Raw genomic sequence first — 57,671 nt, 5'->3', positions numbered from 1 at the left:
CTCATTTATTTATACCTTTTAATAGATAAAGATTGATTATTAATAAGATTGAAGGGGAATATTAGAAGATAATATTTATCATCTTATTTCCCTGTCGTTTCAATAAACAATAATCAATTAATTAAAAGTGCGGTAGTGTCAATTATGATAAACACTATTCTAAAAATAGAACACTGAAATATTTTGTTATTGTTCTATTTTCAGAATAATGAAATCTATTTTTAGCACTACTTAAATAGATTAATCCCTCTAAAATAGAACCTATAGAAATCTTATAGGAACATCATTATGAAAAAAATTATTGGTATTTATAAAGCACCTCGTCAACATTGGGTAGGTGATGGCTTTCATGTTCGCTCACTTTTTAGTTATAGCAACCATGGTAAATATTTAAATCCATTTTTACTTTTAGATCGAGCAGGCCCTACGGATTTTCCTGCATCTCAAGGCCATAACCGTGGTGTAGGCGAACACCCTCACCGTGGATTTGAAACAGTGACTATTGTTTATAAAGGCGAAGTGGCACACCACGATTCAACCGGTGAAGGCGGCGTTATTGGCTCTGGTGATGTTCAATGGATGACCGCAGCATCAGGTATTTTGCATCAAGAATACCATTCAGATGCATTTACCAAAGAAGGCGGCGTATTAGATATGGTGCAATTGTGGGTTAATCTTCCATCTGAGGCTAAATCGGCACCAGCTGGCTATCAATTGCTAAAAGAAAGCGCGATCCCTGTACTTCCTTTAGCAGATAATGCCGGACAAATGCGCATTATTGCCGGTGATTATCACGACACACATGGCGCAGCAAAAACCTTTTCACCCGTTGACGTATGGGACATTCAATTAAAGAGTGCAAAATCGGCCACATTACCAACGAAAAAAGATCGTTATGTTGGCTTAGTAGTTTTACATGGTAGTGTTTATCTTGATAATCAAACCCAATTACACGCTGGCGATTTGGTCATTTTAGATAATGAAGGTGGCTCTGTTAATCTTGAAGCGATTGAAGATGCGGTTGTCTTATATCTCAGCGGTGAACCTATTAATGAACCTGTGGTGGGTTATGGCCCTTTTGTGATGAATAGCGAAGCACAAATCAAGCAAGCCATTGATGATTTTAACCAAGGTAAGTTTGGTCGCATTCCTAACGAGTAATACTTTCCTCAATACAGCATAAAACAATAAACATTCAAACGGCTCCCTTTTATATTTGGAGCCGTTTTTATATCAATATTACTCTTTCATTGGTGACATATTATCAGCCAGATATTCCAGCAATACTTGAATAGCCGGTAATAGCCCCTTTCTCGATGGATAAACTGCATGGATCACATCTTTAGGGAAACGCCAGCTTGGTAATACTTCAATTAAAGTCCCCTCTCGTAATTCTGTTTCAACCACGCTCAAGGGTAATCGAGTTATTCCCAATCCCTTTAATGTGGCTTTATAAAGTGTCAAAACATCGGTTGTGGCTAATTTAGGCGTCACATGCTGTGTAGAAATGGCACCATCTTCATGAGTGAGTGTAAGCGTATATTGTTGGGAATGTTCGCTATTGGCCAAAATAGGGTAATCTGCAAGTTGTTCGGGAGAACTCGGGATCTCTCGCCCTTGAAATAATAATGGGCTCGCAACTAACACTCGTCGAGAATAGCCTAGAATTTTCATTGTTAGCCCCGAATCATCTAGCGGCAAGGCTCTTACTCGTAAAGCAAGATCAAGACCTTCACTAATTACATCAACTGGCCGATTAATGGCTAATATCTGAATATGAATATCCGGATATTTTTCCATAAAATCGACCAAAATATTTTGAATATATATTTGTAATAATGCGACAGGACAAGAGAGCTTAATTGTACCATGTGGGTGCCCTTGTGCTGAACAAATGACCTCTTCAGCAATTTCAGCTTCTGCAACCACATTTTTACATTGTTGATAAAAAGTTTGCCCGATTTTAGTAACATGAAATTGCCGTGTAGAACGGTAAATCAAAGAGACATTGAGTTTTTGTTCTAAATCAGCAATACGGCGACTCAGCTTAGATTTAGGTATTCCTAATGTTTCAGCCGCTTGAGAAAAACTACCAAACTCAACGACTTTCACAAAATAGTAGAGGTCATTTAAATCATACTTCATTGTGTATCACCCATTAGGTTATCTTCAATATTTAGCTGAATTGTTTCAGGCATTGATATTATGGTAAAAATAATTGTAAATATTATTTACCATCATTCAACTATTGTTAATAACATTATAATCACATAGGTTAATAAAATAAAGCCGATCTAGAATAATAACATAATATCTAAAATCTCAATGACTTTAATATTATAAATGTGATACTGAATTAATTGACATACCATAATTAAATTTTATTTCCACCTATCATTGAAATTGTTTTTATTATTACCTTACTCTTACAATAATAAAATATTTTATAAAACAAAAGGATATATAATCACTTTGTATTTTAATAACGTTAAGTTACATAAAAAAATTTATTTTAAAAATAAGTTAATAAATAATTTTATTTTCATGACATCAGTCAATGAATATTTAATAATATGTTAATAAGATCATCCTTAATAAAAATACTTATTAGCTTTATTTTTACTTCCGATTATTTATTTAACCTGCAACCTAATGGAATAACCTGATGAACAAATTAACTCCATTACGACCCATACCAACATTAATCGCTGTCTCTATCACTCTGATTATCTGGTTTCTTATTCCCGTACCACAAGGCGTTGACCCTAATGCTTGGCACTTATTAGCTCTTTTTGTTGGTACTATCGCCGCCATTATTGGTAAAGCACTTCCTATCGGTGCTGTTTCTATTATTGCTATCGCATTAGTCGCTGTTACCGGTGTCACTAATCCTAATTCAACCAAAGCGGCTATCGGCGATGCTTTGAGTGGTTTTTCCAATGATCTTATCTGGTTAATTGGTATTTCCATTATGGTTTCTATGAGCCTAAATAAAACCGGTCTCGGTGCCAGAATTGGTTATTACTTTATTTCCTTGTTTGGTAAAAAAACAATTGGAATAGCCTACTCATTAGCGATTGCAGAAACAATACTCGCCCCCGTAACCCCAAGTAATACGGCACGAGGTGGGGGAATTATTCACCCTATTATGCGCTCAATTGCAGACAGTTTTAATTCTAAAGCAGAAGATGGTACAAGTGGAAAAATTGGACGTTATCTCTCTTTGGTTAACTACAATATAAATCCGATTACTTCAGCCATGTTTATTACAGCAACGGCACCTAATCCACTTATTGTGAGTTTAATTATTAGTGAAACAGATCCTACACATGAGCTTAGTTGGTCTATGTGGGCAATTGCCGCATTTGTACCTGCTATCGTTTCATTAATCTTGATGCCGATTGTTATTTATCTACTTTATAAACCTGAAATAACCCATACACCGAATGCACCTCATTTTGCTAACGAGCGTCTAGCACAATTAGGGCCTATTTCATTACCTGAAAAAATCACCTTAACGGTATTTGCCTTATTATTAATTATGTGGGCAGGTATACCTGCATTGTTATTTGGTGACGGATTTAGTGTAAATGCAACAACAGCCGCATTTATTGGCCTATCGGTTTTATTATGTACGGGTGTTTTAAATTGGGATGACATTTTAAAAAATAAAGGGGCATGGGATACCGTTGTTTGGTTCTCTGCTCTTGTAATGATGGCATCCTTCTTAGGAAAACTAGGATTAATTAAATGGTTGTCACTCAGTGTGGGGGCAAGTATTGACAGTATGGGGATTAGTTGGGTCAGTGGCATGATATTGCTGGTACTGATTTATGTTTATTCTCACTATTTCTTTGCCAGTACCACTGCTCATATTACCGCGATGTTTGCCGCGTTTTATGCTGCAGGTTTAGCACTTGGTGCACCACCAATGTTGTTAGGGCTTATTTTGGCGTTTTCATCTTCATTAATGATGTCATTGACACATTACGGCACAGGCACTGCGCCCATTATTTTCGGTTCTGGCTATGCCACATTGGGCGAATGGTGGAAAGCAGGCTTTGTGATGAGTGTGGTTAATCTTATTGTCTGGATAACCTTAGGTAGTTTATGGTGGAAAGTATTAGGTTATTGGTAAAGATTTTAAAAGAATAGAGTATTAAATAAAATACAAATATAAGATGCCTAACAATAGAACTAGGCATCTTATAGAGTTAACGCCAAATATCACTACTCGCGATAATAGACTCCGATTTATAATGATTTTTCTTATGATCTATTTTACCTTCACCCGTTATTTTTTTAACCTCATCAAAAAAATAACTTAAATCGAGATCAAAAAGATAAGATAATATATAGATACTTTCCGCATGAATATTAGATTCACCATTTTCAAAGCGAGATTGATGCTGTTGGCTTATTCCCAGCAATGCACCAAACTCACTTCCACTCATACTGTGTGTTTTTCTTAATTCTCGAATTTTAGCGCCAACTAATTTTGATATTTCTTTATTCATAACATCTCCGATAAAATAAAAATAATAATATCAAAAACAGACCTACTCTTTACTCATACAAAATATTAACTGTCGCAATTGAGTTTGCACTTCCTGGTGTTATTTTATTTCCTGTTTTTATATAACGTGCTTTCCAACCAAAAATGTAATCACCCGATGCGACTTGATTCTGTAAATTATTCTTGGTATTTAATTTAATAGGATTGTTGTTTTTATCTAATAACTGTATTCCAATACCTGTTGCTTGATTTGTTCCTGATAATTTTAATTTTCCCGTATTAACGTCTATATACCCAGCACTGCTAGTTACTGTTGCTTTGATATTTGTCCCAGCAGCACAACTTAATGTAATCGGAATATCCACATTTTTACTGACATCCCCAATATTTTTAAATTGAGTATCGTACCAAGTGCCTAAATTAACATTATAATTTGCTGATTTAGTGCTGCATTTTAAGGAGTTTATTTTTATTGCATTTAACGGTATAAATAATGATGTTAAATTCCAAGTACTATTTTTAGGTTTTGTATTATTCTGTACAGCTTTTGCAATCTCCCCCCATTGCAAACTTCCTGACTGAGTCACTCGGCCTGTTTTTATTATTCTAACTGTCCAAGAAGGCTCAAGAAATCTATACTTATTAGTAATACCTGTTCCCTCTTCAGACCACGTTGTATTTAAAGCGCCTATCTTATTAAAATAGACCTGTATTCCAATGCCTGGAATATTTGTCTGTGCTATCTTGTTTGCATTGGGTATCCATCCATTTGTATAACTTGCTGAAACTATAGCGTTACCACATTCTCCATCATTTCCTGAATAAGTAGTTATGGGTCCAGTTCTATAGCTAACTGTAAATTGTTCTAATAACCCAGTCCTCATATCATCATATTGAAGTGTATACACTTTATTAGGTATATTAGCTCGAATGTTTTTTAAATTCGGATTTTGAATACAGGCGGAAAAAGCATATGTAGAATAAAATAAAACCCCACCTAATAAAAAAATAGCTTTAGTGCTTATATGGCGCATATTTATCTCCTAAATTATCTATTATTTTAGTTTTCATCTCTTTTTTTTCTTCTTCATCTAAAATAAAAAATTGACTTAAACAAATATCAAAAGCACGAGCATATTGATAAAGTCTATCCAAACTAACTCTATTAATACCTCGTTCATATCTAGATTGCTGTTGTTGGCTGATACCAATTATTTCTGCCAACTCACTTAACGTGAGTCCATTCATAGTTCGATAATAAGCTATCTTTTTTCCAATTATTTTTGATGCTGGATAAATGTGACTCATTTCTTATTCTCTTTATTCGTCTTTAATTATAAAGAAGTGTAAATTCAAGATGGCTTCTAAATGAACCGACAGTGATATTACTTCCATAACCAATAATTCTTGCTGATAAAGGAAATTCAGCATTGTGCGTTTGTTGATTAATATTTGCAGTTAATTTATCATTATTTTTTATAATAACTTTATTGCTCTGTGTAGCTAAATTTAATGCTGTATTTTTAGCTGTGCCATTATTAATAAAATATTCAGAATGATTAGGATCAACTACTCCTTTTAATGTCATTGTGGCTTGACGTGTTGTTATTGGACAATTCTTTAATTTTATAGAAAAATTTACCCAGTCAGATTGTTGATTAGCTTTAATCTCTCTGACATTTATTTTCTTTAGATCAATTAAATAATTTTTTGTGTCTAATTCACAAGGTGATGCAATGACAGAACCATATACATTAATATTAACAATATTTCCTATTGCTAAAGGAGAACATAATAACGATAAAGATAATAGTATGATTTTCCACATAATCTTCCCCCTTACATATAAACAATGGTTGCTGTGATTTTTGCAGACACCGTACCTGGTGTCGCATTTCCAAGCTTACTAAATGCACGGGTTCTTAACGGAACATTCACTGACGACTGACCATTAACGGCTATATACAGTGATTTTTGATTACCTAACGGAATAAGACCATTGCTATTTTTATTTTGTAATTGCACCGCGATATTTTTTGCAGTCCCTTCATTTTTATATAAATTATTGCTATCAGCACTATCGGCTGTTCCAGAAAAAGTTAGCTTTACTTGATTTATTGTGGGTGAACAATTAACTAATTTAATTGTGAAATCATTCCACACCGAACTTGAATTTGTTGTATTAAATAAATTCGCAGGCATCTCTTTTAAATCAATATTAATATTACTTCCTCCTGATATATTGCAAGTTGCTGCTTTAATATTTCCAGAAAAATTGAGATTAACAGTGCTACCAGACAATGAAGGGAAACTTATCATTACTCCCATTATTAAAATAATCTTACTTATTACTTTTTTCATTTTACTTTCCTACACGTAGCAAATATCGGCAGCTATTAAAAAAATAACTGGGCTAAGCATATTTTAATTAAATTTACTGCTGACAAGTCACTGTAGTTTTATAGAGTCCTAAATAATCGAGGATATCTGATAAATCATAATTAACATGACATGTTTCATTATTGTATTTAATTGTAAAGTTTCCGCGTTCTTCTAATCCTGATAAATAAACCTCACCATCATTACCAACAATACTATTTAGTTGATTCTTATTTTCAAATATAGCCTGAGCACCAAATGGAACGGGTTTATTGTTTGCAAAATTGACAGTCATTAATACCCGATAGCCCACATTAGCAGAAAAATCAGCTTTAACTAAAGCACCTCGACTTGGTGAAATCGTTTGGCTCGTAAGCTCCATTTCTGTATTTTCAGGTAATATTGACGTATCTATTTCTAGGGTGTTTTTACGATACGGCGTGACATAAGGCACTAATGCATACCCAGTATTATTGGTTTCAACACCCGCTTGGTTTAATATCGTAATATTACCTGCATTTGGAATATCAACAATCGCTGCTGTTTCACCCAGTTGTTGTCCAAGGACTAGTCCTCCAGAGTGAGCAACTACGCTACCATTGACCCCGTAATAAAGATTATGGTTATCTTTACTATAGCTATACCCCCCAGTAATATCACCTAGTTGACCTTTATAGGATGCATTGATATTTCCAGAAGATCCTTGATCTTGGTTGGTAAATCCTTGTTGTGCACTCCAATTTAATCGATTATTGAGCTGAGAAGCAGAAATTCCTACACTCCCTGTACTTGCATTTTTATTACTACTATTAGCATTAAAGTTGTAATAAAAAGTATCTTCAAAGACATCAAAAGGAACACTTACTGAAAAAGCAAATAAATGCTCATTATCACTTTGTCTCTTTTCACCTGATACATAAGAGTAGCGATTAGTATTTTTATTATAGGTATAATTCATTCCATAGCTAACGCCTTGCCAGCTATTGTTATAACCTAAAGTAGCTGATTGTGTTTTTCTATTACTATTCCAATAATCTTCTTTTATATAACCTATCGCCAGAGAGCCATTTCCTTCACCTAAATATTGGTTAATCGTAATTTCAGCACGATTACGGCGACGTTCAGCTTCTGGAATATAATTGGTATTTCTAAAACTATCGAATACTTCGGATAAACTATAAAAACCACTGGTTGAATAACGATAACCCGCTAAAGCTATATTTGTTCCTATATCATTCAAGTTCTTATTATATCTAAAACGATAAGACTGCCCTTGTTGCTTAACTCCATCATTAAACGTTGAGCTGGCATGGGTGATATCGACAGAAACGGCACCAAAAACACCTAAATTTTTTCCTGCTCCCATAGAATAAGATTGATAATCTTGACTTAATTGACTACCACCATAAGTCGTTACACCATAAGGTAAACCATAAATTAATGTAAATTGTCCAAATTTAGTTTTGTCTACATTGTTATCATAGGAGCGGTATTCTCCCCCTGTCACACTGTAAGACAAATAACCTTCACGTTGTAAAACAGGTAAAGATGCAAAAGGAACGATTTGATGCTGCTCACTTCCATTCGATTCTTTAATCGTGACATATAAATCACCACTACTTCCTGTTGGGTATAAGTCATTAATTTCAAATGGTCCTGAAGCAACGTCTGCTTGATAAATAATATACCCATTCTGTTTGATAGTTATTTGAGCATTACTACGTGCAATTCCTCTTATTACTGGAGCATAACCTTTCAGACTTTCTGGATACATGTCATCATCTGTTGATAATTGAACCCCTCTAAATGGTACACTATCAAAAATAGCTGATTGAGAAACGCCATCCCCCATCATTAATTGACTTTTTATCTTATTAATATTTCTAGATAAATAAGTATAAACTGTATCCCACTTGCCTGATTGCCCATCTGTATTTGACCATGTGGTATAGTTACGAAAACGCCACGGTCCAAAATTAAATCCGGGTCTTAAATTTATATAATGTGATGTCGTATTAGAATGATTATCCTTGCGATCATCATTCTTAGAGCCGCTATAACTGTAATTTAATAAAAGTGCCGTTATTCCGTTATCTACACTATCTAAATCTATATAACCTCGCGGATTTTTAGATAAAGCTATTTGTGGAATACTTAAGTGTAATCTCTGTACATCAAATTCTAATTCACTTTTTGCTTCAGGTATTACAGATAAATCTACACAGTGTTTATTTTCAGCATTTAAATTGGGGTATTCAATTGTTTTTATACCAAAATCGTTAAGATCCTGTATCGATAAACAAGGCGTAAGTTGATTGTTTTTGTTTTTTTCAAACTTAATGTTTTTAGTTAATATTAAGTTAGTATTAACATAAATATCAACATAATAGTGTCCTTCTAATTGCTCGTTATTCTCGAAAGAAGATAAATCAATAATATCTTCACCTGATAATTCAAGAAAATCAGGGTCGAAATAAAGATTATTTAAATCATTTTTTTCTGCATACGATAAAGCCGTATAGCCTAAATATAAAATTAGGCTAATACATACTTTGCTAATTTTCATATTAAAACCTAAATTTATAATTTATTATATTTTCACTTCGGATAAATTCACACTAGCACCATAATCATTAATTACTTCCCAATTTATCGTACCATGTTCATTATTATTATTTATATCAAACGATTTTATTGAAAAAGGTTCGACATAAGAAACATCATTTACTGTTTCTCCATTAAATTTAATTGTTTGAAAATTAAAGAAGTAAGGCGTTGGATTATTAACATTAATTTTGCTTCCAACTTTTGACCATATTAATTTTTTCTGTTCTTCTTCAAAATTAACCTTTTTAAATTTATCAGGTCTATAAATTAGTTTCATTTGTGTTTTAAATGCAATTTGTAACGAATTTTCTGTTTTTTCTGTTGCAGGTATTGTTTTTATATTTAACCAAAAAAGAGATTCTTGATTGCTGGGTAAATTTCCTTCTGTTAAAAAGATCCGCAATGTATTCGCTTTATCTGGGTTTAACCTAAATAAAGGCGGTGTAATGGTAAATTTTGACTGTTTATTTTCATCAGCATCATCTATCCACGATTGAATCAAATAAGGAATTTCGTCTGGGTTTTCAACATTAATACTAACGTTCTTATTTCCTTCAGTATAAATAACCCTCGTTCCACTAATGATAACGCCTGCATGCACTTCATGAATAAAAAAAAACATAGAAATAAAAAGTAAAATAATAGATTTCATATTATCACCAGAATATTTAATAATAAGGTTTAAGTCCCTTTAAACCTTAAGTTATATTTAATTGATTTTAATTATAATTAATAGTAAATGTTGCATTGCCATTAGCTAAACCTGCTGTAACAGAATCTGTTTTCGCAATATAACGTGCTCTAAAATCTAAATTATTTTCAGTTCCTTCTTTTAATGGATAGGCTTTAGATGCCGTAAATAAAGGAACAACAACATTTGTATCATCTGTAATTTGAATACCCACACCTGTCGCTACACCTGATTCTTTTTTTAGCGCAATAACACTGTCATCACCTAAATAAGAGTCCGCATCAAATTTAACAGATGCTGTAGTAACTGTTTTAGGACAATTAATTAATTTAATAGTAAACTTAGTTGCAGCCGCAGTACTTCCTGTACTTGGTAATGCTGTTTTAGATACTTTACCTAAATTAACTTTTAAAGCATCAGAACCCGCCGCCAATTCACAAGCGTTATCTATAATTTCCCCTGTAAAATCAATAGTACCATCTGCTGCTAATACATTATTAGCGACAAAAATAGACGCTGCAGCAATTAATGTTGCAAGTAAATTTTTTCTCATTTTTTTCTCCAATTAATTTTTATTAAATACACTAAATTAATCAAAATAAATTAATTAACTCAGTATGTGAGTATTATCTAATTGTTTTTTACAATAAACAAGTTTTGGTTATAGCGGTATAATATACTTAAATATATTTATAATTAGAATTTTAAACCGCGGCGACTCATTATTAGTTAAGCTATAAATTTTATATTTAATTAAATTTACTTTTCATACTTTGAAACAGAGTTGTTAAATCAAAATAAAAGTTAAACACTCTTTTTTTATAATAAAAAATTTTTTATCTTATTTTCTAACTCATAATGTGTTAATTAAAAAAAACATTATTTTTATTGTATAAAGTAAGCTGTTTTTTCATTCTAATCGACTACTTTGGAAACTTAATGTACGTTTTTTAAACGGAATTTCTTTTAACTTATCAGTTACATTTTCACTTTCTATCCCTAAAAATATTGCATTTAAAATATATGATTTATTTTTTACATAAAAAAAGAGCAAGGTTTCCCTTGCTCTGATTTAATATCGGAGTGTTTTATTTAAATATTTTATAAATCGTTAATAATGTAATTAAATTTAAAGTAATTTTCAATTTAATTAATCGGCAACATTCTTATCTGGCATATAAGAACCAATATTGTAGGCTTCTAACTTTGGTGCTTTATCAGAATTAAGATCAAAATTAAATATTGTTATTGTTCCGGGTGTTGCTGGTAATAAAAATTCAGGTGATAAGTTTAAAAATACCTTACATGCTGCTCGGATTACGCCACTGTGGACAACTGCAAGTAAATCACTGTCCTCTTTATGTACCCACCCTTGTAATGCCGCACCTATACGATCACAAAAATCAAACCAATTTTCACCTTTCGGTGGCGTATATGTGCCAGCTCGCCAGTTTTTGTATTTATCTGCATGATGTCTTATTAGTTCAGGTTTTCGTTGTCCTGTCCATTCGCCCATATTTAATTCACGCAATAATGGTTCTTTTACGGCTTCAGGGTGACCAACAATTTCCGCTGTTTGTACTGTTCGTCCTAAATCTGACGTAATAATCCGAGTTGGTGATAATAAATTAATACTCTCTTTTATTGCCATTGCTTGATTAACACCTTTCGGTGATAAACACGAGTTAGCATGTCCTTGTAAGCGTGATTCCATATTCCATAAGGTTTCGCCGTGTCTTAATAAAATCAGTCTCATTATTATTCCTTAATCTAATGGTTTAAAGACCATATCCGAGAATTTGGAACCAAGTGAATATCGCAATAGAAATTACCGTTGCACCAACAAAGCAGGTAATTAATCCATATTTCATTTGCTCTAACACACTGAAATAACCACTTGAAAAATAGATAGTATTTACTTTTGAATGTGGTGGTAAAGTAATGGTATAAGTCAGTGTAAATGACGCAGCTAATGCCAATGTGACAGGATCCATATCTAAGGTTTTGGCAAGTGCAATAATGGCTGGGATTAATATGGTTGTTTTTACTGTTTTACTGGTAAAAATCAAATGGCTATACATACAAATAAAGACAACCACAATATAAACCATCGTCGAACTCATATTTTCGAGTCCAAGTCCATAAACCATTTTACCAATTAACCATTGTGCGCCTTGTGTAGATTCTAAAGTATTACCAGCCGCATAGGCACCTGCTGCAAATATCATAAGATCCCATTTGATATTGGCTTCATTCCACGTTAATAAACCAATACGAGGCATTAAGCAGAGAATGGCAGCAATAACAGCCGTCATATAAACACTAATTTTGAAACTAAACATTTCTTGGTGATAACTTTCTGTTGCCCATAAGAACACCGCCATTAAAAAGATATACATGGCTTTTTTCTCATTTTTTGTTAATGCACCAAGTTGAGAACGTTCTTTTTTTAATTTTTCCAGTGAACCTTCAAAATCAACTTCACCTTTAAAAGAAAATAGTTTTAATCCAATAAAAAAGGAGAGTGTCATACCAACAATGGCTAATGGAAAAGAGGCAATTAGCCAATCCATATACCCAATAGAGCCTCCCGCTTGTGAGTTAATAAAACCAACCGCAATAATATTGGCCGCCGTTCCAGTCATTACACCAGATGTAGCTAAGGCATCAGCTTGCACACCTTGCAACATCATTAATTTCCCATAATTACTTTTTCCAGGAATTGCCTTATGTATCTCTAATAAGATCATACAAATAGGCACCATTAATGTAGCGCGGGCGGTCGTTGAAGGTACAAAGAAAACTAAACTGAAATTAATTAATATAAGAACAAATAATGCTTTTTTCGGTGTCTGACCAAACTTGGTGATCATCCACAGAGCAAAACGTCTAGCAATATTCGATTTGATCATGGCAGATGTTAAAACAAATGCTGAAACCATCAGCCATATAACGTCATACCCTAATGTACCGAAAACGACTTTTTCTTTTGCAACAGTGCCCGTGATTGGAAGTAAAACAATCACTAGCATTGATGTTAAGTAAATAGGTAAAGAACCACACACCCATAAAATTAATGCTGCACAAAAAATGGCAATGGCTTTTTGCCCTTCAATACTTAATCCATCGGGTGTTGGCATAAAAAATAAAACGAGCAATACCAATAAAGCTAAAGGTATTCCTATTGTTTTTAACGTTATTTTATTACTGTTTTGTTTTGGTGATAATGGCGCTGGTTTAGCGATGTTATCCCGCTTCGCAGTCTTTTCCATAACCGATTCCTCTTAATATGTAGGGGTAGGAAATTCAGTATAGAAATATTGAGGTATAAAGATAATTGTATTAATATATTATAACTATAAAAATAATTTATGGTGTTGATATGAATTTAAGCCAACTTGATGCTTTTTTACTACTTGCCAACGGTTTTAATGTCACTGAAACGGCTGAGCGTCTATTCTGCACACAACCCAGTGTCAGTATTAAAATCAGAAAACTAGAAGAAGAATTGCAAACAACGTTGTTTGAAAGGATTAATAATCGGCTTTATTTAACTCCCCAAGGTAAGGTGTATCAGCAGTACGCAACTCAGATTATTAATTTAGTGAAATCCTCTTCTGAGCATATGCGACAATTTGATGATCCCTCCAAAGGTGAAATTAAGTTTGGCGCTAGTCATTTTGTTGGCGTTTACCTATTACCTCAAATCATGGCGCAGTTTAGAGAGCAATATCCTGATGTGAAATTAAGCATGGATATTTCAAGTTCAACCCAACTTATCCGTAAGCTTGATACCCAAGAATTAGAATTTTTGATCATGTCAGATCATATCTATTTAGATCCGACGGAATATCATCTTGATACCTTTCTTATCGATCCCTTAGTGCTTATTTGTTCACCTGAACATTGGTTGGCAAAAAAGAAACATTGCAGATTTTCTGATATTACATCAGAAGTTTTTCTGATCAAACCCGAACACTCTGCTACCCGTGATTTTTTATTAGACAGGATCAAAGAAAATAATAAAGAACTCAAAAATGTGATGGAAATAAATAGTTTAGAAGGAATAAAACAGGGTGTTATTCATGGTTTAGGGATCTCAATTTTATCTCGTTTGTCTATCATGCAAGAATTAAAATCTGGTCTTTTATGTGAAATTGCATTTGATGATATTCAATTTAGCCGAGGTATTCGTTACTTTTATCATAAAGAAAAATATATCTCTCCAGCTACTAAGAATTTTTTATCTGTCTTACAATCTCAAGCACAAATTTTAACGAAAGATATTAATAAATAAATTTATTGGCTAAATTCTTAACCCTAGTATTTTAAGGGTATCGGCGTATCAATATCCTCATTAAATCGTTATTATACTCGCGTTTCTCCCTTTCTATTTACTATTGTTTAAAAGGATTTTATGCGTAGAACACTCTCGTCTTATCACCCGATTCTTTATACGTTGAGAGTGGCACAGCGTCGTTTATTTCGTTCTCTTAGTTGGCGCTTTTCAGGTCGAAAATACAGCAGAGATGTTCAACCAGAACATCGTCTTTCATACCGTTATCTAAAACACACATCTAAATTAATTAGTCGCCGTGGCGAAAGCGATATTCAATTACAATACAATAAAATAACGAATCTTAAATTAGTCGAAAAAGCGTTAGATGGCGTAGTGATAAAACCAGGTGAATATTTTTCTTTTTGTTATTTAGTCGGTAAACCAAGCTATAAAAGAGGCTTTATTGATGGCATGCAACTCTCTTATGGCGAAGCCAGAAAAGGCGTAGGAGGTGGCATTTGTCAGGCAAGTAATTTAATTCACTGGCTAGCACTTCATTCTGAATTAAACGTAATTGAAAAAGCAAATCACAGCTTTGACCCCTTTCCGGATGAAGGGCGAGTACTCCCTTTTGGATCAGGTGCTGCCATTTTCTACAATTATGTGGATTTAGTTTTATACAATCCGACATCTTATGATTATCAAATTAAATTACATGTGGCAGAACACCAATTAGAAGGCGAATTACGTTGCAGTGAAGCAAGAGAATATCGCTATCATGTCTATGAGAAATCGTCTTCTTTTGTCAAAAAAGAAGAACAAGTATATCGCTGTAATGAAATATGGCGAGATATTTATACTAAGAATAATGTCGGTGCCTTCCCGCAATTAATTAAATCAGAATTATTGTATAAAAATAGTGTCGCTGTAAAATATGATATTTCTGACGAACAACTAAAATAATTCAGTTAAATAATTATTTTAATATTCTTATTATGAGTAAAATATTGTTTTTATCTCATTATTAAGACTATCTTAAATTAAAGCTCACTTTTTATTTTAAGGTTATTGAGTTATCAAATAGAAACCATATATATCTATTAGGGTCAAAGAAGAATAATTACGTCTCCATTTAATAGGTCATATAATGATGATAAAAATTGATTACCCACAAAAACTAGAAGTTGGTGATATTGTATTTACATGTATTGGCACTTCTTTATTTCGTCAAATCTCCTCCGCATCTTTATGTTGGAGTAATCATGTCGGCATTATTATTGGCCATAATGGTGAAGATTATTTAGTTGCCGAAAGTCGAGTTCCACTCTCAACCACAACCACATTAACCCGCTTTATTAACCGCTCTGCGGGTAAGCGCTATGCAATACGCCGCCTATCAACACAACTCTCTGATGAGCAAAAAAGTGCACTTGTTGCACAAGTTCCTGAAAGATTAAATAAGCTTTACCACACCGGTTTTAAATACGACTCTTCCCGTCAGTTTTGCTCTAAATTTGTTTTTGATATTTATAAATCAGCACTTTCTATTCGAGTTGGAGAAATCGAAACCTTCCAAGAGTTATTAAGTAAAAACCCTAATGCAAAATTACAATTTTGGAAATTGTGGTTTATTGGGCAAATTCCTTGGGAAAGAACAACGGTCACACCCGCCAGTTTATGGCTACATCCCCATTTATCTTTAGTCTACCGTAGTCATGAAAACATTAATTAATACTCTATTTTTTCACCGCCTAAACTAAAGAGAATAATATAACCTATTATTCTCTTTAGTTATAAAATTTAGGATAAAGATCACCCCTTCACTTTGTAATAAGTAACATTTTGGTGTAAAACTAAAAATCAGGTTTTATAAATAAAGCTTAATTGCTATTCATTTATTCGTCATTTAGGGATTATTATGAAATACCAAGATGTTACGAAATCACCCTGTGAGAATGCGTATTTTTTAGTTTTTAACCTCACCCACTCACCTGAAAACCGCGAAATTCTGATCGATTTTTGTAATAATTTTTCTGGCCTAATACGTAGTATGAGGACACGTTTTCCTGAATTGGAAACAAGCTGTGTAATAGGATTCGGTGCAAATGCATGGACAACATTATTCCCCAATCAAGCAAGACCCAAAGAACTAAATACCTTTAAAGAAATCAAAGGTGATACTTATACTGCGGTTTCTACTTCTGGCGATCTCTTTTTCCATATTCGTGCTCTCAAAGTTTCTGCTTGTTACGAATTAGCTTCTATCATCAGCCAAAAGCTAAAGAATATTGTTACACCTGTCGATGAAGTACATGGATTTAGATATTTTGATGGGCGTTCTATTATTGGCTTTGTTGATGGTACTGAAAACCCAGAATATGAAGATGAGCGTACCTCTTATGCCGTTATTGGTGATGAAGATCCTGAATTTACAGGAGGCAGTTACGCCTTTGTACAAAAATATATTCATGATATGGAAGCATGGGAAAAACAGCCTCTTATCGAACAAGAAAAAGTCATTGGTAGACATAAGTTCAACGATGTGGAATTAACCGATGAAGAGAAAGAGCCCGGTTCTCATAATGTTGTCACTAATATTCAAGATGAAAACGGTGATGATTTGAAAATTGTCAGAGCCAATATGCCTTTTTCCAATCCATCAAAGAATGAATATGGTACTTATTTTATTGGTTATGCACGTTATTTTTCAACAACCCATCGCATGTTAGAAAATATGTTTGCAGGCACACCAGAAGGCCATACGGATAAATTACTTAAGTTCAGTACCCCTGTAACGGGGACGTTATTCTTTATTCCATCACCTGAAATTTTAGATGGCTTAGCCTGATATGAAAAATAGATTAAACGCACTTAAGTTATAAAGAATTCATCAGATATCTTACTCATTAAACATAAAAAGCCATCATAATGATGGCTTTTTATCGCTATTACAAACCAAATACATTGACGTAAAACTCTTTTCCGTCGTCTGTACTTTCAATAGTATAGGTTATAGGAATCGCATTTTTACCGCCCGCACCTTCAAAAGAAAGCTCAGCCGCACATGAATAGGTATCTCTTTTTTCGTCATGTTCACGTGTACGTACGCTTTCTACTTTGATCTTAATTTGATCGATCACAGCGGCCATTTTTTGGTCACGTAATTCATCTTTTGTAATATCAACCACCAAGTTCTTGGCTTCTGAACTATCACAATTAGGTGTTCCACCACCACACCCAACTAAAGGTAATGTTAATGCACCTAATAATGCTAATTTTAGAATTTGAGTTTTCATACTGATTATGTCTTCCTTGCTCACAAGATAAAATATATTTTCAATATTTTACCTAATAATTACCTCGCAACAATATGAAACAACAATAGTTAGAATAAGATAACGATAGAAATTAATATTTACACGTTAAGACAATCATTAAGTAAAACCGGTGGTTTTTAACGCTAATACTCTTGCACTTCTAGCACTTGTGTTTTTATCACACCAATAATATCAACTTGAATATTGCGAGTATCCGCGCGCCCTTTGTCATCTACAGCACGAATACGATAACGACCACTTTCTTTTGGATGCCACTCAATCGAACGCTGATTTGTACTGTTTCCCAAATAGGCATCATCAACAAACCAATAAATAATACTGCTATCATTATCTGCCGTTGCATTAAATATAATGGACGTATTTGGTGATGATGTCCGTCTTAAGGTGTAAGTTGTATTTCGTAATGGTGATAATATACGAGGTGCCGTACCTGCCACCGCCATATCCCCATTTTTACAATGCGCCGTAGAGGGTGGAATGCGTTTGGGTAATCCTGCTTGCGCAAAAACTTTAGCGAGATCTGAAGGCCAATATTCAAAAATTTCGATATTTACCTGATCTTCATTGTACGGAGGACAAACAACTTCACCCGTCGCTTTATCAATTGCTAGAGGCCGATAAATAGTATCGACTTTAATTGGTGATTTACCTGGAATAAACCATGTTTTACCTTTTCGTTGACACCATGGCGTAGGTAAATTACCACTCGCCAAACAAATATCGACTTGCTTAATATTTTCAGGAAGCTTAAATCTAGGCTCTTTTAAATTCGGATAATCTGCAACAATATTATCTATAATATTAAAAAATAGAGGTGCGGCTGCTTCGGCACCAATTAATGCGCTGTTTCCTTTGCCATCAAAATTACCTATCCAAACCACTAAAACATAGGGACCGAATATGCCACTACTCCATGCATCACGAAATCCCCAAGAGGTGCCTGTTTTCCAATACACGGGTAGCGTCATGGATTTTTGTGCAAGAGTATCATCAGGCCGCCGATGCTGACTTAACATATCCAATGTAATGAAACTCGCCTCTTCACTGAGCAATCGAATGGGTTGAGTAATTGTATCCGTACTTTGCATTCTTAACGGTTTAAGTTGGCCTCGATTGGCTAATATTGTATAGAGCTTCGCTAATTCTTGTACTGTAATCTCCCCCCCGCCTAACACGAGTGATAAACCATAATGTTTTTCACTCGCCATGTTACTAACGCCAGACATTTGTAAAAACTGATAGAGTGTGGGTTGTTTCAATTGAGAGGCAATCGCCACCGCAGGGATATTTCGACTGTAATTTAATGCTTGAGTTGCTGAAATCGGCCCTAAAAAACGTAAATCAAAGTTTTCTGGTGCATAACTTCCAAATGTGGAGGGAACATCTTTCAATATCGTTCTAGGGTGTAATATTCCTTGTTCTAACCCTAACGCATAGATAAAAGGTTTTAATGTTGAGCCTGGTGAGCGTTTCGCATTAGTGCCATTAACTTGCCCATGAATATCAACATTATAATAATCAGCCGAACCAACTAACGCTTTAACGCCCATATCTCGTGTATCAACAAGGATCACGGAGGCATTTTTAACACCAAGATGTTTATTTCGTTCAATAAACGCATCAACTTGTTTTTCAACTAGTTTTTGTAATGGAAGATCAATCGTTGTGACTATAGTTGTAGGTTTTCTTGGGTTAAATTTTTCCTGTTTTTCAATTTGCTCCACTAAGTGAGGTGCAATATAAGGCATTTTTTCGGGTTGACGTAACCGAAGTGGCAAGTGAAACAGTGCAGATAAATCGGCATCTTTAGGATGTTCTTCCAGCCAATAATCATAAAGCTGATTACGCGTTTTCATTAAAGAAAGACTAATACCATCACTATTTGGCTCGATTCGGTAACTTGGCGATTGAGGTAATACGGCAAGTGTTAACGCTTCGGGTAACGTTAATTCTTTAGGATTTTTATTAAAGTAAATCAGGCTCGCAGCACCAACACTTTCTATATTTCGCCCATAAGGTGCATAGTTGAAATAAGCTTCTAAAATATCATGTTTTGAATAACTGAGTTCTAATTGAATAGCACGTAATACCTGAACAAATTTGCCCCCTATTGTACGTGTATTTAATTGCCAATGCATGCGAGCCAGTTGCATGGTGATCGTTGAACCACCTTGTAATCGCTCACCATAAACATAACTGACAAAAAAGCCTCGAAGTAAACTGTAAGGATTAAATCCAACATGATAATAGAACCAGCGATCTTCATATCGCATAGCACTTTCAACCATTAAAGGCGAAATATCGTCTAAATCCGTCCACAATCGATAACGTTCATCATTAGCGAGTGTTAAACGCAGTAAATTTCCATTGCTATCATAGTAGGCAGTTGAAGATAAAAAGCCTTCTGATAGTGCAGGATGAGGGAAAAGGCGAAATACAATACAAAAGAGGGCGACTAAAAAGCCCCCCATTAATATATTTTGTAAAAACCGCTTGCTTCTGGTCATATTAAAATAACCAGAAACAAGCGTCTGATATTACATCTAATTTCATTTAATACTGCCACTAACTTGCGTTGGTTTTTTAATCGTCATGGCACCTTTACCAACAGCTAACGCTTGTATTTCGCGATCATACATAGCTTCTGCAAATGCGGGCGGTATTGTGAATACCCCAGAATGGGTTGCTTTAATTTGATAAACAAATTCTTGTACCTGTTGGGTCGCTGTACCGTAAATAATGACTCTGTCTTCTCGAATATCACTGTATTCTGGTGACCAGCGAGTTCCTTTCGATCCTGTTGGTGATAACCACTCTGCTTCAGGGTTATCAACATCATCCATTGATTGTTGTACAACTTCAAAACCACCCGGAAGTAAATCCACCAGCACGACATTATTCACACCCTGTTTTGCATTGGCTCTGATCTTTATGTTCACATAGAGTTTTTCACCCAATGTTGCACTATTAACCACCTCACCTTTCTCATTGACATAATCACGAGAGATTTCTAATCCTCGTGAAAGTGCTTCTGTTGGTTGTTCACTGTCAAAACCTGATTGCGTCACAACATACCAAGCCGCATTATTAGTTGGGTTATTAAATAAGATCTCTTTAATACCCGCGTTAAACTGACCGATCGCTGTTGCATTTGTCATCGATGAAATAACAACGGGTGGGTTTTCATCACTTTTTACACTCACCGTTAATGGCTGTGTCGGCGTTGTCATATTTTGGATCTGTTTAGTGTAATGCTCTAACGCCAAGATACTCATCGCTGATGATTGTGTGGTATATCGCTCTTCTTTAAAGCTCATTACCATATTTTCTAATAATTGCGGTGGGATATCTCCTGCTTTTTCAGGGAAATATTTCACTATCAGATACAGTCTTGTACTGTCTAGCACGAGTGGATCTAAGTAGTTATGTGACCACCACGCTTTGCTATAAGCCTTGTTTAGTTCTTGCCATGTCGGTTTTAGCAATTCATCCGCTTGTTTATCCATTTTCAGCATTTTATAAGAAACCGCTAGGTATAAAGCACCTAAATCATTCTGCCATGTTTTTGGATAATTTTTTTGCATCCGAGTTTGAATGGCGGCTATTTCACTGGTAGTCACTTTGCCTTGACGTGTTAATAAATAAACAGCGAAAGCACGCATTCTAAGTTCATCTTGATTATTTAGCCCTGAATTCACCGCAAGCTTGGTTAAGTATTCATTGGATGATCGTAACAATGTGTCTGATACTGGGTAATTAGCATCTTGCGCTTCAAGTAAGAATTGAACCACATATAACGTCACAAATGGATCAGTCGATGGTGTTGAACGCCATGTTCCGATAGCACCTTGACCATTTTGGCGAGTCAGTAATGTTGCCATTGTCTGTTCAAGTTGAGTACGAATTTTATCTTGTGAATATATTGCCTTCATTTCAGGGTTACGTTGATGGAATAACAACGGTATTGCCTGACTGGTTATTTGCTCTGAACAGTTATAAGGATAATTAGCCAGATATTGTGCCAATGCACTGCTTAGTACTAAAGGCGAGTAAGAAACGCGCGCATCTCTTTTTGCGTACTCATCATACATTTGACGAATATAGGTAACACGTTGCTCTTTACCCTCCATGCGCCCTAAGCTTGATTGGGTACGATAAGCCGAAGCCGGACGAATTGAGAGATTTACGGTTCTTTGTGTCACTTTACCTTCAGTATTTACCATGAAGGTAATAGCACCATTACCTAACTGCGATGTCGCTTTTAGTCTAAAGGAAACTACCGTTTCTTTTTTCTCACCTAATTCTAGTTGATAACTCTTTTGTCCTATCACTTCTAATTGAGGTTCTGGTGTTATTATCACATCGAGTTTAGTTGCAACACCGTTAAGATCTGTCAGGTTATTTGCGATACCTAAAGTGACATCAAATTCATCATTAGGTGCGACCGTAGTAGGAATATGAGGACTTAATACAAAATCATCACGCACAGTTGTATAACGTTGCGTATTTCCGATACGATTTGGTGTAACAGATACCACCATAACCCTTATTTTGCCATTAAAATACTCTGGCACTTTGTAGTTAAAGACAGCTTCTCCATCAACCTCTGTAATGCCAGACCAATACGCGACAGGCTCTTCTTTCTTACGTTTAAATGGATTTAAATAGAGATCAACCCCTTCACCCGCATCACCACCTGGCGCTGAAGTCAGTGACATCATTTTGCTAAATTCAGGCAAAATGAGATCCAGTATTTGCGTGCTTTCAACTTCTAATGAGCGCTTACGGAAAAAGTAATCCAATGGATCTTTTAATTTATATCGCGCAACTTGCAAGATACCTTCATCAACAGCAAAAACAGCAACTTGTTGTGGCATCCCTGTTTTTACAGTAATCGGTAAAGTATCACCGGGTTTGATAACCTCAGGAGACTGCAATTCAATTTGAGCTTGATAATCTTCACGACTGACTTTAAACGGTACAACGCCATAGCTAAGTGGGCTCATAAATATTTCATCAGAATTTATATCTCGAACAAATTGGACATTAATATAACCGTTACCTTGCAATTGCGCAGGAACTTGAATTTTTTGTACTGAATTTGTTGTTGATGATGTAAACCACTGCCAATGATAAACCTTATCTTTTTCTATCGTGATAATACCGCTACCGGTATAAGGCGCATTAATGGCTATTTCGATCTCTTCACCGGCTTTATATGTATCTTTATTTAAGGTGAGTTGTAACTCAGCCTCACGATCCAGTGAACGTGTAACATTCGCATTTCCTGCAACCGTATAATTAATTCGGTTCAGTACACTACCTTCTTTGTTTTTCACTAATAATACAAAGTTACCCGGTGTTTGTGTCTCTAATATAATGTTGCTGCCCTTTTCATCAATAGAAAGTGCGACCTCATTAATAAAGACTTCTTTTAATTTAGACTGATATTTATAAACACCTGAATTTTGGCGCGTTAAAACAGAGAGATATTTTTGCTCATAGCGTTCTAACGTTAATGCCTCTTGAGCAACTTGTTTTAAAGTCGGATCAATAGCAATAAAAGTGAGATTACGCTGCGCATTTTGATTAATGTAGTCGAGAGAGCCATCCGCTTTTACACCAATCAGATAATCATGAGGAGATACCATCACGCGCGCAGCCGCCGTAACTGAACGACCACTTCCTGCGTCAAAAGCTTCAGAAATAAGCTGTAATTGATAAGTTGCATCATCATAAGATGTTAGCCCTAAATCAATATCCGCAAATCCTTCTTCATTCGTTGTTTTCTCTTCTAAATCCGTCTCAAAACTATCGTGATTACGACGGTTTTCATAAAAACGATAATCAGCATAACGAGAAAAGTTCGGATAAATTGGTCGCAACGTTAATTTAGAAACAACACGTCGGTCTTGTGCTGGTGTACCAAATAGATTTTGTACATCAATTGAAGCTTTTAGTTCAGAAGGTGTTACCCACCCTTGTTGTCTATTAGGCGTCAGATTAAGTGCAACTTTAAGTAAATCAGGTTCAAACTCTTTAACGACAATGGTTGTACTGCCTAATAAACTGGCATCTTCATTATTCTTACCTACCAAGTAAAGATAGATATTCCAATCTCCAGTCGGTGAGTTTTCTGACGTGGTATAGCTCAACTCATTAAAACCAAACTCGTTTAATGTCATGGATTGATTTAACATTAATGTATTACGAGGGTCACGGATTTCAATACGTAAAGGCACCCCTTCAATCGCCGTTTTCCAATCAAATGTACGAGTGATAAGCCCTATATTAAATGTTTCCCCCGGTCGATAAACACCTCTATCAGAAAAGAGGAAACTATCAAGAGTACGTGGATCTCTTGGTGTATCATCACCGTAAACATCAAAACGAGAAAGGTTTAGTTGTCTATCGTAATAAGCATCTGTTGGTAAAAATGAAATATCCCCTTCTTTTTCAACTAAAAAGAGAACTGCAGTTTGTTCATTTCTAAAGTCTTTAAGGGTTGGAAAAGCGACATGCCCATCAGCATGAGTTATTTTGCTAAGTAACGTTGTTCCGTTTTTAGCAATAACAGAGACTTTTGCATTACTAACAGGCTCTCCGCTATAAATAGATTGTACAAAAACATCTCTAGAGCCATCAATTGAGGATTTAGCGATAATCCCTAAATCTGTGACAACGATAAAACGGGTATCAGAAACAACATCTTCTTCGTCATAATATTCATCGTCATCTTCATCATCAGCTTTTGCCGCTTTGTTAGGATCCCATGAGGTGAGTTTTAATAAAAATATTCCACGCTTGGCATTAGGGTCAGTAGATAAATAGCGACTTAAATCAATGCCTTTATATTGAATTTCACCTTTATTTTCATTATTTAATGCAGTTTGATAAGTAAAATGCTCAGTAAAATACTCATCATTAAGACGGTTAAAATTTGTTGATGTAAAATACTTATCTTTAAAAGAAACTATGTGTTGTAACTGATTTGGAATGACTCGTTTAATATCAAGTTGTAAACCTGGCAGATTACGTGCAGAAACTGTGATCCGTTTGTCACCCGTCATTGAAAGTAAAGCACCTTCAGAGACAAAACTCAGCATTTGTGGATAATCAGGTACACTAACAATTTGGTAATGATCTTCTTTTAATTGATATCCACCTACAGAGATTATTCCGCTTGGAATTTTAACTAATAAATAGCGATAAGCTGGTGCATTGTATTTGAAAGCAAAGGTCGCCTGATTTTCTTGCTCATTATCATTCATTTCAAGTGTTAATTTTTCAGATTGAGCAAGAATTGTTTTACTAACATCACCCAAATTCCAATCGTAATAATCATCTTCACCTTGGTTAATATCAGCATCTTGTATTTCTAAATTATGCTGAGGTAATAACCATGCGGAGACTTCATTTTTTATCTCTTTTTCGTTTAAATCATCATTTAATGAAACAATAAGCACTCGTGCATCTTTTCCATTTTCAGATTCAACAAGTTCACTCTCTATATTTGAAACAGTAAGACTATATAAACTTGGAATATCAACATGATACGTTTTTTCTTTTAATGTTGTATTTCCCGTTACTGTCGTCGTAACACCGGGGGTGATTTTAAGGAAAACTTGGCTACTAATATCCTTTAGCGCTAATGGCTCAGAATGAACCCATGCTGTTAATTTTTTATTGTCATAATTAATCACGTATTTTAGTTTTTCATTATCGCCATATTTCATTGAAAGGCGTTTTTCAAAGCTTTGAATATCAACAGGCGCATTAAACGCGATTTTGATGATAGCGTGCTTTTGTGATGGATTTTGAGGATCTTGATAAAATTCGCGGCTGCCTAAACTATAATCAAAAGAGGTTGTTTTAAATTCATATTTTTTTAATTTAAGTGAAAATTGAGGGGCTAATAATTGGGCTTCATCAAGCTCTATTTTATATTCACTTCCCATCACAAATGGTTTTTGGGCTGTAAAAACAAGTGTCGAACCATTTTGCCACCGCCAGTTACCTTCAATAGCGGGCGTTAATGTCACCCCCTCAGTAACTTCTTTATCAATTAGTGTAATTGGTGCAGCAGAGCGAGAAAAAGATAAAATTATTTTCTGTGATTGAGGATTATCACTGGCATAATTGATTTTTGCTGGCCCTTTAAGTTTCACATCAACATTTTGCACAACAATTGGTGCAACATCGATAGGAACAGGGCGATTAAGATAACTGTGATAACCGTAATAACCACCAAATGACGCGACAATAATAAAAATAGTAGTACCTAATACAGTTTTAGGATGGCCGACTATTTTTTTTTCAACATTTCGCAAATGACGAGCAACAAAACTAATCCATACTGGTGTACTCCATTGTATTTTCCCTATAAGCGGACTGAGTATTTTCTCAAGAAGACGAATACAAAAAACAATGATCCACCCAAATAAACGGATCAGTTTAAAAGGGAGGGAAAGCAAAAAACGTAGTACGTCCATATAGATAGTCCTATCTTGCACTGATAAAAATACATTTTCTTATCAGTAAAATTAAGCCAAAGAGCAAAATAAATAGCGCAACGATAATAAAACAAGAATCTAAAATAAGAATGAATACGTATCATTAATTTATAATTTTATTATATAAAAATAGATTACATTCTTAATCTTTTTTTCTAGCATTCCACTCTATTTCAAGACTCTTCTGAGCATGAGTTTGGATCATCTTTTTCTAACCATCATTTAATGTTTAATAAAACTCAGTATAAAAAATAAATCTTGCAAGAAAAATCGCACTATTAAAGCGCGATTTACATTTTAATTGTAAAAATATTACTTCGCTATTAGAGAGTTATAATTCTCTATCAAGTATTTATATTCATTTGAAATCGTATTTATGCTACCTGATACATCTTTATTCTCATTAAGTTTTTTCTCTAACACTTTTAACTCAATAACAAGTTGTTGGTATAATTCTAAATACTTTTTAACTGAATAATCAGTGCCTTTCATATTTTCTTTATTCAGCAATGCTTCATCACCAAATACTTTTCCTAGTTCAATTGATTGAGCTTCAATTTTGGTAATTGCCGCAGAGAGTGCAGCTACATCAATTTTATCTGGATTCATTGAATCAAGTGTACTGGTAACTATATCCAATGATTGCATAATTTGATAACGAACCACTAAGCCTTCTTTTTTCACTAATTCAAGCTCTTCAATATGCATTGCTTGGTAATAGTTTTCATATGCATCAGCAGCTTTTTCTTTTTCATCAATTAGTTTGGCATAAGCATTTTTCACATCTTCATACAAAGCACTTGCTTGTGCAAAATCATCTAAGCGATAAGTTTCTTTTACAACGAGATAATCGCCCAATTTCAACAATTTTTCATATAAATCAACATAACTTTCACCATAAGCATTACCTACAGCATCTAATTCTGGAAGTGTAGGAGGAAGCGTTTTCATAAATTCAAAAGATTCTTTAGCACGCTCTGCTCCTGAAGCACTCAAATGCATAGAGAAAGCGCTTCTAACAGGCATTATCGCACTGCTCGCTTTCATTTTTTTTATTTGGTCTGTTTCAGTTTCGAATATTTTGAAAGGTGTTAAATCAATGCTTTCACCATGATCAGAACTTAAACTTGTTAAAACTGTTTTCGTATTATCTAAAAGATTAACGTTAATTGTGCCTGAAATTCTACCCGTTTTTTTCTGTATAATGGTGCCAAAATCTTCGTTAAACGTTGCTAACCACAAATTACCTTTTTCAATTTTCTGGCTAAATTGAACTTCATCAGATTGAGTGTTTTTTGAATCAGGTTGAGATTGTGTTGTTTGCTCTGTTTTATTTTTATCTTGAGAGGGTGTTCCTGTATTCGAATTTTCATTTGAATTATCACAACCTACTGTTGATATTAATAAAAGACTTATTATTGATGCCAAGATGTTCTTTTTCATAATCCCTCATTATATTATTAAGTAATCGACTCGCTATAAACTATAATGAGTTTAATAATTAATGACTATTATTTATCGAATTAATTTTACATATCGCATTAATACTCTTTTTAAGAGTATTAATGGTTTATTGATGGCGTATATTTACTTATCTATAACGTAATATATTTATAAATATTTTTTAATATAATTTATAGATACCCTATATTAGCTATTCTCAATACCTTCTTTTAGCACTTGGGTAATAAGCTTTAATATAAAATGAATAAAGCAGGTGCTATCACTTAATTTGTCAGCTTCAAAAGCAGACTAGATCGCAAGTTTCAAATGCCCAAACTTCTCACGTTTTACTTTCATCTCTTCTTCAAGGCGACGAGACTTCTGCCCTGTTTCAATCGCCGTAGAGGTTGTTACCGAACGAATGAGTTGAGTACGTGTTGGCTTTGTTGCTTGGGTTAATTCATTCTTGTTCATGCTAGCCTCACTTAAAACTGGCGATAGTGCATTTTATTATCGTTGTTTTATGTGGCAATACAGATCACAAAATTCAACCGAAATATATTTATTTCTAAGCTATAGAGAAATTATGTATTTGAATTAATTGAAAGGGAAATGCGAAGTTTTATCGGTGCCGGTTAAATAACCGACACCTGGGAAATTAACGCCAGCGTTCTGCCGCCCAGGCGACCTGCTGTTGTGCGTCGTGGAAAGTCCAGGCCACGAAGCGACTGATTTTTTGCCCCTGCGCCATTTCAATAGTACGGACTTCGGCCACACCCACCAGCTTCAACGCGTGATAAATCGAAGGCAGGGTCGTGTTTTTAGAAATCAACGAGGTGAACCACAGGCAGTTTTGCGCCAGGCTAACGCTCTCCTCTACCATTTTACGCACAAAGGCTTCTTCACCGCCTTCACACCATAGCTCTTTATTTTTGCCACCAAAGTTCTGTACCGGCGTGTCAGCTACCTCGCCTTTACCCAGCTTGTGCAGTTTGCGGCGGGTGCTGGCTTGCGCTTCCTGTTCAGAGCTGTGGAACGGTGGATTACACAGTGTGGCATCAAATTTCTCCGCCACGCCGATGATGCCGTTCAAAATAAATTCGGGGTGTTTTTGCAAACGCAGACGCACGCCGTTTCTCAGCGTCGGATTCATCTCCACGATCATATTGGCTGTATTGAACGATACTGGATCAATCTCCGAACCGGTAAAACGCCAGCCGTATTCACGCAGGCCAATAATCGGATAAATACAGTTGGCGCCAGTACCCACATCAAGGATCGCCACGCCTTTACCGCGAGGGATCTCACCGCCGTTGCTGGTCGCCAGCAAATCGGCCAGATGGTGTAAATAGTCGGCACGCCCGGGGATCGGCGGGCACAGATAACCGGCAGGAATGTCCCAGTGTTCGATGCCATAAAAATGTTGCAGCAACGCACGGTTGAGCATTTTAACCGCCGCAGGATCGGCAAAATCTACCGAGATGTCGCCCCAGGCGTTCGGCTTGACGAACGGCTCCAGTGCAGGGCAGCTGTTGATCAGCGCAGGGAAATCATAGCGCGAGCGATGACGGTTACGCGGGTGCAAGCCGCTTTTCTGCTGCAGGAAGGTTTTCTTTTTTTCCACCGTGACGGGCTCTCTTAAAGGTATTTCTGGCGCGTACGATACCATATACCCTATAGCTTTCAAGTTGCAGCTAACAACTCGGGATGAAACCGTATTAAGCCTGCATTCAGCAGTTTATGTCAGAATGCTCTGTGAATAGCCACCAATTCAGTGCTGTTTTTCTTCTTTTAACTCTGTCGCTGGGCATCGGCCTAATTGACATAACTGTTTTAACTCTTGTAACTTAACTCTCGCTTCAATCAATGAAGTTTGAGTAAAATTACTAATCCTTTACTGGGTAAGTTTATGTAATTGGGCCACTATAACGGTAGAAAAATATCTTAATGCCTATTGCGCCACAAAATATACATAAACCTGTATTTTCACCTGTATCAGCCCTATCTTTACTATTCGGTTTCATGGCCTCATTTTGCTGACTACTTTTAGCTCATAAGTGTTATCTTATTTAGTGCTGACTATAAGATAATTAAAACAATGAACTGAAACCTTGTGATATGATCATACAATTCTTGTGAAATAGAACGATATACAGTGTAACAACAGATTTTCACAAATAAATTAAAATTCAATACGTTAAGACAGACAACAACATGACTGACATTCAACATTTAGACTCCCACACACCAATGATGCAACAGTATCTTAAAATTAAAGCAGAGCATCCTGAAATCTTACTGTTCTATCGTATGGGTGACTTTTATGAACTATTTTTTGATGATGCCAAAAAAGCCTCTCGCTTATTAGATATTTCATTAACAAAACGAGGTCAGTCTGCAGGCCAACCTATTCCTATGGCGGGAGTTCCTCATCATGCTGTTGAAAACTACCTCGCTAAATTGGTGCAATTAGGTGAGTCTGCTGCTATTTGTGAACAAATCGGCGATCCTGCAACCAGTAAAGGCCCTGTTGAACGTAAAGTTATTCGTATTGTTACACCGGGTACTGTCACTGATGAAGCCTTACTTGAAGAGCGCCAAGACAACCTTTTAGCCGCTATTTGGCAAGATAAAAATGGCGCTTTTGGTTATGCAACATTAGATATCACATCAGGGCGTTTTCGTGTCACTGAAATGCCTGATAGTGAAAGTATGATGGCAGAGTTGCAGCGTACACATCCTGCAGAATTACTTTATCCAGAAACTTTTGAGTCGATGGCACTGATTGAACGCCAGCAAGGCTTGCGTCGTCGCCCTATTTGGGAGTTTGAGCCAGAAACAGCAAAGCAACAGCTAAATCTACAATTTGGTACTCGTGATTTAACTGGCTTTGGTGTTGAAAATGCACATCTCGCACTTTGTGCCGCAGGCTGTTTATTGCAATATGTGAAAGATACACAGCGGACTTCATTACCTCATATTCGTAACATCACCATGGAACGCCCTCAAGATTCGATTATTTTAGATGCAGCAACTCGCCGTAATCTTGAATTAACTCAAAATCTTACAGGTGGCACTGATAACACACTGGCATCTATACTTGACCTTTGTGTTACCCCTATGGGAAGCCGAATGCTAAAACGTTGGATACACTCTCCTTTACGCCAACGTGAGCAACTAACCAAACGCCAAGATGCAATTAGTGCATTACAACCTCTCTATTTTGAATTACAGCCTTTTTTACGACAAATTGGTGATTTAGAGCGAGTTTTAGCACGTTTAGCACTACGCTCAGCACGTCCTCGTGATCTTTCTCGTATGCGCCATGCTTTTCAGCAATATCACGATATTCATCAAGTGCTTGAACAAGCCGATATGCCTTACATTAAAGAATTACAAAAGCGCATTAGTCAATTTGATGAATTATGTGAATTACTTGAAAATGCGATTGTTGAAACACCGCCGGTATTAGTGCGTGATGGTGGTGTTATTGCCTCTGGTTATCATGCTGAATTAGATGAATGGCGAGCATTAGCTGATGGCGCAAGTGATTACCTCGATAAACTTGAAATCCGTGAACGTGAAAAATGGGGTATTGAGACACTTAAAGTTGGCTTTAATGGTGTACATGGCTATTACATTCAAGTTAGCCGTGGTCAAAGTAATTTAGTCCCTATGCACTATGTTCGTCGCCAAACATTGAAAAATGCTGAACGCTACATTATTCCTGAATTAAAAGAATATGAAGACAAAGTATTAACGTCTAAAGGTAAGGCGCTCGCAATTGAGAAAATGCTCTATGAAGAGATTTTTGAAAAACTATTGCCCCACCTTACCGCACTACAAATTAGTGCTGAAGCTTTAGCAGAAACAGATGTTCTTTCTAACCTTGCAGAGCGTGCTGAATCATTAAATTACACGCGTCCAGAATTAAGTGAGAAAGTAGGTATTCAAATCACAGGGGGACGTCACCCTGTTGTTGAACAAGTCCTCAGCGAGCCTTTTATTTCAAACCCATTACAATTAGCACCGCAGCGCCGCTTATTGATCATTACGGGTCCTAATATGGGGGGTAAAAGTACTTATATGCGCCAAGCTGCATTAATTACTTTACTTGCTTATATTGGTAGCTTTGTGCCTGCTGAAAAAGCATTGATTGGCCCAGTCGATCGTATCTTTACACGTGTGGGTGCTTCTGATGATCTTGCTTCTGGTCGCTCTACCTTTATGGTGGAAATGACCGAAACAGCTAACATTTTGCACAACGCGACTGAAAATAGCTTGGTGTTAATGGATGAAATTGGTCGGGGTACATCAACCTATGATGGATTATCTCTGGCTTGGGCTTGTGCTGAAAACTTAGCAAATCGTATAAAAGCAATGACACTCTTCGCGACACACTATTTTGAATTAACCACATTACCTGAAAAATTAGAAGGTACAGCAAATATTCACTTAGATGCTGTCGAGCATGGTGACACAATTGCCTTTATGCATAGTGTCCAAGAAGGTGCTGCAAGTAAAAGCTATGGTTTAGCCGTGGCGTCATTAGCGGGTGTCCCCAAAGAGGTGATCCGTCGCGCTAAACAAAAGTTAAAAGAGCTTGAAATGCTATCAGGTCATACTGGCTCTGGTCATGTTGAAACGTCACAACTGATGTTATTAACAGAAGCCGAGCCTTCTGCTATTGAATTAGCGTTAGATAAAATTGATCCTGATGCACTAACACCTCGACAAGCCTTAGAACAACTCTATCGTTTAAAAGAAATGGCAAAATAAGCCGAAACTAAATACTGATAGTAAAAAGGCTCTGTTTGATTTTACAGAGCCTTTTTTATGACTTTCTTTCTAATTTTTCAAACGAAGATAATCAGCGATAAATACAACGTTAATTAATTGAAGCATGGCTATATTTCAGTCGCTCACCCAATAACAATAAAGTGTCTTCATCACCATAATTGTCAAATAAACGAATAAATGATGATAAAGCAGGATTAAACATCATATCGTCAGTAATTTTCTCATAATAAGTATAATCTTTTGTTTTAAATGAAAAAGCCAACGTAACTTTATCATCGTTATAACCTTTATTTAGAATTAAACCATCATTACTTATCATTAAATCATTGAGATATTTATAACCACTTTCATAGAAAGTTTTTAAATTTCCATCAGATTGCCGCCTAACAACAGAATAAAGATCACGAGAAGCGTGTTGAGCAATAAGATAGATATCACCTTTGTCATTTTGAGCAACTTCCTTAACTCGTAAAGGAAGCCAGCGTGTTTTTGTCACTTCTTTATTCACTAAATTGAGCGTCATTTCTAGCGTATTGGTTGTGTAATGATGGTTATAAAAAATAATGAGAGAATCACCGGATAGAGCGTAATGAAATTGTGTAAACTCACCAAAATCTTCAGCGTAATATTGCTTCACCAGATCTTCTGTATTAATAGAATATTCCCAACTTTCACCTTCATCTAAACTTGTCAGTATCGTTTTATTATCTGCTAATACTAATTGCGATGTTGTTTGTGAAAAGAGTAATTTTCCACCTATCAGCGCTAAAGGAAAACGATAATAACCATCGTTAATCTCTTGCCAAGGGATTAAATCTGCGACTGTAAACGTTGCTAAATTTATAGTTTGTCGCCCTTGCTCTGTAAATAAAACACATTTATCAACAACACAATACGCGTTATAAAAGCTACCTTGACCTTGAGACACAAAGCGTATGCCTTCTTTATCAGAAAAGTACAGTGTATATTTTCTCTGGTTATCTTGGCGGTGAAGTCTGCCATAAATATCTACATCATATCGCCCACTATCAGATTCCGTTTTAATTAACATTCCGCTAGAAGCATAAAAAGTATTACGCCAATCATAGTGAGAATAAGGGTATGAAGATAATTCAGAAGAGTTTTCATTTTTCCATTGCCACTTAGAGGCGAATCCATGAAAAAGTACGCCATAAAAAAGCAATAAGCTTAAAATAAATAAACTTGTGATAATAATAAAAGGCTTACGGAAAAAAGGATTCATTGGCGCAGCTCCGTAATATAAAGCGGTTGTTTGCTTTCAACACATTGCTGCTGAAGTAAAAAATAGGTTTGATAACTGCTATGACCTTTTTCTGATAACAAAATATAAAGATTTGAAAACAAGGCAGTTAAAAAGGCTATGCCACTCATGATTAAGCCATAGATAATTCCCATTCCTAAAAAGCTATCACCAATAGAATACCAATCCCATTTATCCCAATAATTGCCATTATCATAAACATCAGAAATAGAGAAACTTGCAACCATTGAGAAAATAAAAATACTGACTAATGCGACTATTAACAGTGATAAACGATATGTACGCTGGTGACCAATATACATTTGCCCTGATATTGAATAAGCGCCATTATCGGTATGATTATAAACGCCTAAGACAACAGGCCCAGATTTATTATCTTCTGCTTGCCAAAAGAACAATTCAACGTCATCACCATCAGCCAGAAATAAATTATGATCAGAATAAAATAAGCGTTCTTTATAATTTAATATAAAAGGGTGCTTATCAATCTGACAAGATATTTGCATTACCACACTCTCAGCATTGCGGGAATGTATTTTAATTCTATCAACATGATGAAGTTTTATTTTTCCTCGAACTCGTTGTACTTTGCTTTGCTTGAGGTGAATAATTGGATTTTTACGAATAATACACGTTGGCAGTGGCCTTGTTTTTATTTCAGGAATAATCAGTTGTTCGCCATCAGGCGCAATGATACCTTGCTTGGCGATCACTTTATCCAATGCTTTTATTATTTTTTTATGCTTAGGTCTAACACGCTGAAAATAACGATAGGCTTTTTCTCCGAGATAACTTACTCCAGCCATTACAGCACCAAATGAAATAACCATGGAAACAACGATAAAGAAATTAACATCATCAAGATAGAACAGTGAAAAGTAGCTCCACCCACTCCCAATAACAGTTAAAACAAATGCAAGCAATAACCATTTTTGTTGTTTTATTGTTAGCGTGAAGGCTCTTTCTGGCTCAAGCCTTCCTTTGGTCTCATGATAAACCCACTTCACCCAAAAACCACCATCGTTCAATAAACAAGCACAAATTTTAAGTTCATCACCTGGCTTTAAACGTTTCAGAAAATCTTGAGAATGAGTGAAATCATCTTCATTAAGATAAAAAACTTTATCTGATGCCATTAATCTCACCATTCCTTTTGGTGAAGTTTTATTTTGGTCAAAATGGCAACTCTCTAATTTGACGCTTAAAAAATAATCTTTCATCTCTTCCTTTATCATGTTTATCAGGCAAACACTGTTCAATGTTACGCCCTTTTTTATCTTTTTGAGTTCAAAATACTGGATAAACAAAAGCCGGTTAGTAAACTCACTAACCGGCTTTGATAATAACAATATGTCATTTAAAGCAATAAATAGAAAACGAAAGTGGCTTATGCTTTAAAAAGTGCTTCAATGCATAACCCCTGACTTTGTAGAATGTCTTTTAGACGACGCAATCCTTCCACTTGGATTTGGCGAACTCGTTCTCTTGTCAGACCAATCTCTCTACCGACATCTTCTAAAGTTTCTGCTTCGTAGCCTAACAACCCAAAACGACGTGCTAAAACCTCACGTTGCTTAGGATTCAATTCAAATAACCACTTTATGATATTTTCCTTGAGGTTATTATTTTGAATTGTTGCCTCAGGCCCTTCTTCATTTTCGTCAGAGATAATATCAAGTAAGGCTTTATCTGAATCCCCCCCGATTGGGGTATCAACAGAGGTAATACGTTCATTTAAACGCAACATCTTACTGACATCTTCAACTGGTTTATCAAGCGTTTGTGCAATTTCTTCAACACTCGGCTCATGGTCGAGTTTGTGTGCTAATTCTCTTGCAGTTCTTAAATAAACATTCAGCTCTTTAACGATATGAATGGGGAGGCGAATGGTACGAGTCTGGTTCATAATGGCACGTTCGATGGTTTGACGTATCCACCATGTCGCATAAGTTGAAAAACGAAAACCTTTTTCAGGATCGAATTTTTCAACTGCACGAATAAGTCCTAAATTCCCTTCTTCAATTAAATCAAGCAGGGCAAGGCCTCGGTTTGTATAACGACGAGATATCTTAACAACTAAACGTAGATTACTTTCTATCATTCGTTGTCTTGAAGGAATATCACCACGCAACGCTCTACGGGCAAAAAAAACTTCTTCCTCAGCGGTCAGCAACGGAGAATAACCAATTTCTCCTAAATAAAGCTGAGTTGCATCGAGCGCACGCTGATTAACGCCTTCAATAAGTTCAATTTCGTCTTGAGCATCAGACTCATTTTCTGCCTCTTTTGCAGCAACCTCATCGAACTCGTCCATGTTCTCTTCAATTTCATCTGTATATAACTCGTCTACTCTTAGCGTACTTTGGCTCATCAGCTGCTCCTACCCTTGATAATTTAGGTAAACGACCCACATTGAGGTCTGTTTACCAGTTTATCGCTGTGTCACGACACAACGGGTTTACTGATTTTCCCTTGTAACGAATTACAAAATAAAAGATAACATAATCTATTTTACTGTTAATTTATTCTTTCTTTATTCAATATATCAATTAACTATTGAGTGCAGGTTATTAACAGTTTTTTTATTATATTTTACGTATATTTATCTATGCGTAAAATTACTCTAATCAATAAGCTATTTGTGACTATTTACATCTAAAAAAAACAAATAAAAACTCATAATAATAAAATAATACCTACTAATTTATATTACTAACTATTATTAAAAAGATAATCTAATAAAGAAAATACCCTTTCAAACAAGCGGTTATTTTATAGTTCATCTTTGAATAGTAACGAATCTTTATTCATTTATCGTATGACAATTTTTAGCATACGCATTCATTGCTTGAGAATCAACTGTCTAATTTAACGTTATCTATAATTTTATATAGAACTCTCACTTTCAATCCTCTTAATTAAGCAATTTTACTTAGTTAAAATTGATTTCATTTCAATATATTAATTAATAATAGATAAAAAAAAGCCCTCTTCTTTATGTCAAGAAGAAGGCTTAACTTTAGGATTATTCACTATCCGTGTAAAAGTTGCTTACCTATTTCTTTGGTAGATAACTCATTGGATTAAGTGATTTCTCTTTATAACGAATTTCAAAGTGTAATCGGACAGAACTTGCTCCTGAGCTACCCATTGTGGCAATTTGTTGTCCTGCATTCACACTTTGCTGTTCACGCACCAAAATAGTGTCATTATGGGCATACGCGCTAAGATATTCATCGTTATGTTTAATGATAACGAGGTTACCATAACCACGTAATGCACTCCCTGCATAAACAACTTTGCCTGCTGCCGTTGCAACGATAGGGGAACCTTTAGTGCCACCAATATCGATACCTTTATTACCGCCAGGCGCACTTGAGTAACTTTCGATGATTTTACCTTGAGCAGGCCAAATCCATTTACCCGAAACTGCGGTAGGCGCAGGTGTTGCCGTTGTTGTGTTCGTATTTGTTGCTGGCGGTGGTGTCGTGGTCTTCGGCGGTGTTGTCGTTGCTGGTTTAGTGATCAATGGCCCCATTGCCGTGTTGTTAGTTGGCTTGGTTTGCGCAGTTTGAACACCTGCACTACTAGGCTGATTGATAACAGAGGTGTTTACGTTGGTATTCGTTCCCGTATTGACTTGACGGTTACCAATATTTAGCACTTGCCCCACATTTAAACTATAAGGCTCAGGAATATTATTCATTGATGCTAGTTCTTTTACATCGCTATCTGTTATCCATGCAATATAGAACATAGTATCACCGCGTTTTACGGTGTAGGTATTACCGCTGTAATTTCCTTTAGGAATGCTTTCATAATTACGGTTATACACAATACGCCCAGTACCATCAGTACCTACGTTTTGAGCCGCTACTGATGTTTGTGGACGAGGCTGGCTTTGAGGCTGATTTACACCGCCATTAGATGAAGCAGTATTCACCTTAATTGAAGGAGGAGGTGACGATTGTAAAGGTGTCGTTCTTTCAATCGGCATCGCATTACTATTACTGTTAGTCACCACAGGCGCAGTTGATACCGTATTATTTGAAGAACTATCATTTACAGAGGTAATAGGTGCAGGGCGGTAAGGCGTATCTGCACAACCTGTCAATGCAAATCCGATTACCGAACACATGATTGCCCAGCGGACACGCTTAATTGGGCTTTCTGAATTCATACTTCCTTCTCCCTTTTAAAAGGCATTAGCAACTAGCAATTTGTCGAGTTAAACAAAAAGACTGCAATTTTTTGAAAATGTTTCATTTATTAATGCAGATTACGACAAGCTATTAAAAAGCAGTAATAAAAAACGGTCAGATTTATCTGGAAGTTAGGCTAACTCACCAGCAATTAAAGGTACAAATCTAACAGCTTCTATAGATTGATAGTGAAAATCATTACCTAAACGCCGGATAAACTTAAGTATTTGTTGTTGCTCGCCAACAGGTATGATCATCCTGCCACCATCTGCCAATTGCATCAATAGCTGTTGTGGCACTTCTGTTGCGCATGCGGTCACAATGATGGCATTAAAAGGAGCTTTTGATGACCATCCTTCCCATCCATCCCCATGACGTGTCGAGATATTATGTAAATCAAGGTGCTTAAAACGTCGTTTAGCTTGCCATTGCAATATCTTTATACGTTCAACTGAACTGACATGATGAACTAAATTTGCTAATACTGCAGTTTGATAACCTGATCCAGTACCAATTTCTAATACAGAATCTGTCTCTTGTAATTCCAGTAAAGCTGTCATTTTAGCAACAATATAAGGCTGTGAAATAGTCTGCCCATTACCAATAGGTAAAGCTGTATTTTCATAAGCCTTATGGGAAAGCGCTTCATCAATAAAGAGCTCTCTGGGTACTTTACTTATCGCTTCCAGTAGGCGCTCATCCTTGATGCCATACTGTTTTAACATTGTCAGTAAGTCTATCATTGACCGACTTAACATGTTTTTTTGACCTCTGCTTTATTTAACCAATTTTGTAGTAAATCAAGTGCTTTGTATGCTGTTAAATCAACATGTAAAGGCGTGATGGATACATAACTTTCATCAACAGCAGCAAAATCTGTATCTGGCCCAGCATCGTTTATCTCACCCGGAAGCCCAATCCAGTAAAGATTATTCCCTCTAGGATCAGTATGTGTATAGACATGTTGTGAAGCATGACGACTACCACAACGTGTAATACGAAAACCTTTTATCTCTTCAAGTGGAATATCCGGCACATTTATATTGAGAATATTGCCCGCTCTTAAAGGGACTTGTTGTAACATTGCCAGTACTTCACAAGTCACTTGAGCCGCTGTCTCAAAATGTGTTTCACCCGCTAAAGAGACTGCGATCGCAGGTAAGCCTAAAAAACGTCCTTCTGTTGCAGCTGCAACAGTGCCTGAGTAGATAACATCATCCCCTAAATTAGGGCCATGATTAATACCAGAAACGACAATATCAGGGCGAGGCCGCACTATATGGTTTACACCAAGATAAACACAATCCGTTGGTGTTCCCTCAATAATGGCGATATCGCCATTTTCCAGCACTTGCTTACGCAATGGTTTATCAATAGTTAAAGAATTAGATGCCGCACTACGATTACGATCAGGTGCAACAATTTGCACATCATAACGCTGGCGTAATGCTTTAGCGAGAGTCTGTATCCCTTTCGCCATCACACCATCGTCATTACTCACCAATATTTTCAGCATCATCATTCCCTAATAAAATTAATTCACGAACAACGCTAGTTGCAAAGCTTCCTGCGGGTAAAAAGAAGGACAAAGAAACCGTTGTGTCATCAATCCAATTCCATGACATCTCTTCGGGTAATACATTAATAGCACGTCTTGTGTTATCAACTCGCTCTTGCCGAGCCAGTGACCATAAGGTCTCATATTCTGCTAAATTTTTAGCTTCAAAATCTAATGCTTGTGATTGTGTACCTAAATCACCTTTACCTGGCAGAGGCGCGGTAATATGAATATCGTGCTCTTCATAACGTGTTTGTGTTTGAGTAAGTTCAGCCTCATCAACAACAAACCAACTTCCTCGACCATGAAGTTGCATTGCATCACCAAGCATTACGGTTGAATACAAGTCACACTCTAATCTTTTGCTGACAAGATGATTAAACATAGCACTACGTGCAGCTGAGAGATAAAAGCTGCGTTTGCTGCGCTCTTTTACACGAATTTCGTCTGTCGCCCAACGCAAAGCTTGTCGTAAATTTTCACCATTACGACCAAATCGCTGTACACCAAAGTAATTGGGAATACCTTGAGCTTTAATAAGGGCTAACCGAGTATCAACAAAATCACGGTCAGAAATGTCTCGTAACACCAATGTAAAGTGATTACCTTTTAGTGTTCCTATGCGTAATTTACGTTGTTGTCGAGTCGTTTCTAAAATTTCGCAACCATCAAGAACCAGTTGACTAAAATCGGGCATCTCCTTACCCGGCATACGCAAACAAAACCATTGCTCAGTAACGGCATTTCGGTCTTTTAATCCAGCATAACTTGCATCACGAGGATGAATACCCACAAATTTCGCTAATTTTTCAGCAACAAAAGCCGTGTTACAACCCGTTTTTCTGATTTTTACCATGACATGCTCGCCTTCACCATCAAGAGTGAAACCAAGATCTTCACAGACAATAAAATCTTCTGGGACAGACTTTAATAAGCCTGTTGCTTGCGGTTTTCCATGTAACCAATGGAATTCTGGTAATTCACTCATTCAGGTAATGACTCTTTCATTAATAAAACAACAGCTTCACAGGCAATGCCTTCTTTTCTACCCACAAATCCAAGTTTTTCCGTTGTGGTCGCTTTCACATTAATATCATCGACATGGCAATGAAGATCTTCTGCGATATTGACGCGCATTTGTGGCGTATGAGGTAGCATTTTGGGAGCTTGAGCTATAATAGTGACATCTAGATTACCAATACGATAACCTTTTGCGCTTACTCGGGAAAAGGCTTCACGAAGCAAAACGCGACTATCTGCACCTTTGTATGCAGGGTCCGTATCAGGAAACAATGTACCTATATCGCCCATCGCAACAGCCCCTAAAATCGCATCTGTCACTGCATGTAATACAACATCACCATCAGAATGGGCTAATAGGCCTTGTTCATAAGGAACTCTAACACCGCCAATAATAATAGGGCCTTCACCGCCAAATTTATGTACGTCGTAACCGTGTCCAATTCTCATTTTATTATGCGTTCCTTATACTGGTGATCTGGCGTGAGAGGAAAAACTCTGCAAGCGCCAAATCTTCTGGCTGAGTCACTTTGATATTATCTGCTCGCCCTTTTACTAACAAAGGTTCATATCCTGCAAATTCCATTGCGGATGCTTCGTCAGTAATCGTTGCTTTTTGCGAGAGTGCTTTTTCTATACTTTGCTTTAATAACGAAGCAGGAAAGAACTGTGGTGTTAAGGCATGCCATAACGTCGTTCTTTCTACTGTTTGTTCAATATGGTTATCTTGTTGATAACTACGTTTCATCGTATCACGTACTGGCGTTGCAAGAATGCCACCACAAAATTGAGGATCTGAGAAATTTTCATCGATCAATTTGATAAGGTGATCGAGATCGCCAAAATGCAAACAAGGTCTTGCTGCATCGTGAACGAGTGCCCATGTATTTTCAGAAAAATGCTGAGTCACATACTGTAAACCAGAGAGTACTGAATCAGCACGTTCGCCACCACCATTAACGGTAATGATCCTCTCATCTCTAGCTAAAGACAGCGCGTGAAAATAGCGATCATCAGGGCTAATTGCCACGATAATTTGCGTTATACGTGGGTGTTTTAATAAGGCATTAATGGTATGTTCAAGAATCGTCAATCCGCCAATCTTCAAATATTGTTTCGGACAGATTGATTGCATTCGACTTCCGATACCTGCGGCCGGAATAACAGCAACAATAGGAAGAGTAGAGTTTGTTATATTCATTATGGTATTTGTATCAGGACACACTATTAATTCAATAAATTAACGACGTGGTTGAGACTTATCATTCACAATACGGAAAAATGTCTCATTAGGCTTAATCATCCCTAATTCACTACGAGCACGTTCTTCTAATGCTTCTTGCCCGCCATTGAGGTCATCAATCTCTGCAAATAGACGATCATTACGCTCTTTTAACTGCGTATTTTGCGCCAATGCAGACTCAACTTCTTGACTTACTTTGTTGTAATCATGGATACCATTTTTACCTAACCACAATGAATATTGTAGCCAGCCAAGTAAAATCAGAAGTAAGACTGTTAATTTCCCCATTACCACCCCCAAGATTAATGGGCTAATCATCCCACAACTCAACCACAGACGCCACAAAAGTGCTGGAATATATTACATTATTATTTGTATTCAGCTCACTATAAACGTGGGGCACTTTTGTAATATTCAGATTAAGGCTTAATTTTTTCTTATTAAGATGACGTACGATAGGTTCAATTGATAAATGGAATAGTATAGAGCCCAAGGCATTAATGCCCCCCTAATAAACTAAGGTTGATCAATAGGGTTAAGCGAATAGCACAACCCCACTTCCACATAAACACCCCATAAAAGGGGGGTATGTGTATAGGTTATAAAATATGACGTTAAAATTAACGGTAGATTTGATTTTTCTGTAAATAAGTGAGGATTTGCTGGATTAGTTCACTGATGGAAAGGGTACCGTCTAAATGTATTTCAGGATCGATAGGATGTTCATAAGGCGAATCTATACCTGAAAACTGCTTTATTTCACCACGTCTTGCTTTTTGATAAAGCCCTTTAGGATCACGTGCTTCACAAATATGCAGTGGGGTATCAACAAAGATCTCAATAAATCGACCGTGATCAAAACTGTCCCTAACTTGTTGCCTATCTTCTCGATATGGTGAGATAAATGCAGTTAAAACAATAAGCCCCGCATCGACCATCAATTTAGCCACTTCACCCACACGACGAATATTTTCATGTCTATCTTTTTCACTAAACCCAAGATCACGGCATAAACCATGACGTAAATTATCACCATCTAATAAATAGGTGTGAATCGGAGAATGTGAATGTTGATACAGTGCTTGTTCTAATGTATCAGCAAGTGTGGACTTACCTGAGCCTGATAATCCCGTGAACCAAAGCACACATCCTTTATGTGCTTGTTGTGATTCACGCTCATTTAACCCAATTTTATGTGGATGCCAGACAATATCTTCGTTTATCACCTCTATTTTCCTCCAAGGAGATCTCTCGCTCCCCAATGAGGAAAATGACGACGGATAAGTTGGTTTAGCTCAACCTCAAAAGCATCATATTGCGTAGTTGTTTGTACAGGAGCATCTTGTGTTTCACGAATAAGCCCAGCCCCCACAGTGACATTGCTTAATCTATCAATAAATATAAGTCCGCCTGTATCAGCATTCATCTGATAATTATCAAGTACTAAAGGCTCTTCAAATGAAACATCTACACAGCCTATCGCATTTAACCCTAAGCTTTCTGTGACTTGTTGAGTCAGCTTATTCACATTCACCTGATAGTGAATATTCTCTATTTTTGCACGACTCTTTTTACCTGCAATTTTGATATCAAGTATATGCCCTTGCACTAAAGGCTGTTCTGACATCCATACCACATCTATCAGCGCATGTGTGCTAATCTTGGCGGTTGTGTCATTCTCGTCAACAATGATATCACCGCGACTAATATCAATTTCATGAGCTAAAACAAGCGTGATAGCTTGCCCCGCTTTGGCTTGTATTAAATCTCCATCAAAAGTGACAATACGTTTAATCGTTGTCTGTTTTCCTGAAGGTAATACTTTGATTTGTTGCCCTTGATAAAGCACGCCTGAAGACACCGTACCGCTGTATCCTCTAAAGTCTAAATCTGGGCGATTTACATATTGCACAGGAAAACGCAGTGATTGCGTGTCTGAACCTAATTTAACCGGCGCATCTTCCAATAGCGAAAGTAACGTTTTTCCTTGATACCAAGGCATATTCAATGACGGTGAAACCACATTGTCACCATCAAGGGCGGAGATAGGCACAAATTCAATGGTTAGATCTGTTGGGAGTTGATCGGCAAAATGAAGATAATCTTGTTGGATCGAATCAAAGGTTGCTTGCTGATAATCCACCAGATCCATTTTATTAATTGCCACGATTAAATGACGGATCCCAAGAAGTGTGCTGATAAAACTATGTCGTCGTGTTTGTTCTTGTACCCCTTTTCGAGCATCGATCAGCAGAATAGAAAGTGAACTTGTTGATGCACCTGTCGCCATATTGCGGGTATATTGTGCGTGCCCGGGTGTATCCGCAATAATAAATTTACGTTTTACTGTCGAAAAGTAGCGATAAGCAACATCAATAGTGATCCCTTGCTCTCTTTCCGCCGCTAATCCATCCACCAGTAAAGCCAGATCGAGTTTTTCACCTTGAGTGCCAATCTTTTTACTTTCTGTTTGTAATGTAGAAAGCTGATCTTCATAGATCTGTCTTGTATCATGTAACAAACGTCCTATTAATGTACTTTTGCCATCATCAACATCACCACAGGTTAAAAATCGTAATAATCCTTTATTTTGTTGTATTTTAAGGTAGCTTTCTACACCGCCAAATTGGGTAATTTCATCGGCAATAAGTTGATTGGTTTTCACAGCTAAAAGTCCCATATATCCTCCGATTAAAAATAGCCTTGACGTTTTTTTAGTTCCATTGAGGCAGATTGATCACTATCAATTAAACGACCTTGCCGTTCGCTGCTGGTGGAAATCAGCATCTCTTCGATAATCTCAGGCAGTGTTTCTGCTTGAGAAGGAATGGCTCCTGTTAATGGCCAGCATCCTAGGGTTCTAAATCGAACATTCTGCTGTGTAATCACTTCGCCTGATTTAAGGTCAATTCTGTCATCATCAACCATAATTAAGGTGCCATCACGTTCAATTACTGGCCTATTTTTTGCAAAATAAAGTGGAACAATATCGATATTTTCTAAATAGATATATTGCCAAATATCAAGCTCAGTCCAGTTAGAGAGTGGGAATACACGAATGCTTTCGCCTTTATTAATTTGCCCGTTATAGTTTTTCCCTAATTCAGGACGTTGGTTTTTTGGATCCCAACGATGAGATCGGTCTCTAAACGAGTAAATACGCTCTTTTGCTCGTGATTTTTCTTCATCACGCCGAGCGCCACCAAAAGCGGCATCAAAACCATATTTATCTAAAGCTTGCTTTAACCCTTCTGTTTTCATGATATCGGTATGCTTTGCACTACCATGAATAAAAGGATTAATCCCTAATTCCACACCTTGTGGGTTGCGATAAACCTTAAGATCAAAATCATATTCTTTGGCGGTTTTATCTCTAAATTCATACATTTCTCGAAACTTCCACCCTGTATCAACATGCAACAAAGGAAATGGTAACTTAGCGGGATAAAACGCTTTACGTGCTAAATGCAACATCACCGAAGAATCTTTGCCTATTGAATAAAGCATGACGGGATTTGCAAATTCAGCGACAACTTCACGTAGGATATAAATGCTTTCTGCTTCTAATTGCTGAAGATGCGTTAACTGTGTTTCATTCATAACAACCTCGTTTTAGGCAAAATGAACCAAAGGTGAATGGTGTGAAGGCAAAGATTGATAAGCGTGTCTGTCACCAAACCACGCAAGTTGGTGGTGCAATGCGGCCACTTCTCCCACAATCAATAAAGCCGGAGTCGGTGCTTTTTCAGCCAATTGCGCTAATTGTGTTAGATTACCCGTAAACACTTGCTGATCATGGCGAGTTCCACAACTGATCACCGCAATAGGCGTTAATGGAGAGCGTCCCAGTTTGATTAAACGCTGACTAATAAGCTCTGCTTTTGCTGTTCCCATATAAATAGCAAGTGTATGATTTGCTTGTGCTAATGATGCCCAATCAGGCTCAATGCCATCTTCTTTACAATGCCCCGTCATAAAGGTGACACTTTGTGCATATTGTCGATGGGTTAATGGAATACCTGCGTAAGCGCTTGCACCACTTGCTGCCGTGATCCCCGGTACAACTTGAAACGTGATCCCATGAGTTATAGCGACTTCAATTTCTTCACCACCACGCCCAAAAATAAAGGGATCGCCACCTTTTAATCGGACAACACGTTTACCAAGTTGTGTATATTTCACAATCAGTGCATTGGTTTCTTCTTGAGAAACACTGTGATGCCCTGCTCTTTTGCCCACACAAATTGTGTCTGCATCACGACGAACCAGCGCTAAAACGTCAGCACTCACTAGACTGTCATAAAGGACAACTTCAGCTTGTTGAATAATTTGTAAACCACGCAAGGTTAATAACCCTGCATCACCTGGGCCCGCCCCAACTAATGCAAGTTCACCTTGTTGGTTCTCTTTTTGTTTTAGTTGTTGCTCAAGTTGAGCCTCTGCTTGAACCAATTGATCACTCGCTACTAAAGTGGCAAATTTACCACTGAAAGCATGCTCCCAAAAACGGCAACGTGCTTGAAAAGTCTCTAAATGTTGTTTTACTTTATGACGCCATTTTCCTGCTATTGTCGCCATTGTGCCTAATGAACTTGGCAATAAAGCCTCTAACTTCTCACGTATCATACGAACTAAAACAGGTGCTTTTCCGGCAGAGGAAATCGCAATCAAAATAGGGTTTCTATCGATAATGGCTGGAAAAATAAATGAGCATTGAGGTTGAGAATCCACCACATTGACAAAAATATGTCGTGCTTGTGCATCAAGATAAACGTCTTGATTAAGTACACTGTCATCGGTTGCTACAATGACGAGCATCATTCCTAATAGATGTTCAGATTGATATTTTGCTGATACCCATTCAATTTTATCTTGCTGATAAGCAAGATGTAATTCATCACACAACTGAGGTGCTATCACTCTTAAACGCGCACCAGCTTTTAACAACAGTAAAGCTTTACGCGCAGCAACATGACCACCACCCACCAATAACACTGGGCGTTCTTTTAATTCCACAAATAAGGGTAGGTAATCCATACGCGTATCTCACCTTCGTTGTTCACGTTATGAGTAACGACTATAAAAGGAGCTTTAGGACTTATGAAATGACAAAAAGCTATGTGATGGAACAGAAAGGAATAAGAAAAAACAAAACTATTTCAATGAGTTATTTTTTTTAAAACGACAAACAGGGCAATAGATAAGCTCTATTCCCCTAATTATTTTATTGATAAATAATGGCGTTATTCGTGTAACCCACACTCACGTTTTAAGCCAAAAAAACGAGTTTCTTCTTCACTCATACCGTCTTCCCATTTTCGGGTCGTATGAGTATCCCCCACAGAGAGATAACCTTGCTCCCATAGTGGATGATAAGGTAAGTTATTCTCTTTAAGATATTGATAAATTTTCTTATTATCCCAATCCACTATGGGTAAAAACTTAAAGATCCCTTTTGCAATTGAAAGCACTGGTAACTGTTCACGGCTTTTAGCTTGCTGTCGGCGTAGGCCTGCAAACCATGTTTGAGCCTGTAAGGTTTTTAATGCCCTTTCCATCGGTTCAACTTTATTGATGTGGTTATAACGCTCAATACCGTCAATGCCTTCTAACCAAAGTTTGCCGTAGCGCGCTTCTTGCCAAGATGAAGATATTTCAGCTCGATAGACCTTCAAGTTAAGTTGTAACTGCTGAGTCAACGTATCAATAAATTGGTAGGTTTCAGGAAACAGGTAACCTGTATCAGTCAAAATCACAGGAATATCAGGATATTGCCGAGTGATTAAATGCAGACATACCGCAGCTTGAATACCAAAACTAGAGCTTAATACATAGGCTTTAGGCAAATGTTCTAAAGCCCAAATAACCCGTTCAATGGCGCTTAATTGCTCTAGCTGTTGATTAATCTCACTCAAAGCCTGTGTCTGCTCTTCAACTGGTAACTGTTTTAGCCAAGCAAGCTGAAATAAACTCATACCGCCTCCTGCACTTCATAAAAATCAATCGCTGAATTCAGTACAGGTTTAACAACATCAGTGCGGATAAGAAAATCACCGAAACCTTCATTGTTATGACGAGAAATCGCCCATTCACCAATCAGTGGATCCAGTATTGCAATGATTTCTTGCGAGGTAATATTTTCACGATACATTCTAGGAATACGTGTCCCAATACGATTACCCCCTAAATGCAAGTTGTAGCGATCAGGTGCTTTACCCACCAGCCCAACTTCCGCCAACATCGCGCGACCACAGCCATTAGGACAGCCTGTGACTCGTACAACAATATGCTCTTCACTCACACCATGTTTTGTCATCAAACTATCAAGGGTATCGGTGAATGAAGGCAAAAAGCGCTCAGCTTCCGCCATTGCTAATGGACAAGTTGGGAAAGAAACGCACGCCATCGCATGTTCACGCAGTGGTGTCACTGTGTCATCAATTAATCCATATCGACGAGCAATCGCTTCAATATTGGCTTTTTCACTCTCTAATACACCGGCCACAATTAAATTTTGATTAGCAGTCAGTCGGAAATCACCTTGATGAATTTTGGCTATTTCCGCCACGCCTGTTTTTAATGGAGTATCTGGCGTATCAATCAATCGCCCACTTTCAATAAATAAAGTTAGGTGCCATTTATTATCAACACCTTTTAACCAACCGATTTGGTCACCTCGATGGGTAAATTCATAAGGTCGAATAGCCTCAAAAGTCACTCCTGAACGGCGTTCAACCTCTTGTTTAAATGTCTCTATGCCAACACGTTCCAGTGTATATTTTGTTTTTGCATTTTTACGTTCAGTACGATTTCCCCAATCACGCTGAGTCGTCACAATGGCTTCTGCAATTGCCAATGTATTCTCAATAGGGATATAACCAAACTCACTAGCTAAGCGAGGAAAGGTATTCTTATCACCATGAGTCATCGCAAGACCGCCCCCCACCAGCACATTAAACCCGACAAGACGCCCATTCTCCGCAATTGCAATAAAATTCATGTCATTTGCATGAAGATCGACATCATTATGAGGAGGGATTACGACTGTCGTTTTAAATTTCCGCGGTAAATAGGTTTCGCCTAAGATGGGCTCTTCGTCTGTTGTGGCTATTTTTTCTTTATCTAACCAAATTTCGGCATAAGCATGGGTGCGAGGTAACAGATGTTCTGATATTTTTTTCGCCCACTCATACGCTTCTTGGTGTAATGAAGATTGCACTGGGTTTGACGTACATAACACGTTACGGTTAACATCGTTCGCTGTCGCTAAAGCATCCAGACCTGTTGCCACCAGCATTTGATGTGCGGGTTTTACATTGCCTTTTAAAATGCCGTGAAATTGAAATGTTTGACGATTGGTAATACGAATACTGCCATAAAGCGTATTTTCAGTCGCAAACTTATCAATGCTAAGCCACTGTTTAGGCGAAATAATGCCTCCGGGTAAGCGGCAACGTAACATCATTGCATGACGAGGTTCTAGCATTTGCTCAGCACGTTCAGCGCGAATATCTCTGTCATCTTGTTGATACATGCCATGAAAGCGAATTAACAAAAAGTTATCCCCTTCAAAGCCACCCGTTAAACCATTGTGTAAGTCTTCTGTAATAGTGCCGCGTAAAAAATGACTCTCTTTTTTCATGCGTTCACTATCAGCCAGTTTCCCTTCAACCACTAAGGGCGCTTGAGTGTATGATTTCATTTAATAGACATCCCTCTGATAACGCCGTTCTAGGCGTAGCTCACTTAAATATTCATCTGCTTCTTCATTATTTTTATTGCCATACTTCATCACAATATCTAACAAGATCTGCTCAACATCTTTTGCCATATGTGATGCATCACCACAGACATAAAGATAAGCACCTTGCTGTAACCATTGCCAAATCTCACTACCGCGTTCACGTAATTTATCTTGTACATAAATTTTATGGGCTTGGTCTCGTGACCATGCTAAGTCGATATGCGTTAACAACCCACTTTTGACATAGCGTTGCCATTCCACTTGATAGAGAAAATCTTCTACAAAATGAGGGTTACCGAAAAATAGCCAGTTTTTACCTGTTGCACCGTCATTTTCACGTTGTTGCATAAAACTTCTAAATGGTGCGATACCTGTTCCAGGGCCAATCATAATCACAGGAGCATCGTTATCATTCGGTAAACGAAAGTGTTCATTTCTTTCAATAAAAACATTGACGGTATCACCTTCTTTCAAGCTATCCGCTAAAAAGCCAGAAGCACCTCCAGTATAAGCACGCGAATTTACGTCATAACGAACAACGCCCAACGTAAGGTGTACTTCGTCTTCCACTTCTTGCTGTGATGACGCAATAGAATAAAGGCGTGGTGTTAATGGACGTAAAATATCCACAAAATCTTGTGCTGTAGGTTGTGCACAATATTGGCGTATCATTTCATTGATAGGATGTTTATCCGCATATTGCTGAAGTTTGGTTTTATCAGCCACCAATGACAATAGATCTTCATGACGCGTCAATTGGGCATAAGCTTTTACGATGGGTGTGCTATTTTGAGTGAGTTCACAACGATGCAATAACGCTTCTTTTAAAGTGAAGGTTTGGGATTTTAACGTGACAGGTTCATCCCCGTTTAACCACAATAACGCAATGAGTTCATCGACTTTTTCAGGTGAGTTATTAAACCAAACACCCAATGCATCTCCCGGTTGATATTGTAAATCAGAACCTTCAAGGCTGATTTCAATATGACGAATATCTCTATCCGACTTTCTACCCGTAATTTTTTGATTAGTCAGTAATGTGGCAGTAAAAGGCGCATCTCGATGATAAATAGAGGCTTCAATCGTATCCGTCGTACCTGACTGTGTTTGTTGTAATACTTGCGTACTTTGTGCTGGTACTCTTGCTTTTAAAATTTCTGTAAGCTGTTTTATCCATTCATCCGCAACAGTTTGATATTCAACATCGGCATCAACTCTTGGCAATAAACGTGTTGCGCCCAGTTGTGCAATTCGCTCATCAACGTCTTTACCTGCCTTGCAGAAATGCTCATAAGAAGTATCACCTAAACTCAATACGGTATAGGCCGTTTCTTTCATTTCAGCCGCTTTTTTAGAGTTCAGGTATTTATAAAAAGCGATGGCTTCTTCAGGAGGATCACCTTCACCTTGCGTTGATACAATAATGATCAAGGTTGTTGTTTTATGGATCTGCTTAAACTTATATTCACCTGCTGAATATAGTTCGACATTTAATTTGTGAGCAACTAGGTTATCCCGTAACTGTTCAGCAAGGCGACGCGCATTGCCCGTTTGTGAAGCAGAGATCAATGTAATCGTTTCCTGCTCTGATACCTGTGTTGAGGTAACTGTTGTCGATGCAGGTACAGCTGAAGGATTAAGCTGTCCCCACAAATAGCCAGATAACCACGCCATTTGCGCTGTTGAGAGATCTTTTGTTACGTCCTGTAATTTACTCAATTGCTCCGGTGTTAATGGAAGTATTGATAATAATGGAGGTCGATTGCTCATTTATCCTGCCTTAAAAAGCGAAGCACTTATCTGTGCTTTATTGTTCTTTGATATTATTTCTAATATTGAGAGGGTATCCCACGATTAGAAGGTGAATTAAAGACCTGTTGGCTCTATCTAATAACCTTAAATGCTAAATTTATTTATCGGTTTCCTTTACCAATATAATCAATAAGCAAAAAGGAACATAATAAGCCATTAAGATTAAGGGAGATTAGGCGTGATACGCTAAATCGGCTACACTGGTAGACTTCGTACTATTTGTGTCTTTTTTTTACTAATTAAGTCAAGAGAGTTTTGATGACAACCACCATCTTTAAAGATTTTCAGTTTGAAGCTGCCCACCATTTGCCACATGTTCCTGAAGGCCACAAATGTGGACGTCTTCATGGGCACTCTTTTCTTGTTAGATTAGAGCTAACAGGAAAAGTTGATGCACATTCAGGTTGGCTTATTGATTTTGCTGATGTGAAAGCTGCATTTAAACCCACTCTTGAGCGTCTAGATCACTACTATCTTAATGATATTGAAGGTCTTGAAAATCCGACCAGCGAAGTGCTTGCAAAATGGATTTGGCAGCAAGTAAAGCCAACACTGCCTTTATTATCAGCAATAATGGTGAAAGAGACGTGCACAGCAGGCTGTATTTATCGCGGTGAGTAAATCGGTTTTAGCATTAACCCGTTATCACCTAAAAGAAAATCAGCCTGTTATTGGCTGATTTTTTATATTAAAAACACGATCACGCAATATTTAAATACTTATGCGTTTGCATCGAGAAACGCCAATTACGTTCAATACAGGTTTTAATACATAATGCCGTTGCACTCTCTTTACAACTAATGGGTTGTAAGGCAACAACAGGTGCAGGGTGTTTTTTACGTAATGTCAGTAAGGCATCTAACGCTTCAATATCTTTTTCACGCCCAACAGGATGTTTTATCTCATTAGCGCGATTGATTGCGCGGGGTAACACCGTAAATCCCCCTTTCATGCCTACTTTTGGGGAAAGCGTCACCCATGTATTCTCACTACATAAAATATCGTGAGTACCACTCGTTTCTATTTGGCAGGCAAAACCTGCTTGCTCAAGCCCTTCTGTTAAAGGACGTAAATCATATAAGCAAGGCTCACCTCCCGTGATAACCACGTGTTTTGCACTATAACCTTGCTGCTGGAAAAGTGATAAAATCTGAGCGACGCTGGCTTCTCCCCAAGCATCACTTTCTTGCGTTTTAATCGGGATATCACCAAGAGGAACTTTTTTTTCGTCTTCTTTTTCCCAAGTATGTTTGGTATCACACCAACTACAACCCACAGGACAACCCTGTAATCGAACAAAAAGCGCAGGAACGCCAGTAAAAACACCTTCGCCCTGTAAGGTTTGAAACACTTCATTAATGGGGTATTGCATAAGAAACTCTGATATCCAATGAATGCTGATGATTATTACAGATAACTATCTCACCGTAAGAGGCTTTATGATAAGGTACATGGTTTGTTTTGAATAGCTAACGTGCGCGAAGACACTGAAAAAGAGGATAGATTTCCTCCGTTGGACAGAGATGGGAATACTTTAGATGCAAAAAGAGAATCAACTTTCACGAGGATTATCAGGCCGGCACATTCGTTTCATGGCGCTAGGCTCTGCAATCGGTACAGGTTTATTTTATGGCTCAGCAGCTGCCATTGAGAAAGCGGGCCCTGCTGTATTATTGGCTTATCTTATTGGTGGTGCTGCCGTATTTATGGTTATGCGTGCATTAGGGGAAATGGCTGTTCATCACCCTGTTGCAGGCTCTTTTTCACAATATGCAAGCCATTATATGGGACCTTTAGCTGGCTTCTTAACAGGCTGGAACTACGTTTTTGAAATGCTAATTGTTTGTCTGGCAGACGTTACGGCATTTGGCTTTTATATGAAACTTTGGTTCCCAGAGGTTGAGCAGTGGATATGGGTATTAGGGATAGTCTGCTTTATTGGCGCCTTGAACCTTTGCCATGTGAAGATATTTGGTGAAATGGAGTTTTGGCTTTCTATTATTAAAGTCACTGCCATTATCGCAATGATCATTGGTGGTATTGTCATTATGATGTATGGCTTTGGCCAACAAACTGAACACCCTATTGGTATCTCTAACTTATGGGAGTTTGGTGGCTTTATGCCAAATGGTATTGAAGGGGTTATCGCCTCGCTCGCCATTGTCATGTTTGCTTTTGGGGGTATTGAAGTCATTGGTATCACAGCCAGTGAAGCTAAAGATCCTGAAAAAACCATTCCAAAAGCTATCAATGCCGTACCGTTTCGTATCTTATTATTCTATGTGCTGACAATTTTTATTCTAATGTGCATCTTCCCTTGGCAGCAAATCGGTCATAATGGTAGCCCATTTGTGCAAATTTTCTCAAATTTAGGGATAAATTCAGCCGCTAATATCTTGAATCTTGTCGTTATCACCGCCGCAATTTCTGCAATTAATAGTGATATTTTTGGCGCTGGACGCATGATGTACGGTATGGCACAAGAAGGACAAGCACCGAAATCCTTTATGAAGCTTACCCGCAATGGGGTGCCTTGGATGACCGTGTTAGTGATGTCTGTCGTATTATTACTTGGTGTAGTGCTTAACTACCTTATTCCAGAACAAATCTTCATTTTAATTGCTTCTATTGCGACATTTGCAACGGTTTGGGTTTGGTTAATGATTTTACTTTCTCAAGTCGCTATGCGTCGTAAGATGAGCCCAGAGGAAGTAAAAACACTCAAATTTCCAGTACCAATGTGGCCTGTTGCTCCTGCACTGACTATCGTCTTTATGGCGTTTGTTATCGCAATTTTAGGCTATTTTGAATCAACCAGAATGGCATTAGTTGTCGGTATGGTGTGGGTAGCGATTTTAACTATTGGCTACTATGTGGGTATCAAACCAAGAGCGGCTCAAAAATAACGAGCACTTCATAATTACTTATCACTACAAATAATAAGTAATAATAAATAAGGGCTATGGCGAAATCCATAGCCCTTTATTTTTTGAATAACATTGATTAAACAGATATCTAACAGATAAAAAAGCACAATATATTTTTCAATATATTAAACATTGATTACCTTATCTCACTAAATCTAATAAAAAATAATTAACTTTCTATTTTTTTATTATTTTCACCGATAATTTGAACTGTTCTTAAAACGATTGAAATTCCTTTCAATGTATCAGGATTTTTTAATAATGAGAATGTTGAACCTAAAGTGTATTTTTTATCTTGATAAATAGATTCTTTTTTTGCCATATTATAAGCAGCACTTAATTCCCATACCGGGATCAATGTTTCTTCAAATGCCACTGAAAGCTTTTCAACCGTAGCATTATCCATAATATCAATTGAATCTGATATTAGAGATAACAAATCAACAATATTATCAAATCGTTTTAATGCTAATAATGGTCTTGCTTTCTCTAATAAGTGCTGAAGATGCTGTTTATCTTCATCGGATAACAATTGAATATCTGTTGGACTTAAATTATTTTCGCTCATTCTATAATAGTCCTCTAACGGTTGCCCAATATAAACCTCGGTTATAACTATTACGCAGCAGTCCACCCAATTTTGTTGGCGGTGTCGGTATTACGTCATGTTTATAATCATATTGTAATGGCATGCCTGCCGATAATCCCATTTGTGCAACTGCTTGCACTCGTCCATCATAAATCGCAGCAGGATAACCGTAGCGAAGCTCACCACAAATATTATTGGCAATCACACCCGCTTGGTTATGACAGCTACCACCGGCTTTACTGATCGGTAAATCAACGGTGTCACCAATAACATAAACTTGATTCAGTCCATAAACTTGCAATGTTTCCGGATCAGTGGGTAGCCAACCTTCACCATTTTTATGCTCACTTAATCCCGTATTACGAATAGCTTCAACTGCAGTAATAGGAGGTGTACTCATCAAAATATCAAAAGGTTCTGCTTCACCCTCTTTTGAATAAGCTATTTTCTTATCAGGATCAACATGGCTTAATGTAAATCCACGTTTAGCCTTAATATCTCGCTCAGAGAATACCGCTGGAAGAACTTCACAGACCTCTTGTTGCATAAACAAACAATTTCTTAAAAGTTGAGAGACTGTAGGATAGGTATAAACAATTTCGATATTATTTCTTACTCGACGTTGGCGCAATAATTCATCAAGCATCAAAGTTGTTTCCATCGGAGCAATACCACATTGATGAGGCACATTTGGCGTTTCAGGGAAACTCACTGTAATAAAGACACGCCCTTTTTCAATTGTCGCAAGTTTATCAGCAAGTGCTCTTGCTGCTTCATATTGATAAAAATGACTTCCTGCTTCTTTTAAACCTTCAATTCGATGAGGGCTAGGAACACAGCCAGTTGCTAAAACTAAAAAATCATAATTATATTTTCTTTTGGACTCGCAATAGATAACTTTATTATTAAAGTCAAAACGCTCAGCTTTATCGATAACAAATTCAATTTCAGGTCTTAATAAACTTCTTTCTGATCGCATTAACTCTTCTTTTAAAAAAAGATTAAATGCAATATACATAAATGCAGGCTTGTAATAATGATGAGGATTATCTGAAATAAGTGTTATTTTGATTTTATTTGAAAAAATTTCGTCATTTAACTTTTTAGCCAGGATATTAGCAAGAATAGTTCCGCCGGTACCACCGCCAATAATAACTATATTTTTTGTTGGCATTTTATTTCCTATATCTAGTGATATTAGATAGACAAAAAAAGTATAGTAAAAGGCATTAATATAACAAATAGATTAAATAGATAGATAAGCTATATTTAAAATAATTATTCTAATTGATAATTGGTATAATCATATCGAATTTAAATATTTAAATTTAATATTAACCATTGTTATCGTCACTTACTAATAAAATGTCGCAACTAAAGGATGATGATCTGATGCATCTGTAATTAAAACTTCTGCATTATTGAGTGATAAACCGCGATAAAAAATATAATCAAGTGGCTTACCAAATGCTTTAGTACGCCAATCATTATCAAAAATAACCTCTTTGAGTCTCAATCTTCTCGCAAAGCGCTTTAATACATTCACTCTAGGACGACTCCATGCATTAAAATCACCAGCAAGAATAACGGGACCTTTATGATGAATAATATGAACAGATAAATTACTTAATTGACGCTGATAAACATCAACACCGAAACTAAAGTTAATCGCATGCACATTAATAACCATAAGATGATCACCCATGATCAGCGGATATACCGTAATTAATGCTGATTTTGATAAACGTAAAAATGGCTCTTTTTCTCTTAAAGGGCAACAATAAATAGGATGAGAACTTGATAATGTCATCACTCCTGCAGGATGTTGCTGAAAAGCCAAAGCTGGAACTTGGTCTGCAATTAAGTGGTGATTTCCAGAGAAACGGACTAACTCAGGGGTTGTTTGTGCTTCTTGTAGTAGAAGTAAGTGCGTATCTGTTGAGAGAATCTCCAACATGTTACGCCAATTTGGCCGTTGCTGTTTATAGATATTCCAAACCGCAATTTTTAACGTGCCATCAGTGTAAAGAGGCATCCCGATAGGCAACATATCTACTCTTTCGCTTAAAGGCGGGCTTGGTTCAATCCTTTCTACAGGTTGACCTGCCACAAAACGTACTGAATAAGTCGGTTTTTTCGCCATTGCAACCTCAGATAGCCAGCAAGGTTTCTTGCTTTAGCTTTAGTATACCAAAGCCTAGCATTGCCCTCATCTTTTAAAAGGATATCATCGTCAACAAAAGTGATTATTTTTATAGAGATAATCACTTTTACTTAGATTTAAATTATCAATTCATCGCTATCATAAAATTTAAGCAAAAAAAAACCTAAGTCGTTAGACTTAGGTTTCTTAATGTTGGCGGAACGGACGGGACTCGAACCCGCGACCCCCTGCGTGACAGGCAGGTATTCTAACCAACTGAACTACCGCTCCGCGTATTCTTTTCGCTATCAATGTTTTACCAAACACTGATGCTTTAATTTAATGCCTGGCAGTTCCCTACTCTCACATGGGGAGACCCCACACTACCATCGGCGCTACAACGTTTCACTTCTGAGTTCGGCATGGGATCAGGTGGGTCCGCTGCGCTATGGCCGCCAAGCAAATTCTGTTTATTACCCGTTATCTCGTATTCCTACTCCATAACCAGTAATTTCAATCTTTAACAAGCTTACTTCATCTACTCTTTGTCTCTCAGACAAAACACCTTCGGTGTTGTCAGGTTAA

48 protein-coding genes, 1 tRNA gene and 1 rRNA gene (1 of these 50 running past the window's edge) are annotated in these 57,671 nt (G+C 36.9%); 9 read left to right on the top strand and 41 right to left on the bottom strand.

Annotation, left to right across the window (positions count from 1 at the left end; genetic code table 11):
• On the bottom strand, nt 1-5 hold the 5' end (the start) of the coding sequence (locus INT04_RS12195; RefSeq protein WP_193016402.1) for a hydrolase. The gene continues 673 nt to the left of window position 1, outside the view; only the first 5 of its 678 coding nucleotides appear in the window; its start codon is at nt 3-5; the stop codon falls past the left edge of the window.
• Between the two features lie 283 nt (nt 6-288).
• Here INT04_RS12195 and INT04_RS12190 point away from each other — a divergent pair, with 283 nt between their 5' ends.
• Nucleotides 289-1,161, top strand: coding sequence for a pirin family protein (locus tag INT04_RS12190; RefSeq protein WP_193016401.1), 873 nt, complete (start codon nt 289-291; stop codon nt 1,159-1,161).
• A gap of 78 nt (nt 1,162-1,239) precedes the next feature.
• Here the strand turns inward: INT04_RS12190 and INT04_RS12185 are convergent, their stop codons facing one another.
• Nucleotides 1,240-2,145, bottom strand: coding sequence for a LysR substrate-binding domain-containing protein (locus INT04_RS12185; RefSeq protein ID WP_193016400.1), 906 nt, complete (start codon nt 2,143-2,145; stop codon nt 1,240-1,242).
• Nucleotides 2,146-2,665: 520 nt separating this feature from the next.
• On the opposite strand from INT04_RS12185, the gene INT04_RS12180 reads away from it, so the two are divergent.
• Entirely contained in the window at nt 2,666-4,138 is a 1,473-nt protein-coding gene (locus INT04_RS12180; RefSeq protein ID WP_193016399.1) for a DASS family sodium-coupled anion symporter, read from the top strand.
• A 76-nt stretch (nt 4,139-4,214) separates the two neighbouring features.
• Here the strand turns inward: INT04_RS12180 and INT04_RS12175 are convergent, their stop codons facing one another.
• From INT04_RS12175 to INT04_RS12130, 10 genes are all read right to left on the bottom strand, one after another.
• A complete protein-coding gene (locus tag INT04_RS12175) occupies nt 4,215-4,517 on the bottom strand; it encodes a helix-turn-helix domain-containing protein (protein ID WP_193016398.1) in 303 nt (100 codons plus the stop codon).
• A 49-nt stretch (nt 4,518-4,566) separates the two neighbouring features.
• Nucleotides 4,567-5,550 (bottom strand): fimbrial protein, encoded by a 984-nt coding sequence (locus INT04_RS12170; RefSeq protein ID WP_193016397.1) that lies wholly within the window; start codon nt 5,548-5,550, stop codon nt 4,567-4,569.
• A complete protein-coding gene (locus tag INT04_RS12165) occupies nt 5,531-5,824 on the bottom strand; it encodes a helix-turn-helix domain-containing protein (RefSeq protein ID WP_193016396.1) in 294 nt (97 codons plus the stop codon). The genes INT04_RS12170 and INT04_RS12165 overlap by 20 nt, the downstream gene beginning before the upstream one ends.
• Nucleotides 5,825-5,846: 22 nt before the next feature.
• The gene (locus tag INT04_RS12160; protein ID WP_193016395.1) at nt 5,847-6,344 is read right to left on the bottom strand and encodes a fimbrial protein; all 498 of its coding nucleotides are present in this window, start codon (nt 6,342-6,344) and stop codon (nt 5,847-5,849) included.
• A gap of 11 nt (nt 6,345-6,355) precedes the next feature.
• Nucleotides 6,356-6,877 carry a fimbrial protein gene (locus tag INT04_RS12155; protein ID WP_193016394.1) on the bottom strand — a complete coding sequence of 174 codons (522 nt, stop codon included), beginning with the start codon at nt 6,875-6,877 and terminating at the stop codon, nt 6,356-6,358.
• Nucleotides 6,878-6,950: 73 nt separating this feature from the next.
• Nucleotides 6,951-9,461: a fimbria/pilus outer membrane usher protein gene (locus INT04_RS12150; RefSeq protein WP_193016393.1), complete on the bottom strand. Its 2,511-nt coding sequence runs from the start codon at nt 9,459-9,461 to the stop codon at nt 6,951-6,953.
• Between the two features lie 24 nt (nt 9,462-9,485).
• Nucleotides 9,486-10,154 (bottom strand): molecular chaperone, encoded by a 669-nt coding sequence (locus INT04_RS12145; RefSeq protein ID WP_193016392.1) that lies wholly within the window; start codon nt 10,152-10,154, stop codon nt 9,486-9,488.
• Nucleotides 10,155-10,221: 67 nt separating this feature from the next.
• Nucleotides 10,222-10,746, bottom strand: coding sequence for a fimbrial protein (locus tag INT04_RS12140; RefSeq protein ID WP_193016391.1), 525 nt, complete (start codon nt 10,744-10,746; stop codon nt 10,222-10,224).
• Between the two features lie 597 nt (nt 10,747-11,343).
• A complete protein-coding gene (locus tag INT04_RS12135; RefSeq protein WP_193016390.1) occupies nt 11,344-11,949 on the bottom strand; it encodes a histidine phosphatase family protein in 606 nt (201 codons plus the stop codon).
• A gap of 22 nt (nt 11,950-11,971) precedes the next feature.
• Nucleotides 11,972-13,465, bottom strand: coding sequence for an SLC13 family permease (locus INT04_RS12130; protein ID WP_226894091.1), 1,494 nt, complete (start codon nt 13,463-13,465; stop codon nt 11,972-11,974).
• 110 nt (nt 13,466-13,575) lie between these two features.
• Between INT04_RS12130 and INT04_RS12125 the strand changes: the two genes are divergently transcribed.
• The 4 genes from INT04_RS12125 (at nt 13,576) to INT04_RS12110 (ending at nt 17,320) form a co-directional block, all read left to right on the top strand.
• Nucleotides 13,576-14,490 carry a LysR family transcriptional regulator gene (locus INT04_RS12125; protein WP_193016389.1) on the top strand — a complete coding sequence of 305 codons (915 nt, stop codon included), beginning with the start codon at nt 13,576-13,578 and terminating at the stop codon, nt 14,488-14,490.
• A gap of 120 nt (nt 14,491-14,610) precedes the next feature.
• The gene (locus tag INT04_RS12120) at nt 14,611-15,435 is read left to right on the top strand and encodes a VanW family protein (protein WP_193016388.1); all 825 of its coding nucleotides are present in this window, start codon (nt 14,611-14,613) and stop codon (nt 15,433-15,435) included.
• A 190-nt stretch (nt 15,436-15,625) separates the two neighbouring features.
• Entirely contained in the window at nt 15,626-16,204 is a 579-nt protein-coding gene (locus INT04_RS12115; protein WP_319022970.1) for a YebB family permuted papain-like enzyme, read from the top strand.
• 186 nt (nt 16,205-16,390) lie between these two features.
• On the top strand, nt 16,391-17,320 hold the full coding sequence (locus INT04_RS12110) for a Dyp-type peroxidase (protein ID WP_193016387.1): 930 nt from the start codon (nt 16,391-16,393) through the stop codon (nt 17,318-17,320).
• 100 nt (nt 17,321-17,420) lie between these two features.
• On the opposite strand, the gene INT04_RS12105 is transcribed toward INT04_RS12110, so the two are convergent.
• The 6 genes from INT04_RS12105 to rlmF form a co-directional block, all read right to left on the bottom strand.
• Complete coding sequence (locus tag INT04_RS12105) at nt 17,421-17,768, bottom strand: hypothetical protein (RefSeq protein WP_193016386.1); 348 nt, start codon at nt 17,766-17,768, stop codon at nt 17,421-17,423.
• A 164-nt stretch (nt 17,769-17,932) separates the two neighbouring features.
• On the bottom strand, nt 17,933-20,317 hold the full coding sequence (pbpC, locus tag INT04_RS12100) for a penicillin-binding protein 1C (protein ID WP_193016385.1): 2,385 nt from the start codon (nt 20,315-20,317) through the stop codon (nt 17,933-17,935).
• A gap of 42 nt (nt 20,318-20,359) precedes the next feature.
• A complete protein-coding gene (locus INT04_RS12095) occupies nt 20,360-26,302 on the bottom strand; it encodes an alpha-2-macroglobulin family protein (protein WP_193016384.1) in 5,943 nt (1,980 codons plus the stop codon).
• Nucleotides 26,303-26,635: 333 nt separating this feature from the next.
• On the bottom strand, nt 26,636-27,766 hold the full coding sequence (locus INT04_RS12090) for a DUF3829 domain-containing protein (RefSeq protein WP_193016383.1): 1,131 nt from the start codon (nt 27,764-27,766) through the stop codon (nt 26,636-26,638).
• 309 nt (nt 27,767-28,075) lie between these two features.
• The gene (locus tag INT04_RS12085) at nt 28,076-28,240 is read right to left on the bottom strand and encodes a hypothetical protein (RefSeq protein ID WP_193016382.1); all 165 of its coding nucleotides are present in this window, start codon (nt 28,238-28,240) and stop codon (nt 28,076-28,078) included.
• A 184-nt stretch (nt 28,241-28,424) separates the two neighbouring features.
• Entirely contained in the window at nt 28,425-29,390 is a 966-nt protein-coding gene (rlmF, locus tag INT04_RS12080; protein ID WP_193016381.1) for a 23S rRNA (adenine(1618)-N(6))-methyltransferase RlmF, read from the bottom strand.
• 590 nt (nt 29,391-29,980) lie between these two features.
• Here rlmF and mutS point away from each other — a divergent pair.
• On the top strand, nt 29,981-32,545 hold the full coding sequence (gene mutS, locus INT04_RS12075; RefSeq protein ID WP_193016380.1) for a DNA mismatch repair protein MutS: 2,565 nt from the start codon (nt 29,981-29,983) through the stop codon (nt 32,543-32,545).
• A 109-nt stretch (nt 32,546-32,654) separates the two neighbouring features.
• Here the strand turns inward: mutS and INT04_RS12070 are convergent, their stop codons facing one another.
• The 17 genes from INT04_RS12070 to cysJ all read right to left on the bottom strand — a co-directional run bounded on the left by INT04_RS12070 (nt 32,655) and on the right by cysJ (nt 51,385).
• Nucleotides 32,655-33,809: a hypothetical protein gene (locus tag INT04_RS12070; RefSeq protein ID WP_193016379.1), complete on the bottom strand. Its 1,155-nt coding sequence runs from the start codon at nt 33,807-33,809 to the stop codon at nt 32,655-32,657.
• A complete protein-coding gene (locus tag INT04_RS12065; RefSeq protein ID WP_193016378.1) occupies nt 33,806-34,984 on the bottom strand; it encodes a hypothetical protein in 1,179 nt (392 codons plus the stop codon). Before INT04_RS12065 ends, INT04_RS12070 begins: the two co-directional genes overlap by 4 nt.
• Nucleotides 34,985-35,235: 251 nt before the next feature.
• A complete protein-coding gene (gene rpoS / locus INT04_RS12060) occupies nt 35,236-36,219 on the bottom strand; it encodes an RNA polymerase sigma factor RpoS (RefSeq protein WP_193016377.1) in 984 nt (327 codons plus the stop codon).
• A 684-nt stretch (nt 36,220-36,903) separates the two neighbouring features.
• A complete protein-coding gene (nlpD, locus tag INT04_RS12055; RefSeq protein WP_193016376.1) occupies nt 36,904-38,028 on the bottom strand; it encodes a murein hydrolase activator NlpD in 1,125 nt (374 codons plus the stop codon).
• Nucleotides 38,029-38,181: 153 nt separating this feature from the next.
• Nucleotides 38,182-38,808, bottom strand: a complete 627-nt coding sequence (locus INT04_RS12050; RefSeq protein ID WP_193016375.1) for a protein-L-isoaspartate(D-aspartate) O-methyltransferase — start codon at nt 38,806-38,808, stop codon at nt 38,182-38,184.
• The gene (gene surE / locus INT04_RS12045; RefSeq protein ID WP_193016374.1) at nt 38,802-39,566 is read right to left on the bottom strand and encodes a 5'/3'-nucleotidase SurE; all 765 of its coding nucleotides are present in this window, start codon (nt 39,564-39,566) and stop codon (nt 38,802-38,804) included. The genes INT04_RS12050 and surE overlap by 7 nt, the downstream gene beginning before the upstream one ends.
• Nucleotides 39,544-40,596: a tRNA pseudouridine(13) synthase TruD gene (truD, locus tag INT04_RS12040; protein ID WP_193016373.1), complete on the bottom strand. Its 1,053-nt coding sequence runs from the start codon at nt 40,594-40,596 to the stop codon at nt 39,544-39,546. Before truD ends, surE begins: the two co-directional genes overlap by 23 nt.
• A complete protein-coding gene (gene ispF, locus INT04_RS12035; protein ID WP_193016372.1) occupies nt 40,593-41,078 on the bottom strand; it encodes a 2-C-methyl-D-erythritol 2,4-cyclodiphosphate synthase in 486 nt (161 codons plus the stop codon). The genes truD and ispF overlap by 4 nt, the downstream gene beginning before the upstream one ends.
• Nucleotides 41,079-41,082: 4 nt before the next feature.
• Nucleotides 41,083-41,829, bottom strand: a complete 747-nt coding sequence (gene ispD / locus INT04_RS12030; protein WP_193016371.1) for a 2-C-methyl-D-erythritol 4-phosphate cytidylyltransferase — start codon at nt 41,827-41,829, stop codon at nt 41,083-41,085.
• A gap of 39 nt (nt 41,830-41,868) precedes the next feature.
• On the bottom strand, nt 41,869-42,159 hold the full coding sequence (gene ftsB, locus INT04_RS12025; protein ID WP_072070183.1) for a cell division protein FtsB: 291 nt from the start codon (nt 42,157-42,159) through the stop codon (nt 41,869-41,871).
• A 332-nt stretch (nt 42,160-42,491) separates the two neighbouring features.
• Nucleotides 42,492-43,103, bottom strand: a complete 612-nt coding sequence (gene cysC / locus INT04_RS12020; protein ID WP_193016467.1) for an adenylyl-sulfate kinase — start codon at nt 43,101-43,103, stop codon at nt 42,492-42,494.
• Nucleotides 43,100-44,551, bottom strand: coding sequence for a sulfate adenylyltransferase subunit CysN (cysN, locus tag INT04_RS12015; protein ID WP_193016370.1), 1,452 nt, complete (start codon nt 44,549-44,551; stop codon nt 43,100-43,102). The genes cysC and cysN overlap by 4 nt, the downstream gene beginning before the upstream one ends.
• Before the next feature lie 11 nt (nt 44,552-44,562).
• Nucleotides 44,563-45,471 carry a sulfate adenylyltransferase subunit CysD gene (gene cysD / locus INT04_RS12010; protein ID WP_193016369.1) on the bottom strand — a complete coding sequence of 303 codons (909 nt, stop codon included), beginning with the start codon at nt 45,469-45,471 and terminating at the stop codon, nt 44,563-44,565.
• 12 nt (nt 45,472-45,483) lie between these two features.
• Entirely contained in the window at nt 45,484-46,908 is a 1,425-nt protein-coding gene (gene cysG, locus INT04_RS12005; protein ID WP_193016368.1) for a siroheme synthase CysG, read from the bottom strand.
• Between the two features lie 206 nt (nt 46,909-47,114).
• Nucleotides 47,115-47,846, bottom strand: coding sequence for a phosphoadenylyl-sulfate reductase (locus tag INT04_RS12000; protein WP_193016367.1), 732 nt, complete (start codon nt 47,844-47,846; stop codon nt 47,115-47,117).
• Nucleotides 47,843-49,573 carry an assimilatory sulfite reductase (NADPH) hemoprotein subunit gene (cysI, locus tag INT04_RS11995; protein ID WP_193016366.1) on the bottom strand — a complete coding sequence of 577 codons (1,731 nt, stop codon included), beginning with the start codon at nt 49,571-49,573 and terminating at the stop codon, nt 47,843-47,845. The genes INT04_RS12000 and cysI overlap by 4 nt, the downstream gene beginning before the upstream one ends.
• Nucleotides 49,574-51,385, bottom strand: a complete 1,812-nt coding sequence (cysJ, locus tag INT04_RS11990; RefSeq protein WP_193016365.1) for an NADPH-dependent assimilatory sulfite reductase flavoprotein subunit — start codon at nt 51,383-51,385, stop codon at nt 49,574-49,576.
• A gap of 297 nt (nt 51,386-51,682) precedes the next feature.
• On the opposite strand from cysJ, the gene queD reads away from it, so the two are divergent.
• Nucleotides 51,683-52,048: a 6-carboxytetrahydropterin synthase QueD gene (queD, locus tag INT04_RS11985; RefSeq protein ID WP_193016364.1), complete on the top strand. Its 366-nt coding sequence runs from the start codon at nt 51,683-51,685 to the stop codon at nt 52,046-52,048.
• A gap of 79 nt (nt 52,049-52,127) precedes the next feature.
• On the opposite strand, the gene queE is transcribed toward queD, so the two are convergent.
• A complete protein-coding gene (queE, locus tag INT04_RS11980) occupies nt 52,128-52,799 on the bottom strand; it encodes a 7-carboxy-7-deazaguanine synthase QueE (RefSeq protein WP_193016363.1) in 672 nt (223 codons plus the stop codon).
• 166 nt (nt 52,800-52,965) lie between these two features.
• On the opposite strand from queE, the gene INT04_RS11975 reads away from it, so the two are divergent.
• Nucleotides 52,966-54,333, top strand: a complete 1,368-nt coding sequence (locus INT04_RS11975) for an amino acid permease (protein WP_193016362.1) — start codon at nt 52,966-52,968, stop codon at nt 54,331-54,333.
• A 190-nt stretch (nt 54,334-54,523) separates the two neighbouring features.
• Here the strand turns inward: INT04_RS11975 and INT04_RS11970 are convergent, their stop codons facing one another.
• The 5 genes from INT04_RS11970 to rrf all read right to left on the bottom strand — a co-directional run bounded on the left by INT04_RS11970 (nt 54,524) and on the right by rrf (nt 57,546).
• The gene (locus INT04_RS11970; RefSeq protein WP_193016361.1) at nt 54,524-54,922 is read right to left on the bottom strand and encodes a hypothetical protein; all 399 of its coding nucleotides are present in this window, start codon (nt 54,920-54,922) and stop codon (nt 54,524-54,526) included.
• A 1-nt stretch (nt 54,923) separates the two neighbouring features.
• Nucleotides 54,924-56,117, bottom strand: coding sequence for an NAD(P)/FAD-dependent oxidoreductase (locus INT04_RS11965; RefSeq protein ID WP_193016360.1), 1,194 nt, complete (start codon nt 56,115-56,117; stop codon nt 54,924-54,926).
• Nucleotides 56,118-56,300: 183 nt separating this feature from the next.
• Complete coding sequence (locus tag INT04_RS11960; protein WP_193016359.1) at nt 56,301-57,086, bottom strand: endonuclease/exonuclease/phosphatase family protein; 786 nt, start codon at nt 57,084-57,086, stop codon at nt 56,301-56,303.
• Nucleotides 57,087-57,300: 214 nt separating this feature from the next.
• Nucleotides 57,301-57,377 (bottom strand) — tRNA-Asp (locus INT04_RS11955).
• 53 nt (nt 57,378-57,430) lie between these two features.
• Nucleotides 57,431-57,546: ribosomal RNA gene (gene rrf, locus INT04_RS11950) — 5S ribosomal RNA — on the bottom strand.
• Nucleotides 57,547-57,671: the final 125 nt, after the last annotated feature.

The sequence above is a fragment of the Proteus sp. FME41 genome, assembly GCF_014897315.1.
Lineage (GTDB): Bacteria > Pseudomonadota > Gammaproteobacteria > Enterobacterales > Enterobacteriaceae > Proteus.
Note: the sequence above shows the minus strand (reverse complement) of the source record. Positions and strands in the feature narration are given on the sequence as shown.

What these genes read in the sequence shown, in the direction of transcription:
- INT04_RS12190 (WP_193016401.1), top strand. Translation starts at nt 289, where the DNA reads ATGAAAAAAATTATTGGTATTTATAAAGCACCTCGTCAACATTGGGTA.
- INT04_RS12185 (WP_193016400.1), bottom strand. Translation starts at nt 2,145, where the DNA reads ATGAAGTATGATTTAAATGACCTCTACTATTTTGTGAAAGTCGTTGAG.
- INT04_RS12180 (WP_193016399.1), top strand. Translation starts at nt 2,666, where the DNA reads ATGAACAAATTAACTCCATTACGACCCATACCAACATTAATCGCTGTC.
- INT04_RS12175 (WP_193016398.1), bottom strand. Translation starts at nt 4,517, where the DNA reads ATGAATAAAGAAATATCAAAATTAGTTGGCGCTAAAATTCGAGAATTA.
- INT04_RS12170 (WP_193016397.1), bottom strand. Translation starts at nt 5,550, where the DNA reads ATGCGCCATATAAGCACTAAAGCTATTTTTTTATTAGGTGGGGTTTTA.
- INT04_RS12165 (WP_193016396.1), bottom strand. Translation starts at nt 5,824, where the DNA reads ATGAGTCACATTTATCCAGCATCAAAAATAATTGGAAAAAAGATAGCT.
- INT04_RS12160 (WP_193016395.1), bottom strand. Translation starts at nt 6,344, where the DNA reads ATGTGGAAAATCATACTATTATCTTTATCGTTATTATGTTCTCCTTTA.
- INT04_RS12155 (WP_193016394.1), bottom strand. Translation starts at nt 6,877, where the DNA reads ATGAAAAAAGTAATAAGTAAGATTATTTTAATAATGGGAGTAATGATA.
- INT04_RS12150 (WP_193016393.1), bottom strand. Translation starts at nt 9,461, where the DNA reads ATGAAAATTAGCAAAGTATGTATTAGCCTAATTTTATATTTAGGCTAT.
- INT04_RS12145 (WP_193016392.1), bottom strand. Translation starts at nt 10,154, where the DNA reads ATGAAATCTATTATTTTACTTTTTATTTCTATGTTTTTTTTTATTCAT.
- INT04_RS12140 (WP_193016391.1), bottom strand. Translation starts at nt 10,746, where the DNA reads ATGAGAAAAAATTTACTTGCAACATTAATTGCTGCAGCGTCTATTTTT.
- INT04_RS12135 (WP_193016390.1), bottom strand. Translation starts at nt 11,949, where the DNA reads ATGAGACTGATTTTATTAAGACACGGCGAAACCTTATGGAATATGGAA.
- INT04_RS12130 (WP_226894091.1), bottom strand. Translation starts at nt 13,465, where the DNA reads ATGGAAAAGACTGCGAAGCGGGATAACATCGCTAAACCAGCGCCATTA.
- INT04_RS12125 (WP_193016389.1), top strand. Translation starts at nt 13,576, where the DNA reads ATGAATTTAAGCCAACTTGATGCTTTTTTACTACTTGCCAACGGTTTT.
- INT04_RS12120 (WP_193016388.1), top strand. Translation starts at nt 14,611, where the DNA reads ATGCGTAGAACACTCTCGTCTTATCACCCGATTCTTTATACGTTGAGA.
- INT04_RS12110 (WP_193016387.1), top strand. Translation starts at nt 16,391, where the DNA reads ATGAAATACCAAGATGTTACGAAATCACCCTGTGAGAATGCGTATTTT.
- INT04_RS12105 (WP_193016386.1), bottom strand. Translation starts at nt 17,768, where the DNA reads ATGAAAACTCAAATTCTAAAATTAGCATTATTAGGTGCATTAACATTA.
- pbpC (WP_193016385.1), bottom strand. Translation starts at nt 20,317, where the DNA reads ATGACCAGAAGCAAGCGGTTTTTACAAAATATATTAATGGGGGGCTTT.
- INT04_RS12095 (WP_193016384.1), bottom strand. Translation starts at nt 26,302, where the DNA reads ATGGACGTACTACGTTTTTTGCTTTCCCTCCCTTTTAAACTGATCCGT.
- INT04_RS12090 (WP_193016383.1), bottom strand. Translation starts at nt 27,766, where the DNA reads ATGAAAAAGAACATCTTGGCATCAATAATAAGTCTTTTATTAATATCA.
- INT04_RS12085 (WP_193016382.1), bottom strand. Translation starts at nt 28,240, where the DNA reads ATGAACAAGAATGAATTAACCCAAGCAACAAAGCCAACACGTACTCAA.
- mutS (WP_193016380.1), top strand. Translation starts at nt 29,981, where the DNA reads ATGACTGACATTCAACATTTAGACTCCCACACACCAATGATGCAACAG.
- INT04_RS12070 (WP_193016379.1), bottom strand. Translation starts at nt 33,809, where the DNA reads ATGAATCCTTTTTTCCGTAAGCCTTTTATTATTATCACAAGTTTATTT.
- INT04_RS12065 (WP_193016378.1), bottom strand. Translation starts at nt 34,984, where the DNA reads ATGGCATCAGATAAAGTTTTTTATCTTAATGAAGATGATTTCACTCAT.
- rpoS (WP_193016377.1), bottom strand. Translation starts at nt 36,219, where the DNA reads ATGAGCCAAAGTACGCTAAGAGTAGACGAGTTATATACAGATGAAATT.
- nlpD (WP_193016376.1), bottom strand. Translation starts at nt 38,028, where the DNA reads ATGAATTCAGAAAGCCCAATTAAGCGTGTCCGCTGGGCAATCATGTGT.
- INT04_RS12050 (WP_193016375.1), bottom strand. Translation starts at nt 38,808, where the DNA reads ATGTTAAGTCGGTCAATGATAGACTTACTGACAATGTTAAAACAGTAT.
- surE (WP_193016374.1), bottom strand. Translation starts at nt 39,566, where the DNA reads ATGCTGAAAATATTGGTGAGTAATGACGATGGTGTGATGGCGAAAGGG.
- truD (WP_193016373.1), bottom strand. Translation starts at nt 40,596, where the DNA reads ATGAGTGAATTACCAGAATTCCATTGGTTACATGGAAAACCGCAAGCA.
- ispF (WP_193016372.1), bottom strand. Translation starts at nt 41,078, where the DNA reads ATGAGAATTGGACACGGTTACGACGTACATAAATTTGGCGGTGAAGGC.
- ispD (WP_193016371.1), bottom strand. Translation starts at nt 41,829, where the DNA reads ATGAATATAACAAACTCTACTCTTCCTATTGTTGCTGTTATTCCGGCC.
- ftsB (WP_072070183.1), bottom strand. Translation starts at nt 42,159, where the DNA reads ATGGGGAAATTAACAGTCTTACTTCTGATTTTACTTGGCTGGCTACAA.
- cysN (WP_193016370.1), bottom strand. Translation starts at nt 44,551, where the DNA reads ATGGGACTTTTAGCTGTGAAAACCAATCAACTTATTGCCGATGAAATT.
- cysD (WP_193016369.1), bottom strand. Translation starts at nt 45,471, where the DNA reads ATGAATGAAACACAGTTAACGCATCTTCAGCAATTAGAAGCAGAAAGC.
- cysG (WP_193016368.1), bottom strand. Translation starts at nt 46,908, where the DNA reads ATGGATTACCTACCCTTATTTGTGGAATTAAAAGAACGCCCAGTGTTA.
- INT04_RS12000 (WP_193016367.1), bottom strand. Translation starts at nt 47,846, where the DNA reads ATGAGTTTATTTCAGCTTGCTTGGCTAAAACAGTTACCAGTTGAAGAG.
- cysI (WP_193016366.1), bottom strand. Translation starts at nt 49,573, where the DNA reads ATGAAATCATACACTCAAGCGCCCTTAGTGGTTGAAGGGAAACTGGCT.
- cysJ (WP_193016365.1), bottom strand. Translation starts at nt 51,385, where the DNA reads ATGAGCAATCGACCTCCATTATTATCAATACTTCCATTAACACCGGAG.
- queE (WP_193016363.1), bottom strand. Translation starts at nt 52,799, where the DNA reads ATGCAATACCCCATTAATGAAGTGTTTCAAACCTTACAGGGCGAAGGT.
- INT04_RS11975 (WP_193016362.1), top strand. Translation starts at nt 52,966, where the DNA reads ATGCAAAAAGAGAATCAACTTTCACGAGGATTATCAGGCCGGCACATT.
- INT04_RS11970 (WP_193016361.1), bottom strand. Translation starts at nt 54,922, where the DNA reads ATGAGCGAAAATAATTTAAGTCCAACAGATATTCAATTGTTATCCGAT.
- INT04_RS11965 (WP_193016360.1), bottom strand. Translation starts at nt 56,117, where the DNA reads ATGCCAACAAAAAATATAGTTATTATTGGCGGTGGTACCGGCGGAACT.
- INT04_RS11960 (WP_193016359.1), bottom strand. Translation starts at nt 57,086, where the DNA reads ATGGCGAAAAAACCGACTTATTCAGTACGTTTTGTGGCAGGTCAACCT.